Annotated in this window: 51 protein-coding genes and 1 riboswitch (1 of these 52 cut by a window edge); of the genes, 33 read left to right on the forward strand and 18 right to left on the reverse strand. The window is 72.6% G+C overall.

What is annotated here, in order from left to right:
* The 4 genes from Q9250_RS05850 to Q9250_RS05865 form a co-directional block, all read right to left on the reverse strand.
* Nucleotides 1–1,706: FtsK/SpoIIIE domain-containing protein (locus tag Q9250_RS05850; protein ID WP_306233647.1), on the reverse strand; the 1,706-nt coding region annotated here is incomplete at its 3' end.
* A gap of 124 nt (nt 1,707–1,830) precedes the next feature.
* Entirely contained in the window at nt 1,831–3,291 is a 1,461-nt protein-coding gene (locus tag Q9250_RS05855; RefSeq protein WP_306233648.1) for a transglutaminase-like domain-containing protein, read from the reverse strand.
* Complete coding sequence (locus tag Q9250_RS05860; protein WP_306233649.1) at nt 3,186–4,238, reverse strand: AAA family ATPase; 1,053 nt, start codon at nt 4,236–4,238, stop codon at nt 3,186–3,188. The genes Q9250_RS05855 and Q9250_RS05860 overlap by 106 nt, the downstream gene beginning before the upstream one ends.
* Nucleotides 4,235–5,389, reverse strand: a complete 1,155-nt coding sequence (locus Q9250_RS05865) for an exonuclease SbcCD subunit D (protein WP_306233650.1) — start codon at nt 5,387–5,389, stop codon at nt 4,235–4,237. Before Q9250_RS05865 ends, Q9250_RS05860 begins: the two co-directional genes overlap by 4 nt.
* Before the next feature lie 75 nt (nt 5,390–5,464).
* Here Q9250_RS05865 and Q9250_RS05870 point away from each other — a divergent pair, with 75 nt between their 5' ends.
* The 10 genes from Q9250_RS05870 to Q9250_RS05915 all read left to right on the forward strand — a co-directional run bounded on the left by Q9250_RS05870 (nt 5,465) and on the right by Q9250_RS05915 (nt 17,864).
* On the forward strand, nt 5,465–8,335 hold the full coding sequence (locus Q9250_RS05870) for a Na+/H+ antiporter subunit A (RefSeq protein ID WP_306233651.1): 2,871 nt from the start codon (nt 5,465–5,467) through the stop codon (nt 8,333–8,335).
* On the forward strand, nt 8,332–8,775 hold the full coding sequence (locus Q9250_RS05875; protein WP_306233652.1) for a Na(+)/H(+) antiporter subunit C: 444 nt from the start codon (nt 8,332–8,334) through the stop codon (nt 8,773–8,775). The genes Q9250_RS05870 and Q9250_RS05875 overlap by 4 nt, the downstream gene beginning before the upstream one ends.
* A complete protein-coding gene (locus tag Q9250_RS05880; protein WP_306233653.1) occupies nt 8,775–10,283 on the forward strand; it encodes a Na+/H+ antiporter subunit D in 1,509 nt (502 codons plus the stop codon). Before Q9250_RS05875 ends, Q9250_RS05880 begins: the two co-directional genes overlap by 1 nt.
* Nucleotides 10,283–10,813, forward strand: a complete 531-nt coding sequence (locus tag Q9250_RS05885; protein ID WP_306233928.1) for a Na+/H+ antiporter subunit E — start codon at nt 10,283–10,285, stop codon at nt 10,811–10,813. Before Q9250_RS05880 ends, Q9250_RS05885 begins: the two co-directional genes overlap by 1 nt.
* A complete protein-coding gene (locus tag Q9250_RS05890; protein ID WP_306233654.1) occupies nt 10,813–11,151 on the forward strand; it encodes an MrpF/PhaF family protein in 339 nt (112 codons plus the stop codon). The genes Q9250_RS05885 and Q9250_RS05890 overlap by 1 nt, the downstream gene beginning before the upstream one ends.
* Complete coding sequence (gene mnhG, locus Q9250_RS05895) at nt 11,148–11,519, forward strand: monovalent cation/H(+) antiporter subunit G (RefSeq protein WP_306233655.1); 372 nt, start codon at nt 11,148–11,150, stop codon at nt 11,517–11,519. The genes Q9250_RS05890 and mnhG overlap by 4 nt, the downstream gene beginning before the upstream one ends.
* 31 nt (nt 11,520–11,550) lie before the next feature.
* Nucleotides 11,551–11,637, forward strand: a riboswitch (glycine riboswitch).
* 62 nt (nt 11,638–11,699) lie between these two features.
* Entirely contained in the window at nt 11,700–12,812 is a 1,113-nt protein-coding gene (gene gcvT / locus Q9250_RS05900; RefSeq protein ID WP_306233656.1) for a glycine cleavage system aminomethyltransferase GcvT, read from the forward strand.
* 2 nt (nt 12,813–12,814) lie between these two features.
* Nucleotides 12,815–13,174: a glycine cleavage system protein GcvH gene (gene gcvH, locus Q9250_RS05905; protein ID WP_422665081.1), complete on the forward strand. Its 360-nt coding sequence runs from the start codon at nt 12,815–12,817 to the stop codon at nt 13,172–13,174.
* Nucleotides 13,174–16,020, forward strand: coding sequence for an aminomethyl-transferring glycine dehydrogenase (gene gcvP / locus Q9250_RS05910; protein ID WP_306233658.1), 2,847 nt, complete (start codon nt 13,174–13,176; stop codon nt 16,018–16,020). The genes gcvH and gcvP overlap by 1 nt, the downstream gene beginning before the upstream one ends.
* Entirely contained in the window at nt 16,020–17,864 is a 1,845-nt protein-coding gene (locus Q9250_RS05915) for an ABC transporter substrate-binding protein (protein ID WP_306233659.1), read from the forward strand. The genes gcvP and Q9250_RS05915 overlap by 1 nt, the downstream gene beginning before the upstream one ends.
* A 6-nt stretch (nt 17,865–17,870) precedes the next feature.
* On the opposite strand, the gene Q9250_RS05920 is transcribed toward Q9250_RS05915, so the two are convergent.
* A complete protein-coding gene (locus Q9250_RS05920) occupies nt 17,871–18,650 on the reverse strand; it encodes a CPBP family intramembrane glutamic endopeptidase (RefSeq protein ID WP_306233660.1) in 780 nt (259 codons plus the stop codon).
* 217 nt (nt 18,651–18,867) lie between these two features.
* On the opposite strand from Q9250_RS05920, the gene Q9250_RS05925 reads away from it, so the two are divergent.
* The 3 genes from Q9250_RS05925 to Q9250_RS05935 all read left to right on the forward strand — a co-directional run bounded on the left by Q9250_RS05925 (nt 18,868) and on the right by Q9250_RS05935 (nt 23,586).
* The gene (locus tag Q9250_RS05925) at nt 18,868–20,700 is read left to right on the forward strand and encodes an ABC transporter family substrate-binding protein (RefSeq protein ID WP_306233661.1); all 1,833 of its coding nucleotides are present in this window, start codon (nt 18,868–18,870) and stop codon (nt 20,698–20,700) included.
* 163 nt (nt 20,701–20,863) lie between these two features.
* Nucleotides 20,864–22,435 (forward strand): ABC transporter permease, encoded by a 1,572-nt coding sequence (locus Q9250_RS05930; protein WP_306233662.1) that lies wholly within the window; start codon nt 20,864–20,866, stop codon nt 22,433–22,435.
* A complete protein-coding gene (locus Q9250_RS05935) occupies nt 22,435–23,586 on the forward strand; it encodes an ABC transporter permease (RefSeq protein WP_306233663.1) in 1,152 nt (383 codons plus the stop codon). Before Q9250_RS05930 ends, Q9250_RS05935 begins: the two co-directional genes overlap by 1 nt.
* Before the next feature lie 7 nt (nt 23,587–23,593).
* Here Q9250_RS05935 and Q9250_RS05940 read toward each other — a convergent pair whose 3' ends face one another.
* Entirely contained in the window at nt 23,594–24,178 is a 585-nt protein-coding gene (locus Q9250_RS05940) for a PH domain-containing protein (RefSeq protein WP_306233664.1), read from the reverse strand.
* Between the two features lie 74 nt (nt 24,179–24,252).
* Here Q9250_RS05940 and Q9250_RS05945 point away from each other — a divergent pair, with 74 nt between their 5' ends.
* The 3 genes from Q9250_RS05945 to Q9250_RS05955 all read left to right on the forward strand — a co-directional run bounded on the left by Q9250_RS05945 (nt 24,253) and on the right by Q9250_RS05955 (nt 29,794).
* On the forward strand, nt 24,253–25,953 hold the full coding sequence (locus tag Q9250_RS05945; protein WP_306233665.1) for an ABC transporter ATP-binding protein: 1,701 nt from the start codon (nt 24,253–24,255) through the stop codon (nt 25,951–25,953).
* 88 nt (nt 25,954–26,041) lie between these two features.
* Complete coding sequence (typA, locus tag Q9250_RS05950) at nt 26,042–27,946, forward strand: translational GTPase TypA (RefSeq protein WP_306233666.1); 1,905 nt, start codon at nt 26,042–26,044, stop codon at nt 27,944–27,946.
* A gap of 282 nt (nt 27,947–28,228) precedes the next feature.
* Nucleotides 28,229–29,794, forward strand: coding sequence for an MDR family MFS transporter (locus tag Q9250_RS05955; RefSeq protein ID WP_306233667.1), 1,566 nt, complete (start codon nt 28,229–28,231; stop codon nt 29,792–29,794).
* 75 nt (nt 29,795–29,869) lie between these two features.
* On the opposite strand, the gene Q9250_RS05960 is transcribed toward Q9250_RS05955, so the two are convergent.
* Nucleotides 29,870–31,255, reverse strand: a complete 1,386-nt coding sequence (locus Q9250_RS05960; RefSeq protein ID WP_306233668.1) for an LLM class flavin-dependent oxidoreductase — start codon at nt 31,253–31,255, stop codon at nt 29,870–29,872.
* Between the two features lie 120 nt (nt 31,256–31,375).
* Here Q9250_RS05960 and msuE point away from each other — a divergent pair, with 120 nt between their 5' ends.
* The 6 genes from msuE to Q9250_RS05990 all read left to right on the forward strand — a co-directional run bounded on the left by msuE (nt 31,376) and on the right by Q9250_RS05990 (nt 37,382).
* A complete protein-coding gene (gene msuE, locus Q9250_RS05965; RefSeq protein ID WP_306233669.1) occupies nt 31,376–31,948 on the forward strand; it encodes an FMN reductase in 573 nt (190 codons plus the stop codon).
* A 38-nt stretch (nt 31,949–31,986) separates the two neighbouring features.
* The gene (locus Q9250_RS05970) at nt 31,987–33,090 is read left to right on the forward strand and encodes a PIG-L family deacetylase (protein ID WP_306233671.1); all 1,104 of its coding nucleotides are present in this window, start codon (nt 31,987–31,989) and stop codon (nt 33,088–33,090) included.
* On the forward strand, nt 33,087–33,404 hold the full coding sequence (fdxA, locus tag Q9250_RS05975) for a ferredoxin (protein ID WP_128189925.1): 318 nt from the start codon (nt 33,087–33,089) through the stop codon (nt 33,402–33,404). The genes Q9250_RS05970 and fdxA overlap by 4 nt, the downstream gene beginning before the upstream one ends.
* A gap of 6 nt (nt 33,405–33,410) precedes the next feature.
* Nucleotides 33,411–34,484: a succinyldiaminopimelate transaminase gene (gene dapC / locus Q9250_RS05980; RefSeq protein ID WP_306233672.1), complete on the forward strand. Its 1,074-nt coding sequence runs from the start codon at nt 33,411–33,413 to the stop codon at nt 34,482–34,484.
* A 172-nt stretch (nt 34,485–34,656) separates the two neighbouring features.
* A complete protein-coding gene (locus tag Q9250_RS05985; protein WP_422665097.1) occupies nt 34,657–35,880 on the forward strand; it encodes a citrate synthase in 1,224 nt (407 codons plus the stop codon).
* Nucleotides 35,881–35,930: 50 nt separating this feature from the next.
* A complete protein-coding gene (locus tag Q9250_RS05990) occupies nt 35,931–37,382 on the forward strand; it encodes an NCS2 family permease (protein ID WP_306233673.1) in 1,452 nt (483 codons plus the stop codon).
* Between the two features lie 26 nt (nt 37,383–37,408).
* Here Q9250_RS05990 and Q9250_RS05995 read toward each other — a convergent pair whose 3' ends face one another.
* The 3 genes from Q9250_RS05995 to dapD form a co-directional block, all read right to left on the reverse strand.
* On the reverse strand, nt 37,409–38,989 hold the full coding sequence (locus tag Q9250_RS05995) for a hypothetical protein (RefSeq protein ID WP_306233675.1): 1,581 nt from the start codon (nt 38,987–38,989) through the stop codon (nt 37,409–37,411).
* Complete coding sequence (locus tag Q9250_RS06000) at nt 38,965–39,789, reverse strand: ABC transporter ATP-binding protein (protein ID WP_306233677.1); 825 nt, start codon at nt 39,787–39,789, stop codon at nt 38,965–38,967. The genes Q9250_RS05995 and Q9250_RS06000 overlap by 25 nt, the downstream gene beginning before the upstream one ends.
* A 198-nt stretch (nt 39,790–39,987) precedes the next feature.
* Nucleotides 39,988–40,908: a 2,3,4,5-tetrahydropyridine-2,6-dicarboxylate N-succinyltransferase gene (gene dapD / locus Q9250_RS06005; protein WP_306233679.1), complete on the reverse strand. Its 921-nt coding sequence runs from the start codon at nt 40,906–40,908 to the stop codon at nt 39,988–39,990.
* Nucleotides 40,909–40,931: 23 nt separating this feature from the next.
* Here dapD and dapE point away from each other — a divergent pair, with 23 nt between their 5' ends.
* The 3 genes from dapE to Q9250_RS06020 all read left to right on the forward strand — a co-directional run bounded on the left by dapE (nt 40,932) and on the right by Q9250_RS06020 (nt 43,455).
* Nucleotides 40,932–42,014: a succinyl-diaminopimelate desuccinylase gene (dapE, locus tag Q9250_RS06010; RefSeq protein WP_306233680.1), complete on the forward strand. Its 1,083-nt coding sequence runs from the start codon at nt 40,932–40,934 to the stop codon at nt 42,012–42,014.
* Nucleotides 41,996–43,183 carry a hypothetical protein gene (locus Q9250_RS06015; RefSeq protein WP_306233681.1) on the forward strand — a complete coding sequence of 396 codons (1,188 nt, stop codon included), beginning with the start codon at nt 41,996–41,998 and terminating at the stop codon, nt 43,181–43,183. Before dapE ends, Q9250_RS06015 begins: the two co-directional genes overlap by 19 nt.
* Nucleotides 43,184–43,281: 98 nt before the next feature.
* A complete protein-coding gene (locus Q9250_RS06020; RefSeq protein WP_092918451.1) occupies nt 43,282–43,455 on the forward strand; it encodes a DUF3117 domain-containing protein in 174 nt (57 codons plus the stop codon).
* 109 nt (nt 43,456–43,564) lie between these two features.
* Here the strand turns inward: Q9250_RS06020 and Q9250_RS06025 are convergent, their stop codons facing one another.
* Nucleotides 43,565–44,215, reverse strand: coding sequence for an O-methyltransferase (locus Q9250_RS06025; protein WP_306233682.1), 651 nt, complete (start codon nt 44,213–44,215; stop codon nt 43,565–43,567).
* 83 nt (nt 44,216–44,298) lie between these two features.
* On the opposite strand from Q9250_RS06025, the gene Q9250_RS06030 reads away from it, so the two are divergent.
* Nucleotides 44,299–44,661, forward strand: coding sequence for a twin-arginine translocase TatA/TatE family subunit (locus Q9250_RS06030; RefSeq protein WP_306233683.1), 363 nt, complete (start codon nt 44,299–44,301; stop codon nt 44,659–44,661).
* Nucleotides 44,662–44,721: 60 nt separating this feature from the next.
* Here the strand turns inward: Q9250_RS06030 and Q9250_RS06035 are convergent, their stop codons facing one another.
* Genes Q9250_RS06035 through Q9250_RS06045 form a run of 3 tightly spaced genes read right to left on the reverse strand, consistent with a single transcriptional unit; the run spans nt 44,722 to nt 47,550 of the window.
* Complete coding sequence (locus Q9250_RS06035) at nt 44,722–45,837, reverse strand: Mrp/NBP35 family ATP-binding protein (protein WP_306233684.1); 1,116 nt, start codon at nt 45,835–45,837, stop codon at nt 44,722–44,724.
* Complete coding sequence (locus tag Q9250_RS06040) at nt 45,834–46,328, reverse strand: DUF1003 domain-containing protein (protein WP_306233685.1); 495 nt, start codon at nt 46,326–46,328, stop codon at nt 45,834–45,836. Before Q9250_RS06040 ends, Q9250_RS06035 begins: the two co-directional genes overlap by 4 nt.
* Nucleotides 46,321–47,550, reverse strand: a complete 1,230-nt coding sequence (locus Q9250_RS06045) for a magnesium transporter MgtE N-terminal domain-containing protein (RefSeq protein WP_306233686.1) — start codon at nt 47,548–47,550, stop codon at nt 46,321–46,323. The genes Q9250_RS06040 and Q9250_RS06045 overlap by 8 nt, the downstream gene beginning before the upstream one ends.
* Nucleotides 47,551–47,682: 132 nt before the next feature.
* Here Q9250_RS06045 and Q9250_RS06050 point away from each other — a divergent pair, with 132 nt between their 5' ends.
* Complete coding sequence (locus Q9250_RS06050; protein WP_340318409.1) at nt 47,683–48,291, forward strand: YflT domain-containing protein; 609 nt, start codon at nt 47,683–47,685, stop codon at nt 48,289–48,291.
* A gap of 102 nt (nt 48,292–48,393) precedes the next feature.
* Here Q9250_RS06050 and Q9250_RS06055 read toward each other — a convergent pair whose 3' ends face one another.
* Nucleotides 48,394–49,275, reverse strand: coding sequence for a LysR family transcriptional regulator ArgP (locus tag Q9250_RS06055; RefSeq protein ID WP_306233688.1), 882 nt, complete (start codon nt 49,273–49,275; stop codon nt 48,394–48,396).
* 85 nt (nt 49,276–49,360) lie between these two features.
* Here Q9250_RS06055 and Q9250_RS06060 point away from each other — a divergent pair, with 85 nt between their 5' ends.
* Nucleotides 49,361–50,023, forward strand: a complete 663-nt coding sequence (locus Q9250_RS06060; protein ID WP_306233689.1) for a LysE/ArgO family amino acid transporter — start codon at nt 49,361–49,363, stop codon at nt 50,021–50,023.
* Between the two features lie 9 nt (nt 50,024–50,032).
* Here Q9250_RS06060 and Q9250_RS06065 read toward each other — a convergent pair whose 3' ends face one another.
* Nucleotides 50,033–51,520, reverse strand: coding sequence for an aminopeptidase P family protein (locus Q9250_RS06065; RefSeq protein ID WP_306233690.1), 1,488 nt, complete (start codon nt 51,518–51,520; stop codon nt 50,033–50,035).
* Between the two features lie 70 nt (nt 51,521–51,590).
* Between Q9250_RS06065 and Q9250_RS06070 the strand changes: the two genes are divergently transcribed.
* Complete coding sequence (locus tag Q9250_RS06070) at nt 51,591–52,349, forward strand: esterase/lipase family protein (RefSeq protein WP_306233691.1); 759 nt, start codon at nt 51,591–51,593, stop codon at nt 52,347–52,349.
* 16 nt (nt 52,350–52,365) lie between these two features.
* Here Q9250_RS06070 and Q9250_RS06075 read toward each other — a convergent pair whose 3' ends face one another.
* Complete coding sequence (locus tag Q9250_RS06075) at nt 52,366–53,373, reverse strand: endonuclease/exonuclease/phosphatase family protein (protein ID WP_306233692.1); 1,008 nt, start codon at nt 53,371–53,373, stop codon at nt 52,366–52,368.
* A gap of 62 nt (nt 53,374–53,435) precedes the next feature.
* Between Q9250_RS06075 and Q9250_RS06080 the strand changes: the two genes are divergently transcribed.
* The 4 genes from Q9250_RS06080 to Q9250_RS06095 are packed head-to-tail and all read left to right on the forward strand — an operon-like array spanning nt 53,436 to nt 55,539.
* Nucleotides 53,436–54,350: a PHP domain-containing protein gene (locus Q9250_RS06080; protein WP_306233693.1), complete on the forward strand. Its 915-nt coding sequence runs from the start codon at nt 53,436–53,438 to the stop codon at nt 54,348–54,350.
* A gap of 44 nt (nt 54,351–54,394) precedes the next feature.
* A complete protein-coding gene (locus tag Q9250_RS06085; protein ID WP_306233695.1) occupies nt 54,395–54,967 on the forward strand; it encodes a hypothetical protein in 573 nt (190 codons plus the stop codon).
* Between the two features lie 60 nt (nt 54,968–55,027).
* A complete protein-coding gene (locus Q9250_RS06090; RefSeq protein ID WP_306233696.1) occupies nt 55,028–55,276 on the forward strand; it encodes a type II toxin-antitoxin system Phd/YefM family antitoxin in 249 nt (82 codons plus the stop codon).
* Nucleotides 55,276–55,539: a Txe/YoeB family addiction module toxin gene (locus tag Q9250_RS06095; RefSeq protein ID WP_306233697.1), complete on the forward strand. Its 264-nt coding sequence runs from the start codon at nt 55,276–55,278 to the stop codon at nt 55,537–55,539. Before Q9250_RS06090 ends, Q9250_RS06095 begins: the two co-directional genes overlap by 1 nt.
* A 284-nt stretch (nt 55,540–55,823) precedes the next feature.
* On the opposite strand, the gene Q9250_RS06100 is transcribed toward Q9250_RS06095, so the two are convergent.
* Nucleotides 55,824–56,421, reverse strand: the 3' portion of a protein-coding gene (locus Q9250_RS06100) for a DEAD/DEAH box helicase (RefSeq protein WP_306233699.1). It continues 950 nt past the right edge of the window; only the last 598 of its 1,548 coding nucleotides appear in the window; its start codon lies off the right edge, out of view — the gene reads right to left on this strand; it ends in the stop codon at nt 55,824–55,826.

A 56,421-nucleotide genomic window follows, 5' to 3' on the forward strand; every position in this document is an offset into this window, starting at 1 on the left:
AGGGCGGCGAGGTGCTCGGGCGAGGCGAGGGCTGCCTGCGCGGAGCGGGTGGTGCCGCCGCTCACGCGCACGACGCACCGGCCGCGGGCGTCGAGCGGGATCGACGCGGCCTCGGGGCTGCCGGTGACCGCGACCGCGTCGGGCTCGTCGGTGACGCGCAGCGAGATGCGGATGCCGCAGTTGGCCAGCAGCGCATCGCGCACCGCCTCGGCGGGCCGCTGGGTGCAGAGCACCAGGTGCACGCCGAGCGACCTGCCACGTGCGGCGAGGTCGACGAACAGCCGGTGCAGGTCGGGCAGCTCCTGCAGCATCGCGGCGAACTCGTCGACCACGATGACCAGCCTGGCGAGGCCATCGGCCTCCTCGATCGACCGCGCGCCCTGCTCGGCCAGTGCGCGCTCGCGGCGGCGCAGCTCGGCGCGCAGGCTCTCGATCGCGCGGCGCGCGCCGGCCTCGTCGAGGTCGGTCATGACGCCCACGACGTGCGCGAGCCCGGTGAGCGCCGCGAAGGAGGCGCCGCCCTTGAAGTCGACGAGCAGGAACGTCACCTCGTCGGTGGAGCGCCCGGCGGCCATCGCCGCGACCCACCCGATGAGCAGCTCGCTCTTGCCCGAGCCGGTCGTGCCGCCGACCACCGCGTGCGGCCCGTCGCGCACGAGGTCGAGCTCGATCGGCTCCTCGCCGGCCAGGAAGACCGCCGCGAGCCCACCCCGCCCGGCGGGCAGCGCGGCGAGGTCGACGTGCGACGGCAGCGCGCCGGCACGGGTGATCCCCGCGTGCTGCGCGGCGCGGGCGAGCGTCTCGATCGCCGCGAGCGCCTCCGGCTCGCTGAGGGCGGCCGGCGCGCACGAGCGCCCCGCGACGCTCGCCCGATCGAGCGCGGCGCGCACGACCACGCGGCACTCGCGCGGCAGCGCGGCGGGCTCGACGGCGACCGCGATCGTCGCCTCGACGCCGTCGCCGACGATGCGCACCGCGCTGCCCGGCTCGCGGTGCAGCGGATGCGGCAGCTCCCGCAGCCAGTCCCAGGCCGGCCCGTCGGGCGCGATCACCTCGGCGCCATCGGGCGCCACCGCATCCATCGCCTGCACCACCGCGGCCCGGGCGAGCGCGAGCGCGATCGGCAGCGGCCCGACGAAGCCGAGGCCGTCGCGGGCGTCGACGACCACCGGCCCCTCGAGCACGGCGGCGAAGGAGCGCAGCCGCTCGGCCTCGTCGGCGGCGCCCAGCCGCCGCACCGCCGGGTCGGTCGCGGGCACCGCGCCGTCGACCGAGATGCCGGAGGGCAGCGAGCCCGTGCCCAGCATCACCGGCACGGGGGCGCCCGCCTCACGGCGCCAGCGATGCGGGTCGTGGGGCGGGCTGGCGGCGACCCCGCGGGGGCCAGGGTGCGCCTGCCGCAGCTGCGCGCGGCGCTCGTCGAGCGCGCGATCGACGCGCGTCGCCACCTCGGCGATCTCCACCCTCCAGCGCTCGGCCTCGCGACGCTGCCGCCGACGCCGCACGCGGCGGCCGTCGCCGAGGCTCGCAAGCGCGATCACCGGCCCCAGCAGCGCGAACACCAGCACGGTCGGGGTCTGCAGCAGCAGGAACATCGCACCGGCGCCCAGCACCGGGGCGAGGCTCGCGAGCAGCGGGAACGACGCGGGCTCGGGCTCGGCAGGCGGTCGGGGCAGGTCGATGCGGATCTGCGTGCGAGTCTCCATGCGGGCAGGATGCGCGACCCAGCCCGGTCGCGCCGGCGCTGGCGCGACGGCTGTGGAGAGCGGCGAGCCCGGCTCCGCGCGCGGCGAGCCCGGCTCCGCGCGCCAGCTCCGGCGCCGGGCTCGGCTACCGCCGCGCGAACGAGGCCGGGTTGAGCCTCGCGAGCAGCGCCCGCAGGCGTCCCTCGCCCTCGTCGCGCTCGGCGAGCACGCGGTCGCTGAGCGCCCATGCGGTCGCGATGTCGATCTCGGTCGGCTCCGCGGGCGCGAACACCGCGCGATCGACGCGGTGGGCCAGGTCGCGCATCGGCGCCTGATCGCCCGCCTGCTCGACGCGGGTGCCGCCCTCGAGCAGCGTCGTGCCGCGGTCGCGCAGGCCGTCGACGACCTCCGCCCACGCGCCCTCCGCCTGATCGCGCGGCGCCTCGGCCTGTCGGCGCCGCCGCCGGCGCACGACCTTCGCGACCACCAGCGCGACCGGCAGCGCGGCGACCAGCCCGAGCAGCCCCACGACCGCCGAGAGCGCGCCGAGCAGCTGCAGCAGCCGCGAGCCGTCGTCGTCCGCCTCCTGCGGTGCGCTGGGCGCCGCGGGCTCGAAGCCCTGCTCCTGCCCACCGGGCGCAGGGGCGGGCGCCTGCAGGGCGGGCGGCTCCTCGACCACCGTCGGCGCGCCCTGCTCCTGCTCGGGCACCGGTCGCTCCTCGGGCACCACGTCGATGCCCACCCAGCCGGCCGTCGTGCGCACCTCCAGCCACGCATCCGCATCGGCGCCCACGACCGCGGTCGGCTGCCCCGTCGCGATCGTGTCGGGCGTGAAGCCCACGGCGACGCGCGAGTCGAAGCCGAGCTGACGGGCGAGCAGCATCGCGGCGGTGGCGTACTGCTCGGCGTCGCCGATCATCGGCTCGCTGAAGAGCTCCTCGAGCCGCTCGAGCGAGTGCCCGGGCCGCGACGCCGCCTCCTCGTCGAGCACCCCGTGGCTGACGTAGCCGTCGGCGCGCAGCCCGGCGAGCAGCGCCGAGAGCCGCTCGCCGGGGGTGGCGGCGTCGCCCGTCCAGGCGGCGAGGGCGGCGAGCATCGCGTCGGGCAGCTCGCGCGTGTCCTGCACCGGGTCGGCCGGCGCGAGCGCCTCGACCGCCTCGGCCGGCACGACCGGCACACCGGGCTCGACCCGCAGCTGGTAGCCGTCGCCGGCGCCGAGGCCGGCGAGCACCAGCATGATGCCGAGCTCGCTGTCGCGGTGCAGGTCGGCCGCGAGCTCGGCAGAGCGGTCGCCCACGAACCGCACCGCCGACGGCACGCCCACGCTCGGCAGCCACGGCGAGCGCAGCTCGCCCACGGTGATGCCGATCAGCCGCCCCTGCCCAGCCTCGGCGCTCGCGACCCGCTCGAAGGCGGCCCGGTCGATGCTCAGCACCTCGCCGTCGTAGCGGTCGAGGGCGGCGATGCGGATGCGGTCCCCCGGCTCGAGGCCGGTGGCCGTCAGCTGGCGGGCGGTGCGGCTCTCGGGCGCCCAGTAGCTGCGGTACGCGGCCATCGGCGAGGCGCCGCTGAGCGCCAGCGAGGCGGGCGTGCCGTCGCGCAGCACGACGCGGTCCGGGAGCGGCGCCGCCGCTCCCGCAGCACCGGCGGCGATCGCGGCGACCGCGGCGACCGCGACGCCGGCGCGTCGCGCGCCTCGCGGGCCGCGCGCTCCTGCGCGGCCGCAGCCGAGGCCGCGGCGACCGCGCGCGCGACGTGCCGCTCGATCGCCGACTCGATCGCGGCCAGCGCCGCCTCGTCGACCTCGCCGTCGACCTCGCCGTCCTCCGCGAGCTCGATCGTGCCCTCGGCCGACGCCTCGCCGCCCTCGTGCTCGCCGTCGCGCAGCGACCGCGCGGCATCGGCGGCGCGGGCGCCCCGCTCGTCGCGCACGCGCTCCAGCGACTCCCGCTCGGCGGCGACCGCCTTCGCGTCGGCCAGCAGCAGCTCGCGCAGCCGCCGCATGCTGCCGGTGCCGAACAGCCGCTCGAGCAGCGCCTTGCGCTCCTCGCTCGTGGCGGCGAGGAACTCCGCGAAGCCGCCCTGGGCGAGCAGGATCACCTTCAGGAACTCGTCCTTGCGCAGCCCCAGCAGGCTGCCCACCTCGGTGCCGACCTCGGCGACGCTGCTCGAGAGCAGCCGCCAGCCGTCGCCGCTGCGCTCCTCGAGCGTCGCCGAGGCACGCTCGCGCGTGAGGCCGGTGCCGCGCTGCTTCGGTCGGTCGTACTCCGGCGAGCGCCGCACCCGCAGCACGCGGTCGCCGACGGCCAGCTCGAGCTCGACCCAGGTCAGGTCGGTCGGCCCCGCCAGGTCGCTGCGCACGTGCGGCGCCCCGTCGTAGCGGGGCGCGCTGCCGTACAGCGCGTAGGTGATGGCGTCGAGGATCGTCGACTTGCCGGCGCCCGTGGGCCCTGCGATCAGGTAGAGCCCGTCGGCCTCGAACGAGGCGAAGTCGATCTCGAAGCGCTCCCGGTAGGGCCCGAACCCGGCGAGCTCGAGCCGCAGCAGCCTCACTGCGCCGCCTCGGCCGCCGCGGCGCGCGCCAGCCCGTCGCGCACGAGCGCAGCCTCGGCCTCGCTCGCGCCGACGCCGGCGCGCACGTGGCGCAGGAAGTCGTCGACCACCTCGGCATCGCTGCGCCGGGCGAGCCGGGCCCGCAGCTCGATCGCCGGCGCGTCGTCGCCGCCCAGCCATTGCACCTCAGCCGCGTGCGGCCACCGGCGCTGCAGCCGCCGCATCGCGTCGAGCGGCCGCAGCCGGTCGGTCAGCCTCGCCCGCAGCCATGCGCCCTCGGTGCCGGCGAGCGATGCGTCGTCGAGCAGCGCGTCGAGCTCGCCCTCGATCGTGACGAGCGGCCTCGGCACGGGCAGGTCGACCCACGCGACATCGGCCAGCCCCGCCGCGTCGAGGTCGACGAGCCAGCCGCCGCGCAGCGGCGAGCGCTCCTTGAACGAGTAGTGCAGCGGGGCGCCCGAGTAGCGCACCGAGCGCGAGAGCTCCTGCCGGGAGTGCAGGTGGCCGAGCGCGACGTAGTCGACCCCGTCGAAGCGCGACAGCGGCACGACGTCGAGCCCGCCGGCGGTGATGTCGCGCGGGGCGTCGTCGGCGGGCTCGGCGACGCCCGCCGCGAAGCAGTGCGCGAGCACCACCGAGCGCGCCGGAGCGTGCGCGAGCGACGCGCGCACCGCATCCATCGCCCAGCCCATCGCGTCGGCCTGGCTCGCGATGCCCGCCTCGGGCAGCGACGAGCGCAGCGACACCGGCTCGAGGTAGGGCACGGCGAACACGTGCACCGGGCCGTGCTCGTCGGCCAGCTCGATGCGCCACGAGTCGGGCTCGAGCGCCCTGGTGCTCAGGTGCAGGCCGCCGGCGCGGGCGAAGCCGGCGTTCGCCCCCAACCGCGCCGCCGAGTCGTGGTTGCCGCTCGACAGCACGATCTCGGCGCCCGCGGAGCGGATCTCCTGCAGCGCCCGCGTCAGCGCCTCGACGTGCCGACCGGAGGGCATCGCGGCGTCGTAGACGTCGCCCGCGACGAGCACGGCATCGACCGCGTGCTCGCGCACGATCCGCGCGATCGCGCCCAGCGCATCCGCCAGCGCGTCGAGCGTGTCGGCGCCGTGGAACGTGCGCCCGACATGCCAGTCGGAGGTGTGGAGCAGCCGCATGGCTCCACGCTACGGGCGGCCACCCACGCACGGCGGAGGCGTGCCGCGCCGGTAGGGTGGAAGCAGCCCCTGACCATGCCTCGAGAGGGACTGCACCGCGTGCTGCTCACTGTGACGACCCTCGCCGTCCTCGGCGTCGTCGCCAGCGCGCTCAGCAGCCGCATGGGGCGGTTCGTCTTCCTGCTGCCGGCGGCGGCGAGCCTCGGTGCGGCCGTCTGGTTCGGGGCGCAGGGGCCGCTCGTGCAGGCCGGCACGGTGCTGCAGGAGCGCGTCGAGTGGATGCCCGCGCTCGGCATCGCGTTCGACCTGCGGCTGGGCGCGCTCCAGTGGCTGCTGGCGATGGTCGTGCTCGGCATCGGCGGGCTGATCTTCGTCTACTGCGCGTGGTACTTCGAGTCGCGCAGGCTGGCCTCGCGCACCGTCGGCCTGCTCACCGGCTTCGCCGCGTCGATGCTGCTGCTCGTGCTCGCCGACGACCTCATCGTGCTGATGGTCGGCTGGGAGCTCACGACCGTCTTCAGCTACCTGCTCGTCGGCCTGAACCACCGCTCGGCGAGCAACCGCCGGGCGGCCCAGACGGCGCTCATCGTCACCACGGTCGGCGGCCTGACCATGCTCGTCGGCATCATGCTGCTCGAGTCGCAGACCGGCACCTTCTCGCTCGCCGCGACGCTCGCCGACCCGCCCGAGGGCGTCATGGCCGGCTGGGCCGCCGCCTGCATGGTCGTGGGCGCGCTGTCGAAGTCGGCGATCGTGCCGTTCCAGTTCTGGCTGCCGGGCGCGATGGCGGCGCCCACGCCGGTGTCGGCCTTCCTGCACGCCGCCGCCATGGTCAAGGCCGGCGTCTTCCTCATCGCCGCGCTCAGCCCGGCGTTCGCCGAGCTGCCCTGGTGGCGCTGGGCGCTCGTCGGCCTCGGCATCGCGACGATGCTGCTCGGCGCGGTGCGGGCGCTGCGCCAGCTCGACATCAAGGTGCTGCTCGCGCACGGCACCGTCAGCCAGCTCGGCCTGCTGATCACCGTCATCGGCATGGGCACGCAGGCGTCGATGCAGGCGGGCCTCGCGCTGCTCGCGGCGCACGCGACCTTCAAGGCGGCGCTGTTCATGGTGGTCGGCGCCGTCGACCGCTCCACCGGCACCCGCGATCTGCGCGAGCTCGGCGGACTGGTGAGGCGGATGCCGCTGGCCGCCTTCTCGGCCATCGTCGCGGCCGCGTCGATGGCCGGCATCCCACCGACGCTCGGCTTCCTCGCCAAGGAGGCGGCGCTCGCCGCCGCGGTGGACGACGCGGCCGGGCCGCTCGGCGCGCTCAGCTGGGTCGCCTTCGCCGGCATCGCGATCGGCGCCGCGCTCACCGTCGCCTACTCGCTGCGCTTCGTGGTCGGCATCTTCTTCGGGCCGCTGACGGTGCAGCTCAAGCGGCGCTCGCGGATGCTCGTGGCGGCGCCGGTGCTGCTCGGCGTCGCGTCGATCGTGCTGGGCTTCGCGGGCGACAGCATCTCCGCGCTGCTCCAGCCGCACGTGGCGATCATGGAGGCGGGGGAGGAGGCGCCGGACCTGGCGCTCTGGCACGGCATCACCCTCCCGCTCATCGCCTCGATCCTCGCGTGGCTCGCGGGCACCGCGATCCACCTGGCCATGGGCGGGCGGCGGCGCGCGCCCCACGGCGAGGATCCGTTCGAGCGCGGCTACCACGCGAGCATGCGCGGTCTCGACCGCCTCGCTGTCGAGGTGACCTCGCGCATCCAGACCGGTTCGCTGCCGCTCCACGTGACCACCATCCTGCTCGCGGTCGTGTCGGGGCCCGGCACGGCACTGCTGCTCTCGAGCGCGCTGTCGGCCGACGTGCGCCTGTTCGACTCGTGGGGTCAGCTGGGCGCGGCCGTGCTGATCTCGGTCGCGGCGGTGCTGGTCACCACCACCCGCGGCCGGCTGAAGGCCTTCATGCTCGTGTCGGTCGTCGGTTACGGGGTGGCGCTGCTGTTCCTGCTGCACGGCGCCCCCGACCTGGCGCTCACGCAGGTGCTCGCCGAGACCGTCTTCCTGGTGATCCTCGTGCTCGTGCTGCGGCGCCTGCCGAAGTACTTCACCGACCGGCCGCTGCGAGCCGCCCGCTGGCTGCGCATGCTGCTGGGCACCGCGGTCGGCACGTTCGCGGCGGTCGCCTCGCTCGCGGCGCTCCAGGCCCGCACCGCCGAGCCCATCTCGAACGGCTTCTACGAATGGGCGTTCCAGTTCGGGCACGGCGAGAACATCGTCAACGTCACGCTCGTCGACATCCGCGCCTGGGACACGCTCGGCGAGGTGTCGGTGCTGCTCGCCGCAGCCACCGGCGTCGCGAGCCTCATCTTCGTGCGCCGCCCGGTCGCCGGCAGCGGCGTGCTCGCGCCGCGCGACGGCCAGCCGACCCGCCGCACGTGGCTGCGCGGGGCGTTCACCGACGAGGCGATGGCATCGCCGGTGCTCGAGATGATGACCCGGCTGCTCTTCCCGATCATGATGCTGGTGTCGGTCTACCTGCTCGCGGTGGGCCACAACGAGCCCGGCGGCGGCTTCGCCGGCGGCCTGGTCGCGGGCGTGGCGCTCGCGGTGCGCTACCTCGCCGGCGGCCGCGACGAGCTGCTCGACGCGATGCCGTTCGACGCCGGCAAGCTGCTCGGCGGCGGCATGGCGGTGGTCGTGCTCAGCGTCATCTGGCCCGTGCTCATCGGCGGCCGCATCGGCGAGTCGTACTCCATCGAGTGGACGGTGCCGCTGCTGGGCGACCAGAAGCTCGTCACCACGCTCTTCTTCGACATCGGCGTCTGGCTCATCGTCATCGGCGCCATGCTCGACTTCGTCCGATCCCTGGGAGCCGGCATCGACCTCCACGGCGAGCAGAACGTCGCCCCCCGCCCGCAGTGGCGCTCCGACCGCTCGCTGCCGGGCAAGGAGGTGCGGCGATGACCCCCACGCTCATCCTGGCCATCGCCGGCGGCGTGCTGATCGCGACCGGCGTCTACCTGCTGCTCGAGCGCAGCCTCATGCGCATCCTGGCGGGGGTCATGCTCGCCGGCAACGGCGTGAACCTGCTGTTCATGGTCGCGAGCGGCCCGGCGGGCCTCGCGCCCATCGTCGGCAACCCCGAGAGCGAGATCAGCGACCCGCTGCCGCAGGCGATGGTGATCACGGCCATCGTCATCTCGCTCGCGACCGGCGCGTTCCTGCTCGCGATGTCCTACCGGTCCTTCCAGCTCGAAGGCCATGACGAGGTCGCCGACGACGTCGAGGACGCCATCGTGCGCCGTCGCGCCGAGGCCGACCTCTCGAGCGAGGCCTACGTCGAGCTCACTCCGGAGGTCCAGCCCGACACCGAGTCCGGCGGCCGGTCGGAGGAGCAGCGCTGATGGACTTCTCCAACCTCGTGCCCGTGCCCGTGCTGCTGCCGCTGCTCGGCGCCGGCATCACGCTCGTGCTCGCCCGCCACCCCAAGTGGCAGCGGATCGTCTCGGGCTCCACGCTCGGGCTCGTCGCAGCCTTCGCGCTCATCCTCTGCCTCGCCGCCGATGCGCAGGGCCCGATCGTGCTCTGGGTCGGTGCGTGGCCAGACGGGCTGGGCATCGTGCTCGTCGCCGACCGCCTCTCGGCGCTGCTGGTGCTCGTCTCCAGCATCGTCACGGCCTTGGTCGTCATCTTCCCCTCGCGCCGCGACATCGCCGACAGCGCCGACGGGGCGCCGGTCTCGGTGTTCCATCCGACGTTCCTGGTGCTGACGGCCGGCGTCGCGAACGCGTTCCTGGCCGGCGACCTCTTCAACCTCTTCGTCGGCTTCGAGATGCTGCTGTTCTCGTCGTACGTGCTCATCATGCTGGGTGCCACCAAGGAGCGCGTGCGCGCCGGCAGCACCTACGTGATCGTCAGCGTCGTCTCGTCGACGCTCTTCCTGCTGGCGCTGTCGATCGTCTACGGCGCCACCGGCACGGTGAGCTTCGCGCAGCTGCCCGAGCGGCTCGCCGAGCTCGATCCCGGCATGCAGCTGACGATCCAGCTGCTGCTGCTCGTGGTGTTCGGCATCAAGGCGGCGGTGTTCCCGCTGCAGGCCTGGCTGCCCGACTCCTACCCGACGGCGCCGGCGAGCGTCACCGCGGTCTTCGCCGGGCTGCTCACGAAGGTCGGCGTCTTCGCGATCATCCGGCTGCAGACGCTTCTGTTCCCCGAGAGCCCGCTCACCGACCTGCTGCTGGTGGTCGCGATCCTCACGATGGTGCTCGGCATCCTCGGCGCGCTGGCGCAGGGCGAGATCAAGCGTCTGCTGTCGTTCACGCTCGTCAGCCACATCGGCTACATGCTGCTCGGCATCGCGCTCGGCACCGAGCAGGGCCTGGCGGGCGCGATCTTCTACATCGTCCACCACATCCTCGTGCAGACGGCGCTGTTCATCGTCGTGGGCCTCATCGAGCGCGTCGGCGGCTCGACGAGCCTCGCGCGGCTCGGCGGTCTCGCCTCGGTGCCGCTGCTGGCGGTGCTCTACCTGCTGCCGGCGCTCAACCTGGGCGGCATCCCGCCGCTGTCGGGCTTCCTCGGCAAGGTGGCACTGATGGATGCGGCGCTCGAGACGGGCACGCCGCTCGCGGTGCTCTCGGTGGTCGCAGGCGTCGCGACCAGCCTCCTGACCCTGATCGCCGTCATCCGCGTCTGGCAGCGCGCCTTCTGGCAGGACCGCGGCGAGGACGACGAACGCGTGCACTCGCTGCGCGTGCTGCCCCGCATCTGGGTCGTCGCGGCGTCGACGCTCGTCGCCATCACCGTGGCCCTCACGGCCCTCGCCGGCCCGTTGACCGACTACGCCCAGCGCGCATCCGTCGACATCATGGGCGGCGCATACCAGATCGCCGTCGAGGAGGCCATGCCGTGATGCAGCGCCCCGCCCTCCGCGCCCGCGCCTCGGTGGTCGCCACGATCGGCCTCGCCCTCATCTGGATGATGCTCTGGGGCGAGCTCTCGCTCGGCGCCGCGCTCTGGGGCGTGATCGTCGCGCTGCTCATCCAGATCGCGTTCCCGCTGCCCGAGGTGCCCGAGCTCGAGTCGTTCCGGCCGATCGGCTTCCTGCGGCTGGTGCTGGTGACGCTGTGGGGCCTGCTCATCTCGTCGTTCCAGGTCGCCGCGCAGGTGGTCGCGTTCTGGCGGCCGACGCGCAACGCGATCATCCGCGTCGAGCTGCGCAGCGACTCGACGTTCATCACCGTCATCACCGCAGAGCTGGTGACGCTCGTGCCCGGCTCGGTGGCGATCGACGCCGGCGCCGGCTGGCTGCTCGTGCACGTGTTCGACGCCTCGACCGACGCGGCGATCGACAGCGCGCGGGCGAAGGTCCGCGCGACCGAGGCGACCGTGCTGCGCGCCTTCGGCACCCCCGAGGACCGTGCGCTGCTGGAGGTGGACTGATGGAGGTCGTGCTGTTCATCGCCGGCGCGATGCTCGTGGCGGCTGCGGCGCTCACCCTGGTCCGCATCGTGCGCGGACCCGGCCCGAGCGACCGCGTGGTCGCCACCGACGTGCTCATCACGACGGTCGCCGGCGGGCTCGCGGTGGAGGCGGCCATCAACGACCACCACTACACGATCCCGGTGATCCTGGTGATCTCGCTGCTGGCCTTCGCGGGCACCGTCTCGATGGCGCGCTTCGTCGCCGGCCGCGAGGGCGTGGTCGGGCGCGGCCCGACCGCGCGCGACCGCCAGCGCGGGCTCGAGGGCGACGGCCCGGCCGAGGGGGATGGCGCATGACGCTCGAAGCCGTGCTCGACGTGGTCGGCGCGATCCTGATCCTGATCGGTGCGTCCTTCACGCTCACCGCCGCGATCGGCCTCGTGCGGCTGCCCGACGTGCTCAACCGCATGCACGCGGCGTCGAAGCCGCAGTCGCTGGGCTTCCTGCTGCTGTGCCTGGGGCTCGCCTTCGTGCTGCGCGAGGGCAGCGCGACCGCGATGCTCGCCGTCGCCGCCGGGCTGCAGCTCGTGACGGCGCCGGTCGCCACCCAGATGATGGCCAAGGCCGCGCACCGCACCAAGCAGTACCGCGCCGACCTGGTGGTCGACGACGCCGACCGAGAGGCGGATGCGGACGGTCGCGATGAGGACGACGCGACCCGATAGGATCGGGTCAGAAACGCACAGCCGGCCGCTGCACGCCCGTGTGGGAGAGCCCCTCCGGGGGCACCGAAGGAGCAAGCCTCCCCGCCAATCTCTCAGGTCCTCGAACCACACGGGAAGGCCACACTGGAGCGACCGGCTGCCGGTCGCGACTGTGGGGGAGTCCAGATCTCAGGAGGACTCATGACCGCATCGGGCTCATCGCAGCCGGCTTCGCCGCTGCTCGCGGTGCACGAGGCTGCCGGGGCGCAGCTGATCGACTTCGCGGGGTGGCAGATGCCCGTGCGCTACGGCTCCGACCTCGCCGAGCACCAGGCCGTGCGCGAGCGCGCGGGCCTGTTCGACCTCAGCCACATGGCCGAGCTGCGCGTCAGCGGAGCGCAGGCCGGCGAGTTCCTCGACCACGCGCTCGCCGGGCGCCTGTCGACCATCGAGCTGTGGCAGGCGAAGTACTCGCTGCTGCTGGCCGAGCACGGCGGCATCATCGACGACCTGATCGTCTACCGCGTGGCCGACGCCGAGTTCCTCGTCGTCGCGAACGCCTCGAACCGCCACGCGGCGCTCGAGGCGCTCACCGCCCGCATCGCGGCGTTCGACGCGACGATCGTCGACGAGACCGAGCAGACCGCGCTGGTCGCCGTGCAGGGCCCGTTCGCCGCGGCCATCGTCGAGTCGATCGGCCTCGAGTCGGAGCCGCTCGACGGCCTGCGCTACTACCGCAGCCTCCCCGCGGTCTTCGAGGGCGAGGACGTGCTGCTCGCCCGCACCGGCTACACCGGCGAGGACGGCTTCGAGCTCTACATCGCCGCGCACGCCGCAGAAGACCTGTGGCGCGCGATCACCATCGCCGGCGAGTCGCACGGCCTGGCGCTGTGCGGCCTGGCCGCCCGCGACACCCTGCGCCTCGAGGCGGGCATGCCGCTCTACGGCAACGAGCTCTCGCTCGACGTGCTGCCCGCCCAGGTGGGGCTCGGCCGCGTCGTCGCGCTGAAGACCAAGGGCGACTTCGTGGGCCGCGCCGCCATCGAGGCCGGCCCCGCCGAGGGCGCCCCGGTGCTCGTCGGGCTCGTCGCCGAGGGACGCCGCGCGCCCCGCTCCGGCTACCCCGTGCTCGACGGCGACCGCGTCGTCGGCACCATCACCAGCGGCGCGCTGTCGCCGACGCTCGGCCATCCCATCGCGATGGCGCTCGTCGAGCCCGGCTCCGCCGACTCCGACTCCCTGAAGGTCGACGTCCGCGGCACGCAGCTGCCCGCGACGGCCACCGACCTGCCGTTCTACAAGCGAGAGGCATGACCATGAGCGACACCCAGTACACCGCCGACCACGAGTGGGTCCGCGTCGAGGGCGACCTCGCCACGATCGGCATCACCGACTTCGCGCAGAACGCCCTCGGCGACGTCGTGTTCGTCGACCTGCCCGGCATCGGCCGCTCGTTCGCCGCCGGCGAGGCGCTCGGCGAGATCGAGTCGACGAAGTCGGTCGGCGAGCTCATCGCCCCCGCGGCCGGCGAGGTCGTCGAGGTCAACGACGAGGTCGCGGGCGACCCGACGCTCGTGAACTCCGCGGCCGAGGGCGCCGGCTGGCTCATCAAGGTGCGCTTCTCCGAGCAGCCCGAGCTGCTCGACGAGGCCGCCTACCGAGAGCTCACCGCCTGATGCGCCCGTTCGTCGACCGCCACATCGGCACCGATGCGGCGGCGCAGGAGCGCATGCTCTCGCTCGTCGGCTTCGACTCGCTCGAGTCGCTCATGGACGCGGCCGTGCCGGCCGGCATCCGCACCGCCGGAGCGCCGATCGGCGAGGCCGCGACCGAGACGCAGGCGCTCGCCGAGCTGCGCGGGCTCGCCGCGCGCAACCGCGTGCGCCACAGCGCGATCGGCCTCGGCTACCACGGCACCGTGACGCCGCCGGTGATCAAGCGCGTGATCCTCGAGAACCCCTCCTGGTACACGGCGTACACGCCCTACCAGCCCGAGATCAGCCAGGGCCGGCTCGAGGCGCTCATCAACTTCCAGACGATGGTCGCCGACCTGACGGGCCTCGACATCGCGAACGCATCGATGCTCGACGAGGGCACCGCGGTCGTCGAGTCGATGCTGCTCGCCCGGCGCGCCTCGAAGTCGGCGTCGTCGGTCTTCGTCGTCGACACCGACCTGCTGCCGCAGTCGAAGGCGCTGCTGCGCCACCGCGCGCACGCCACCGGCATCGAGCTCGTCGAGCTGCCGCTGGCCGAGACCGACGCGGCCGACCTCCCTGCGTCGTTCGGTGTCATCGCCCAGCTGCCGGGCGCATCCGGCCTCGTCTGGGACGCCACCGCGATCTTCGCCGCCTCGACCGCGATGGGCGGCGTGCCCGTCGCCGCGGCCGACCTGCTGTCGCTCGCGATCATCGAGGCGCCCGGCCACCAGGGCGCGCGCATCGCCGTCGGCTCGTCGCAGCGCTTCGGCGTGCCGATGGGCTTCGGCGGCCCGCACGCCGGCTTCATGGCCGTCGCCGAGTCGCTCACGCGCCAGATGCCCGGCCGCCTCGTGGGCGTCTCGCAGGATGCCGAGGGCTACCCCGCCTACCGGCTGACGCTGCAGACCCGCGAGCAGCACATCCGCCGCGAGAAGGCGACCAGCAACATCTGCACCGCGCAGGTGCTGCTGGCCGTCATGGCGTCGATGTACGGCGTGTACCACGGGCCCGACGGCATCACGGCGATCGCCGAGAGCGTCCACCGCGTGGCGACGCGCTTCGCGCGGGCCGCTGCCGACGCGGGCATCGAGCTCGTCCACGAGTCGTTCTTCGACACGGTGCGGATGCGGGTGCCCGGCCGGGCGCGCGAGCTGCAGTCCCGCGCGGGTGACGCAGGCATCCTGGTGCACGCGGTCGACGACGACGTGCTGCACGTCGCGTTCGACGAGACCTGGGCAGAGCTGGGCACCGGCGTGCTGCTCGACGTGCTGCTGCCGGCGCTCGGGCTCGGCAGCGCCCCGGAGGAGGCGGAGCGCGCCATCCCCGCGGCGCTCGTGCGCGAGAGCCCGTTCATGACGCACGAGGTCTTCTCGGCGCACCGCTCCGAGACGCAGCTGATGCGCTACGCGAAGCGGCTCGCCGACCGCGACTACGCGCTCGACCGGGGCATGATCCCGCTCGGCTCGTGCACGATGAAGCTGAACGCGGCGGCCGAGATGGAGGCCATCACCTGGCCCGAGTTCACGCAGCTGCACCCCTACGGCCCGATCGAGGATGCCGAGGGCTCGCTCGCGCTCATCGACCAGCTGGGCGAGTGGCTGGCGGGCATCACCGGCTACGACACCGTCTCGCTGCAGCCGAACGCCGGCGCGCAGGGCGAGCTCGCGGGACTCATGGCGATCCGCGGCTACCACGACTCGCGCGGCGACCAGCACCGCGACGTGGTGCTCATCCCGGCCTCGGCGCACGGCACCAACGCGGCGAGCGCCGTGCTGGCGGGCATGCGCGTCGTGGTCGTGGCGACGAGCGAGAACGGCGACGTCGACGTGGCCGACCTCGAGGCCAAGATCGGCACCCACGCGGGCCAGCTGGCGGCGCTCATGGTCACCTATCCGTCGACGCACGGCGTCTACGAGTCCGAGATCCGACGCGTCACCGACCTGGTGCACGAGGCGGGCGGCCAGGTCTACATCGACGGCGCCAACCTCAACGCCCTGCTCGGCCACGCCACCTTCGGCGACATGGGCGGCGACGTCTCGCACCTCAACCTGCACAAGACCTTCTGCATCCCGCACGGCGGCGGCGGCCCGGGCGTCGGCCCGGTCGCGGCGAAGGCGCACCTCGCGGCCTTCCTGCCGCGCGACCCGCGCGACCAGTCGCAGGTGATCGACGGCGTGCGCATCGGCGCGAACCCGATCTCGGCCGCCCCGTGGGGCTCGGCGTCGATCCTGCCGATCTCGTGGGCCTACGTGCGCATGATGGGGCAGGACGGCCTGACGAAGGCGACGGCGAGCGCGGTGCTGGCGGCGAACTACATCGCCTTCCGCCTGCGCGACCACTTCCCGGTGCTCTACACCGGCGAGCACGGCCTCGTGGCGCACGAGTGCATCCTCGACCTGCGGCCGCTGAAGGAGACGACGGGCGTCTCGAACGACGACGTCGCGAAGCGCCTGGTCGACTACGGCTTCCACGCGCCGACCATGTCGTTCCCCGTCGCCGGCACGCTGATGGTCGAGCCGACGGAGTCGGAGGATCTGGTGGAGATCGACCGCTTCGTCGACGCGATGATCGCCATCAAGGCCGAGGCCGACGCGGTCGGCCGCGGCGAGGTGCCGCTCGAGCAGAGCGCGCTGCGCCGGGCCCCGCACACGCCCGGCTCGATCGTGCACGGCGAGTGGGACCGCCCCTACTCCCGCGAGCACGCGGTCTTCCCCGTGCCCGGCGTCGAGCGGGCCAAGTACTGGCCGCCGGTCGCGCGCGTCGACCAGGCCTACGGCGACCGCAACATCGTGTGCAGCTGCCCGCCGGTGGAGGCCTTCGCCTGATGCCCCTGGCAGCTCGCCGCTCGAGCGCACCGATCGCCGCGAGAGCCGTCACCACGACGGCGATCGCGGCGATCGCGGCGATGCTGCTCTCGGCTTGCGGCGGCCCGGAGTTCACGCCTCGCCTGCAGGCCGGCACGAGCGTCGAGGTCGCGTGGAGCGGCGAGCTGACCGACGGCAACGCCGCGAGCACGACGGGCGCGACCGAGGGCAACCGCGACGTCGCCGCCATGACGCGCGGCGCCTTCGCGGTGATCGACGCCGACAGCGAGCACCGCGAGGACCCGTCGTTCGGGGTCGCGTCGATCGTCGAGGGCACCGGACCGACGGGGTCCCGGGCGACGGGCTCCGACTTCACCGTGCGCTACGACCTCGCCGACCACGTGCGCTGGAGCGACGGGGTGCCGCTCGACGGCGCCGACCTGATGCTCGCGTGGGCCGCGAGCTCGAACGCCCTCTCGACGCCGGACCTCGACGTCGCCGCCCTGCGCGGCGCCGACGGCCGGCTCGACCTCGCCGAGACCGAGGTCTGGTTCGACGTGGCGGATGCGGGGGGCATGGTCCACGCGGAGGACCGGCCCGTGCGCGACGACTGGGCGCGCTCGATCGAGGTGCCGTTCGCGCAGCCCGTGCCCGACTGGCGCACGGCGCTCGAGGTGGCGGTGCCCGCGCACGTCGTGGGCCGCGCCGCGTTCGGCGTCGACGACCCGATGGAGGCGAAGCAGCGGGTGCTCGACGCGATCGACCGCGCAGACCCCACCGCGCTCGCTCCGCTCGCCGAGGCGTGGAGCACGGCGCTGCGCATCGACGCCGCGTCACCCGATCCCGCCGCGCTGCTCTCGAGCGGCCCGTACCGCGTCGAGTCGATCCGCGACGGCCGCCTCGAGCTCGTCGCCAACGCCGACTACGTCGGCGCGCAGGGCGCGGGCGTCGAGCGCATCGCGCTGCGGGACGTCGCCGACCAGGCCGCGGCGCTCGCCGGCGTCGTGGCGGGCGAGATCGACGTGGCGACCGTGCGCCCGACCGACGCCGACGCCGACGCGATCCGCGACCTCGACCGCGGCGGCAGCACGCTGCTCGACGACGGCGACGGCACCCGCTGGGAGCTCGTGGTGCGCGCCGATCGCGCGCCGCTGCAGTCGGTCGAGGCGCGCCGCTCGCTCTTCCACGCCATCGACCGCCGCGGCCTCGCCGAGGCGGCGCTGGGGGAGCGGGGCGCCGAGACCACCTCGGCCGACTCGGTGCTGTTCCGCCCGGGCACGCGCATCTACGACTACGCGCTCGAGGACGCCGGCTTCCCGCAGGCGTTCGGCGGCGCCGACGACGAGCTCGCGAACGCCGAGCGCGCCTCGATGGGCATCCCCGCGGGCACGCCCCTGTGCGTGCGCTACGACCGGGCGGATGCGTTCGCCTCCGCCGCGCTGCCCGCGCTGGCCGCGCAGGCGGCGCTCGCCGGCTGGGCCGTGCAGGACTGCGGCGTCGACGACCTCGCCGCCGGCCTCGCCCAGCCCGACTGGAACGTCGTGCTGCAGCGGGTGCCCGCGCCCGCCGACACCGCGGCCGTGGTCGAGCGCTGGCGCGACGGCGGCGTCGCCGCCCGCACGGGCCCCGAGCGCGAGGTGCTCCTCGACGAGGCGCTCAGCACCGGCGACCCCGACGCCCTCGAGGAGACGCTGCTCGAGATCGAGGCCTCCCTCGTGGCCGACGCCCTCGTGCTGCCGATCGTCGAGCCGTCGGCGCTCACCGTGAGCGCGCCCGGAGTGCAGGGAGTGGCACCCAGGCCGGGCAGCGCATCCCTCACCTGGAACGCCTGGGAGTGGGGCGTCGAGGCCGCGCCGACGCCCTAGCCCGGCTCAGCCGCCGAACAGCGCCGGGAACGTCGCGTACGCCCAGGGGTAGCCTGCGAAGACCGCGACGTCGATGAGCGTGTGCGCGACGATGAGCGGCACGAGCCTGCCGGTGCGGGCGTAGAGCCAGCCGAAGAGCAGGCCCATCGCGAAGTTGCCGATCATGGCGGGCACCCCCTGGTAGAGGTGGTACGCGCCGCGCAGCGCCGCAGTGGCGACGATGATGGGCCACTCGCCCCAGCCGAGACGGCGCAGCCGCGCGAAGAGGTAGCCGACGACGATGACCTCCTCGGTCAGGCCCGCCCGCAGCGCCGAGAGCAGCAGCACCGGCACCGTGAACCAGTCCGCGTCGAGCGGGGAGGGCACGACGTTGACCGTGAGCCCCAGCGAGCGGCCGAGCAGGTAGAGCGCGAGGCCCGGGATGCCGATGACGAGCACGAGCGCCACGCCCGACAGGCCGTCCTTCACGGGTCTCGCCGCATCGATGCCGAGCGCCCCGAGGTGCGGGCGGCGCGAGCGCCACAGCAGCCAGCACACCAGCGCCACCGGCACCAGGTCGAGGGTGATGCCGGTGAGCTGGTAGGCCAGGTCGAGCCACGCCCGGTCGGAGCGCGTCGGGTTGAGCGCGACCGACTGCTCGCCGATCGGCTCGGGCCGCGTCGACACGTCGACGAACTGCAGCACCGACCACAGCGCGCTCGCGCCGAGCGAGAGCAGCAGCACGATCGCCAGCTCCCACCAGAGCCGTCGCTGCGTGGGCACCGGGGGGCGGATGGGCTGGGTCACGCCTCCAGGGTACGGCCGCGATTCCGCGCGTCCGGTCGGGCGCTGCCGCACGACTGTTGCGCTTGGATCGATCCGCGCGCGCCTGATCACGGTTGTGCACCGAGTTGGTAACGATCCGGTGTCCTAGGGCTCGGGCCGCTCGCGCCGGCCCTACAGTGGCACTCATCCAGAGCACTGCGGCTGTCTGGCCGCGCGCTCACCTTGCACAGGAGGAACATTGAGGATCAAGCGATTCGCTGCGGGCGGCGTGCTGCTCGCGACGGGCGCGCTCGTCCTCTCCGCTTGCACGCCTACTCAGGCGCCAGGAGCGGAGATCGTCGAGGGCACGTCCATCACTGTCGCGTGGAACCAGCCGTTCTACTCGGCCAACGGCAACACGTCGTTCGGCAACGCGACTGCGAACAACAACATCAACTACATGACGTACGGCGGGTTCTGGTACTACGACAACACCCCCGAGCTGCAGCGCGACGAGTCGTTCGGCACGTACGAGCTGGTCTCCGAGGAGCCGCTCCAGGTGCAGTACACGATGAACGAGGCGGCGCAGTGGAGCGATGAGGTTCCCGTCGACGCCGCCGACCTGATGCTGGGCTGGGCTGCCATCTCCGGTGCGTTCAACACGGCCGACTTCGACGCCACCGAGTTCCAGGACCCGGAGACCGGCGCGTTCACGACCGAGTTCCCCGAGGGCACCGTCTACTTCGACTCGGGCGCCACGCCCGACTCGGGCCTCGGCCTCGTGCGCGACACGCCTGAGGTCAACGAGGACGGCCGCGGCGTGCTCATGACGTACTCCGACTTCTACGTCGACTGGGAGCTGGCGTTCAACGGCGGTCTGCCCGCCCACGTGATCGCGCAGCGCGCGCTCGGCATCGAAGACCCGATGGAGGCCAAGCAGGCCGTCCTCGACGCGATCCAGAACGAGGACCTCGAGGTCATCGGTCAGCTCGCCGCCGAGTGGAACACGGGCTTCAACTTCACCGAGATGCCGTCCGACACGTCGGTGCTCACGGCCAACGGCCCGTACATGATCAGCGACTTCGTCGCCGACCAGTTCATCACGCTGCAGGCCAACGAGAACTACGTGGGCGACCACCAGCCGCAGGTCGAGACGATCACCGTGCGCTTCATCACCGACGCCATGGCTGCGGTGACCGCGCTCCAGAACGGTGACGTCGACGTCATCCAGCCGCAGGCCACGCCTGACGTCCGCGCCGCCCTCGAGGCGACCGAGGGCATCACGGTCAACTTCGGCGAGGGTGCGACGTACGAGCACGTCGACCTGCAGTTCGACCAGTCGAAGAACCCCGGCGTCTTCTCGACGCTCGAGGCTCGCCAGTCGTTCCTGATGACGATCCCGCGCCAGGAGATCATCGACCGCCTCATCGTCCCGCTGAACCCGGAGGCCACGGTCCGCAACTCGGCCGTCTTCGTCCCGGGCGCTGAGGGCTACGACGAGTCGGTGGAGAACTCCGGCATCCTCGACACGTACTCCGAGGTCGACATCGAGCAGGCCACGGCGCTGCGCGAGCAGGCCGGTCTTGCCGAGGGCACCGAGGCCTGCCTCCTGTTCGCCTCGACCAACCCGCGTCGCGTCTCCGAGTACGAGCTCATCCGCGAGTCGGCCGCACAGGCCGGCTGGTCGGTGACCGACTGCTCGTCGCCCGAGTGGGGCGGCCTCCTCGGCGCTCCGGGTGTCTACGACGCCTCGCTGTTCGGCTGGCAGTCGACGTCGCTCGGCGTCGCCTCGGTCGGTCCGAACTTCGAGACCGGCGGCATCAACAACCTCTCCTACTACTCCAACCCGGAGATGGACGAGGTCGTCAAGGAGCTGAACGTCACGGTCGACGCCGAGCGTCAGCTCGAGCTCCTGAAGGACATCGACCGCATCCTCGTCGAGGACGCGTTCGGCATCACCATCTTCCAGTTCCCGGAGGTGACGGCCTTCTCGGACCGCATCTCGGGTGTCGACTCGTCGCCGCTCGCGCCGACGATCTTCTGGAACGTGTGGGACTGGACGCCGACCGAGACCAACGTCTCGGGCAGCTGATAGGCCAGATCGCCTAGGGGCGCATCCACTGCTAGTGTGATGTGGCTTTCAGGCAGAGAGGCGCCGGACCACCTGGCCCGGCGCCTCTCGCATGAACTCATCCGCACCGCCCGATCGGCGAGCTGCGGGTCCAAATTCACCCGGAACCCAAGGAGGCGAACCGGTGGCGACATTCATCGTCAGGCGCCTGATCGCGGCTGTGCTCATCCTGCTGGCCGCGACTTTCCTCATGTACAACATGGTCGCCCTCTCGGGTGATCCGCTCGAGGATCTGCGCGGCGTCCAGACGCCGAACACAGCCCAGCTGATCGAAGCCCGCATCCGCCTGCTGCACCTCGACGTGCCGCCGCCGCTGCGCTACTTCATCTGGCTCGGCGGCATCGCCGGTTGCTTCATCGGCCAGTGCGACTTCGGCATGACCATCCAGCAGCAGCCCGTGCTCGACGTGCTCGTCAACTCGATGGACCAGACCCTTCGCCTCGTGACGATCGCGACCGTGGTCGCCATCATCCTCGGCATCACCATCGGCATCACGACGGCCCTGCGTCAGTACTCCTCGTACGACTACTCCGTCACCTTCATCTCCTTCCTCTTCTACTCGCTGCCGATCTTCTGGTTCGCGGTGCTGCTCAAGCAGTTCCTCGCCATCGGCGCGAACGACTGGTTCCAGTCAGGGGCGCAGATCCAGCCGTGGGTCATCGCCGCAGTGGCGCTCGCCTCCGGGCTCTTCTGGATGGCGGTCCTGGGCGGCGACGTCAAGCGCAAGGCGATCACCTTCGCGCTGGCGTTCCTCGCCGGCGGTCTGCTGCTCTGGTACATGAGCGTCTCGGGCTGGTTCCTGAACCCGCGCTTCATCGTGTTCGGCCTCGACTTCTCGCTGCTCGCGATCGCCGTGTTCAACATCACCATCGCGCTGCTGGTCACGGCGATCCTCGCCGGCTTCAAGCAGAAGCGCTCGCTCTTCATCGCGCTCGGCATGGCCGTGCTCGGCGCCGCGCTCTACTACCCGGTCAACTACGTCCTGTTCAACCCGCAGATCGTGCCGATGGACACCTGGCTCATGATCGGCCTCGCCGTGCTGACGATCGCGGTCGGCGTGCTCGCCGGCTGGATCTTCGGCGGCGACAACAAGTCGACGAACATGAAGGTGGGCGGCTGGACCGCGTTCCTCGTCGCAGCGGTCATGGTCGTCGACCGGCACATGCAGCTGTGGAACGCCTACTCGACCTCCGGCTTCGTGCGCGGTCGCCCGATCGCCACGATCGGCGCCAGCAACCCCGGGTTCTCGGACTCCACGTTCTTCGTGCAGGGGGTCGACACGTTCACGCACATGCTGCTGCCGTCGATCGCCCTCATGGTCATCTCGTTCGCCGGCTACACGCGCTACACCCGCGCGAGCCTGCTCGAGGTGCTCAACCAGGACTACATCCGCACGGCGCGCGCGAAGGGCCTGACCGAGCGCACCGTGATCGTGCGCCACGCGTTCCGCAACGCGCTGATCCCGATCACCACGATCGTCGCCTTCGACATCGCCGGCATCATCGGCGGCGCGGTGATCACCGAGCGGGTGTTCGGCTGGACAGGCATGGGCTCCATGTTCCAGAACGGCCTCGACCGCGTCGACCCGAACCCCGTGATGGCGTTCTTCCTCGTCACCGGCGGGCTCGCGCTCCTGTTCAACCTGCTGGCCGACATCGCATACGCGGCCCTCGACCCCCGAATCCGGGTGAGCTGATGACCACCAACCTTCCCTCGCAGCCCGCCGGCCCCCAGATCACCGACGCCGAGGCCAACCTCGAGCTCAAGGAGATCGAGGGCCTCAGCCAGGGCCAGATCGTCCGCAAGCGCTTCTTCCGCCACTGGGGCGCCGTGACCTCGATGATCGTGCTCGCGCTCATCGTGATCCTCGCGTTCACCTCCGTCGGCCTCTCGTTCGGGTCCGTCCGGGTGCCTGGCTGGTGGACCTGGGACTGGACCCAGAACCCGCGCCCGGTCAACGGCGGCGTCCCCTCGCTCGAGCACCCGTTCGGGCAGGACTCGATCGGCAAGGACCTGTTCGCCCTCGTCATGCGCGGCACGCAGCAGTCGCTCATGATCATGGTGATCGTCGGCCTCATCGGCTCGACGATCGGCATCATCATCGGTGCGCTGTCGGGCTTCTTCCGCGGCTGGGTCGACTCGGTGCTCATGCGCTTCACCGACGTGATCATCACGATCCCGTTCATCGTGATCGGCGCGGTCATCGGCTCGACGTTCGGCAAGCTCGGCGCGTTCATCCTGGCGCTCGTGCTCGGCCTCTTCTCCTGGACGGGCCTCGCGCGCCTCGTGCGCGGTGAGTTCCTCACCCTGCGCGAGCGCGAGTTCGTCGACGCCGCTCGCGTCGCCGGCGCCTCGAACGGCCGCATCATCTTCAAGCACATCCTGCCGAACGCCATGGGCGTCATCATCGTCAACACGACGCTGCTGATGGCCGGTGCGATCCTGGCCGAGACCGGCCTGTCCTACCTCGGCTACGGCGTGCAGGCGCCCGACACCTCGCTCGGCCTCATCATCAGCCAGAACCAGGAGGCGTTCCAGACGCGTCCGTGGCTGTTCTGGTGGCCCGGCCTGTTCATCATCACGATCGCGCTGTGCATCAACTTCATCGGCGACGGCCTGCGCGACGCGTTCGACCCGCGGCAGAAGCGCATGCCCTCCGAGCGCGCGATGCGCAAGGCCGACGCGGTCATCGCCGCCGACGCCGCGGCGCTGCGCGGCCACGAGGCCGACGACACGTCGAGCGCCACGACGACGCTGGCCGAGTCGCCCGGACCCGACGGCCGCCCGCCGCGCGAGGCCGGCGACACCGCCGGCGACGCACCGGTCGATCCCGACGACCGGCGCTGACGTGCGGTCAGCGGAGCAGCAGGGCTGCGGCGACGGCGATCGCCGGCACCGCGACCACGGCGATCGCGGGCCAGTGCCACGTGCGCGTCGCGGTCGCCGTGTCGTCGAGCTGTCCCTCGTCGCGCAGCTCCTCCCAGTGGGTGCGCGTGACGTGCGCGGCCGCGCCGGAGACGCTGTGCACTGCGTCCCCGGGGCGGATCGCGCCGCCGACGGTGCTCGACTCGCGAGCCAGGCGGATGTCCTCCTTGGTGACCTGCGCGATGCCGTAGCGGCTCGGCGCGGGCGCTGCCCAGGCGGTCAGTCGACCCGTGGCCAGCGTCAGCTCGAGCGCCCACTTGGTGTCGATGCGGCGGATGGCGCCCCACGGCACCGTCCAGTCGGTGAAGGGGTTGCGCACCCGCACGCCCGCTCGGTCGATCTCGACGACCGGGCGCCACATGAAGGCCCAGGTCACGGCAGCGCCGAGCACCGGCCAGGGCAGCACCCAGAGGTTGGCGGCCGGATCGTCGGCGAGCAGCACGCTCGCCAGCGCCAGCGCCATCAGGATCCCGATCACCACCGTGATCACCCTGCCGAAGGACGATCGGAACACCGCTCGTTGATAGGCCATTCACCCAGTTTCGCAGAACACCACTGCTTCCCTGACAACGCAGGAGAGGAACTCCCGTGACCGACACGGCAGCCGCCCCCGTCGCAGACCGCGACGTCATCCTCGAGGCACGCGACCTCAACGTCGACTTCTGGGTCGACGGCAAGTTCTACCCGGCCGTCAAGAACGCCGAGTTCAAGGTGCGCGCCGGCGAGGTGCTGGCGATCGTGGGCGAGTCGGGCTCCGGCAAGTCGACGACCGCGATGGCGCTCATCAGCCTGCTGCCCCCGAACGCGCGCGTGCGCGGGTCGGTGACGCTGAAGGGCCAGGAGATCCTGGGGATCCCCCCGCGCGACCTGCGCCACATCCGCGGCAACGAGATCGCGGTGATCTTCCAGGAGCCGATGACGGCGCTGAACCCGGTCTACACGATCGGCTTCCAGATCGTCGAGGCGCTGCGCAGCCACTTCGACCTCACGCCCGACCAGGCGAAGGAGCGCGCGATCGAGCTGATCACGAAGGTCGAGATCCCCGATCCGCCGAACGCGTTCAACAAGTACCCGCACCAGCTCTCCGGCGGCCAGCGCCAGCGCGCGATGATCGCCCAGTCGCTCGCGTGCGACCCTGTCGTGCTGATCGCCGACGAGCCGACCACCGCGCTCGACGTGACGGTGCAGGCCGAGGTGCTCGACCTGATCCGCAAGCTCAAGGACGAGCTCAACTCGGCCATCATCCTCATCACGCACGACATGGGTGTGGTCGCCGACCTCTCCGACCGCATCATCGTCATGCGCAACGGCGAGATGGTCGACCGCGGCTCCGCGCTCGACGTGTTCCAGCGGCCGTCGCACCCGTACACGAAGGAGCTGCTCGCCGCGGTGCCGTACCTGGGCGTGCACGAGGATCAGACGGGCCGCGCGTTCGAGGCGTCGAAGGTCTCCGAGACGGTCGACCCGATCCTGCGCTTCACCGACGTGGTCATCGAGTACCCGAAGCGCGGCCGCGTGCCCGCCTTCCGCGCCGCGGAGGACATCAACCTCGCGGTGTACCCGGGCGAGATCCTGGGCCTCGTGGGCGAGTCGGGCTCTGGCAAGACGACGCTCGGCCGTGCTGCGATCGGCCTGCTGCCCATCACCGCCGGCGTGCTGAGCGTGGCCGGGCAGGACATCTCGGCGGCATCGATGAAGGATCTGCGGCCGCTGCGCGAGAAGACCGGCATCGTGTTCCAGGACCCGTCGTCGTCGCTCAACCCGCGCATGCCGATCGGCGAGTCGATCGGCGAGCCGATCCTGCTCTCGCGCCGCGCCGCCGGCGATGCGATCGAGGCGAAGGACCTCGACAAGCGCGTGCAGGAGCTGCTGGAGTCGGTCGAGCTGCCCGCCTCCTACCGCAACCGCTACCCGCACGAGCTCTCCGGCGGTCAGAAGCAGCGCGTCGGCATCGCCCGTGCGCTGGCGCTGGCGCCCGAGCTGCTGATCGCCGACGAGCCGACGAGCGCGCTCGACGTCTCGGTGCAGGCGCGCTTCCTCGAGCTGCTCACCGGCATCCAGCAGGAGCTGCAGTTCGCCTGCCTCTTCATCAGCCACGACCTCGCGGTCGTCGACTCGCTCGCGCACCGCATCGCGGTGATGCGCAAGGGCAGGATCGTCGAGGAGGGCACCCGCGACGAGATCCTGCGCAACCCGCAGGACGCCTACACGCAGCGACTGATCTCGGCCGTGCCGCTGCCCGACCCGGTCGCCCAGCGCGAGCGCAGGGAGTCGCGCAGGCTGCTCTGACACAGGCTGAACGACGACGGCCGCGACCGCCCGGTACACTGGGCAGTCGCGGCCGTCCGTCGCACTCAAGCAACTGGAAGGCACCTGCATGCCGATCGCCGCGCGATCCGACCTCCGCAACGTGGCGATCGTCGCCCACGTCGACCACGGAAAGACCACCCTCGTCGACGCGATGCTGACGCAGACCGGCTCGTTCGGCGCGCACGACACGCACGACGAGCGCGCCATGGACTCGAACGAGCTCGAGCGTGAGAAGGGCATCACGATCCTCGCCAAGAACACGGCGATCCGATACGTGGGCGAGCACGCCACCGACGGTCCGGTGACGATCAACGTCATCGACACCCCCGGGCACGCCGACTTCGGCGGCGAGGTCGAGCGAGGCCTCTCGATGGTCGACGGCGTCGTGCTGCTCGTCGACGCCTCCGAAGGACCGCTGCCGCAGACCCGCTTCGTGCTCCGCAAGGCGCTCGAGGCCAAGCTGCCCGTCATCCTGCTGGTCAACAAGACCGACCGACCCGACGCGCGCATCGACGATGTCGTGACCGAGAGCCAGGATCTCCTCCTGGGCCTCGCATCCGACCTCGCCGACGACGTGCCCGACCTCGACCTCGATGCCGTCCTCGACGTGCCCGTCGTCTACGCCTCCGGCAAGGCCGGCCGCGCCTCGACGAACAAGCCCGAGAACGGCAGCCTGCCCGACAGCGAGAACCTCGAGCCGCTCTTCGCCTCGATCCTGCAGCACATCCCCGCGCCGAAGTACGACGACGAGGCGCCGCTGCAGGCGCACGTCACCAACCTCGACGCGTCGCCGTTCCTCGGCCGGCTCGCGCTGCTGCGCGTGAAGGCGGGCACCATCCGCAAGGGCCAGACGGTCGCCTGGGTGCGGCACGACGGCGAGGTGCAGAACGTGCGCATCACCGAACTGCTCGAGACGAAGGCGCTCGAGCGCGTGCCTGCCGAGAGCGCGGGCCCCGGCGACATCATCGCCGTCGCCGGCATCGCCGAGATCACGATCGGCGAGACCCTCGCCGACCCCGACGACGTGCGGCCGCTGCCGACCATCACGGTCGACGAGCCCGCCATCTCGATGACGATCGGCACGAACACGTCGCCGCTCGCCGGCAAGGTGAAGGGCTCGAAGCTCACCGGCCGCATGGTGAAGGACCGCCTCGACCGCGAGCTGATCGGCAACGTGTCGCTGCGCGTGGTCGACATCGGCCGCCCCGACGCGTGGGAGGTGCAGGGCCGCGGCGAGCTGGCGCTGGCGATCCTGGTCGAGCAGATGCGGCGCGAGGGCTTCGAGCTCACCGTGGGCAAGCCGCAGGTCGTCACCCGCCGCGTCGACGGCGTGCTGCACGAGCCCTTCGAGCACCTGACGATCGACGTGCCCGAGGAGCACCTGGGTGCCGTCACGCAGCTGCTCGCGGCTCGCAAGGGCATCATGGACGGGATGCAGAACCACGGCACCGGTTGGGTGCGCATGGGTTTCGTGGTGCCGAGCCGTGGCCTGATCGGGTTCCGCACCGAGTTCCTGACGCTCACGCGCGGCACCGGCATCGCCAACGCGATCTCGCACGGCACGCAGCCGTGGGCGGGCTCGATCGTCACCCGCAACAACGGTGCGCTCGTCGCCGACCGCACCGGCGTCGCGACGCCCTTCGCGATCATGGCGCTGCAGGACCGCGGCATCTTCTTCGTGCAGCCCGGCGATGACGTCTACGAGGGCATGGTGGTCGGCGAGAACGCGCGTGCCGATGACATGGACGTCAACATCACCAAGGAGAAGAAGCTCAACAACATCCGGTCGTCGACCGGTGAGGAGCTCGAGCGACTGACGCCTCCGAAGCAGCTCTCCCTCGAGGAGAGCCTCGAGTGGGCCCGCGACGACGAGTGCGTCGAGGTGACGCCGCACGCCGTGCGGATCCGCAAGGTGATCCTCGACGCGACCACTCGTGGTCGCGAGGCCAGCCGCATGAAGAAGCGCGACTAGCGACGTCGAACCGGTGACCGCGGCCCGAGACGGGCCACGGCGCTGGCGTCGCGGCGGCGACCCGAAAGGGTCGCCGCTCTGGTGCTCCAGCGCGCTTACGAAGCGGGCCCCGGTTCTGCCATGCTGGAGGCGAATTCTCCCGCCGCCGGTGGGAGCGCGATGCCCGTTGCGGCATCCGACGTCTCCGTTGCGCTCCCGCCACTGCGATCCGCCCCTCCGTGCGGCTGATCGGCGCCGTCCTCCGACGGCCGCGAGGAGCGTGCGTCGCGCAGATTGATCCACGTGAACAGCACCGACACCGACACCATCCAGCTGCAGCCTCCTGCTGACGAGTCCGCCGCGATCGTCGGCGGGGGAGCCCCCGCCGCCGCCGCGCAGCTCGCCACCCGCCACGGCGCCGACGACCCGAGCACGACCGTCGTCGACGGCCACCCCACGCCCGGCATCAAGCCCGGCCCCATCATCGCGGTGCTCGTCGTCACCGCCTTCGTCATGATCCTCAACGAGACGGTCCTCTCCGTCGCACTGCCGGTGCTGATGACCGAGTTCGCGATCACCGCGACCACCGCCCAGTGGCTCTCGACCGCGTTCATGCTGACCATGGCGGTCGTGATCCCCACGACCGGCTTCCTGCTCAACCGCTTCAGCACTCGCGCGATCTTCACCAGCGCGCTCGTCTTCTTCCTCGTCGGCACGGCGCTCGCCGCCATCGCTCCCGGCTTCGAGCTGCTGCTGGCCGGTCGCGTCGTGCAGGCGGTCGGCACCGCCATGATGCTGCCGCTGCTGATGACCACCACCCTGGCGCTCGTGCCGATCGCGCATCGCGGCGCCGTGATGGGCCTCTCGTCGGTCGTCATCTCCGCCGCTCCCGCGTTCGGTCCGACGATCTCGGGCCTCGTGCTCGGAGCGCTCTCGTGGCGCTTCCTGTTCATCTTCATGCTGCCGGTCACCGTGATCGCGCTGGTCGTGGGCCTCATGGTGATCCGCAACTACACCAGCCCGCGCGCCATGCGCATCGACGCGCTCTCCGTCGTGCTCTCGGCGCTCGGCTTCGGCGGCCTGGTCTTCGCGCTGGTCTCGATCGGTGGGCTGCTCGACGGCAGCGCACCCCTGGCGACGATCATCGGCGGCGTCGTGGGCATCGCCGGCCTCGCGCTGTTCATCGCCCGACAGGTGCGCCTGGGCCGTGAGGGCCGGGCGCTGCTCGACCTGCGCCCCTTCGCGGTGCGCAACTACCGCGCCTCGGCGATGGTCGTCGTCGTCGCGATGCTCTCGATGCTCGGCACCGTCGTCGTGCTGCCGATCTACCTCGTGGGCTCGCTCGGGCTCAGCGTCGTCTCGGTGGGGCTCGTGCTGCTGCCCGGCGGCGCCGTGCAGGCGGTGCTCGGCCCCATCGTCGGTCGGCTCTACGACCGCGTCGGCGCTCGCCCGATCGTGGTGCCGGGCATGGCGCTGATGGGCATCGCCATGTGGCTGCAGGCGCTGCTGCTGACCGACGCGACGCCGGTCAGCCTCATCATCGCCCTCAACGTGGTGTTCGGCATGGGCATGTCGATGGTGATGACACCGCTCATGACCCTCGCCCTCAGCTCGCTGCCGCGAGAGCTGTACGCCGACGGCTCCGCGTCGATGAACACGCTGCAGCAGCTCGCGGGCGCGATCGGCACGGCGCTGTTCGTGGCGATGCTCACGCTCGGCACGGCTTCGGCCACCGCCGAGGGCGCCTCGGCGGGTGCGGCGACGGCCGACGGTGCGGTCTGGGCGTTCGTGCTCGGCGGCGTGCTCGCCACCGTCGCGACCGTGCTCGCCCTGACGATCCGCAGGCTGCCGGCGGACTCGCAGGGCTGATGCCCTGAGCCCCCACCGCCTGAAACGACAGCGGGCCCGAGCCGGTTCGCCGCGCTCGGGCCCTCTGCGCGTCGCTCAGTCCGCGTCGGCGCCCAGCCCGACCCGGTAGCTCGCCCCGCGGTGCTCCGCGGGCAGACGGTCGCCCCGCCCGTGCAGCTTCTGCCGCAGCGTGCCCGGCTGGTACTCCTCCGGGTAGGCGCCGCGCGCCCGCAGCACCGGGATCACGTGCTCGATCACGTCCTCCCACGTGCCGGGGGTGACGGCGTAGGCGAGGTTGAACCCGTCGACGTCGGTCTCCGCGACCCACGACTGCAGCGCATCCGCGATCTCCTCGCCGCTGCCGACGAGCGTCGGGCCGAGCCCACCGATCGCCGCGTGGCGGCCGAGGTCGCCGACCGACCACTCGCGGCCGAGGTCGGCCTCGGCCTTGAGGTGGTGCAGCACCGACTGGATCGCGTTCGACTCGACGTCGCCGACCGGGTCTGCGGGGTCGTAGGCGGCGAGGTCGACGCCCATCCAGCCCGACATGAACACCAGCGCACCCTCCTCGCTCGCGTAGGAGCGGTACTCGGCCTCCTTGGCGAGCGCCTCCTCGCTGGTCGCCGCGGTGATGATGGTGAGCAGCGTGTAGATGCGCGCGGCGGAGCGGTCGCGGCCGGCGGCCTCCAGTGCGTCGCGGATGCGGCGCACGGTGGCGGCGAGCACCTCCTTCGAGGGCGCGGCGACGAAGATCGCCTCGGCGTGGTCGGCCGCGAACGCGACGCCGCGGGGCGAGGCGCCCGCCTGGTAGATCACCGGCGTGCGCTGCGGCGAGGGCTCGGAGATGTGGGCGCCGGGCACCGTGAAGTGCTTGCCGACGTGCCCGATGTCGTGCACCTTCGCGGGGTCGGCGAAGATGCCCCGCTCGCGATCCTCGATCACGGCGTCGTCCTCCCACGACCCCTCCCACAGCTTGTAGAGCACTTCGAGGTACTCGTCGGCGTGGTCGTAGCGGTCGTCGTGCGCCAGCTGGTCGTCCTGGCCCATGTTGCGGGCGGCGCTCGGCAGGTAGCCGGTGACGACGTTCCAGCCGACCCGGCCGTTCGTCAGGTGGTCGAGCGTGGTGATACGGCGGGCGAAGGGGTAGGGGTGCTCGAAGGCGGTGCCGGCAGTGATGCCGAAGCCGAGGTCGTCGGTGACCGCCGCCATGGCGCTCACGAGCAGGATCGGGTCGTTGACGGGCACCTGGGCGCCGTTGCGCACCGCCGCAGTGCGGTCGCCGCCGTAGACGTCGTAGGTGCCGAGCACGTCGGCGATGAAGAGCCCGTCGAAGCGGCCGCGCTCGAGCAACTGGGCCAGGTCGGTCCAGTAGCGGATGGTGTTGTACTGCCGCGACCGGTCGTCGGGGTGGCGCCACAGCCCTGAGGACTGGTGCGCGACGCAGTTCATGTCGAAGGCGTTGAAGCGGATCTGCCGTGTCATAGACGAGAGCGTGACCGTGATCACGGGCGGGCACAACGGATGCGGGACGCGCGGCGTCACCGGAGGTCACGTCGCGTCACACTCGCGCGAGCGGCCCGTGGGGCGCCTACCGTGACTGCCATGACGCATCCCGAACGCCTCCGCATCGTCGCGGTCAGCGGCAGCCTGCACCGGCCGTCGTCGACCACGGCGCTGGTCGCGGCGCTCGCCGAGGCGGTCGCGAGCCGCGTCGACGCCGACATCGAGCTGATCGAGCTCGTCGACGTCGGGCCGCAGCTGGCCGGCGCGCTCGACCGCGCCGCGCTCGCGCCCGACGCGGAGCGCGCGGTGCTGTCCATCGAGGAGGCCGATCTGCTGGTCGTCGGCAGCCCCGTCTACCGCGCGAGCTTCACGGGCCTGTTCAAGCACCTGTTCGACTTCGTCGACCAGCATGCGCTCACCGACGTGCCGGTGCTGCTCGCGGCGACGGGCGGCTCGCACCGGCACGCGCTGACGATCGAGCACCAGCTGCGCCCGCTGTTCGCGTTCTTCCAGGCGCTCACGCTGCCGGTGGGGGTCTTCGCGGCGAGCGAGGACTTCGAGGGCGGGCAGGTGCGGTGCCCCGAGATCCTGGCGCGCATCGAGTCGGCGGCGGACCGGGCGCTGCCCTACCTGCACCGCCTGCCCGCGCCGGTGCGGCCCGCCGCCTGGTAGCAACGGGGTGACCACCGGGAGGTGGTTGGATAGCAGGAATGGACCCCCGCCTCGAGCGCGTGCTCTTCGTGCACGCGCACCCTGATGATGAGACCCTCTCGACCGGCGCCGCGATCGCCGGCATCGCCGCGGGCGGCGGCGATGCGATCGTCGCGACCTTCACGCTCGGTGAGCGCGGCGAGACGCGCGCCGACAGCGTCGCGGAGGTCGCCGAGGTGGGCGTGGGCGAGGTGCGCCGCCGCGAGCTCGACGCGGCGCTGCGCGCGCTGGGCGCCCGCGGTCGGCGCATCCACGGCTGGGAGGACTCCGGCATGTCGTGGCTGCAGAACGGCAAGGCGGGAGCCGCGCCCGACGCGCCCGAGACCGCGATGAGCCGCGCGTCGCTCGACGACCTGGCGGATGCCCTGGGCTCCGTCATCGAGGAGGTCGACCCGACCGCGCTCGTCACGTACGACGCCGACGGCGGCTACGGGCACCCCGATCACGTCGCCGCCCATCGGGCATCGATCATCGCCGCCCGCCGCTACGACCTGCCGCTCTACGTGCGCTCGACACGCGAGGGCGACGTGGCCTTCCCGCTGGCGCCGGTGCGCGACCGGGTCGAGGCGGCGCTCGCGGCGCACCGCTCGCAGGTCGAGCAGCACGGCGACGAGGTCGAGCACGTCGGCGGCCAGCGACGCCCGCTCGACCTGGTCGAGCACTACCGCCAGATCGAGACGCGCCCGGCGCGCCGCACACGGTGGAGCCTGCGCATCGGCGCGCTCGCGGCCGGCGCGGTCGTGGGCATCGTCGGCACCTTCTCGCACCAGCAGCTGCCGTGGGGGCTGGTGCTGTCGCTGGTCGCGGCGATCGGCCTGGTCTTCGGCATGCGCGCCGCCTCCGGCTCCCGCCCGCTCACCCTCGCCGCGGTGATCGGGCTCCTCGGCATCGTCGCGCTCGTCGCGATCGATCCGCTCGGCCGGGGCGCCTGGGGCACCGAGCGCGCGCTGATCCCCGCGAACCTCGCGGGCTGGCTGTGGACGCTCGTGCCGGCCGCGGTGTCGTTCGTGGCGCTGGCGTGGCCCGATGCCGAATCGATGCGGCGGATTAGGATGGCTGCGAGGGCTCAGCCGGGCCAGCAGTCGGAAGGAGACCAGCCGTGACCTACGTGATCGCGCTCCCGTGCGTCGACGTGAAGGATCGCGCCTGCGTCGACGAATGCCCGGTCGACTGCATCTACGAGGGCGAGCGGATGCTCTACATCCACCCGGACGAGTGCGTCGACTGCGGCGCCTGCGAGCCGGTGTGCCCCGTCGAGGCGATCTTCTACGAGGACGACACGCCTGAGGAGTGGGCCGAGTACTACGAGGCCAACGTGCACTTCTTCGACGAGATCGGCTCGCCCGGCGGCGCCGCCAAGGTCGGCGTCATCAAGCACGACCACCCCATCGTGGCCGCGCTGCCGCCGCAGGCGTAGCGCCGCATGGAGCTGCCCGAGTTCCCCTGGGACACGCTCGCCGGCGCGAAGGCGGTCGCCGCCGCGCATCCCGACGGCCTCATCGACCTCAGCGTCGGCAGCCCCGTCGACCCGACGCCCGAGCTGCTGCAGACCGCGCTCCGCGAGGCGACCGACGCGCACGGCTACCCGACCAACTGGGGCACCCCCGAGGTGCGCCGCGCGATCGTCGACTGGTTCGCGCGCGTGCGGCGCGTGCCTGGCCTGACCGACGAGAACGTGCTCGTGACGGTGGGCTCGAAGGAGCTCGTCGCCGGCCTGCCGCTGCAGCTCGGCATCGGCGCGGGCGACGCGGTGGTGTTCCCCTCGGTCGCCTACCCGACCTACGACATCGGCGCGCGCATCGCCGGCAGCACGCCGGTGCCGGCCGACGACCCCGACGACTGGCCCGCCGGCACGAGGCTCGTCTGGGTCAACTCGCCCTCGAACCCGACCGGAGACGTGCTGGGGGTGGATGCGCTGCGTCGCGTCGTGCACGCCGCCCGCGAGCGGGGGATCGTGGTCGCGAGCGACGAGTGCTACGCGCTGCTGCCGTGGGAGGTCGCCGAGGCGCCCTCGATCCTCGACCCGCGCGTCACCGACGGCGACCTGACGGGCCTGCTGGCGGTCTACTCGCTCAGCAAGCAGTCGAACCTCGCCGGCTACCGCGCCGCGTTCGTCGCCGGCGACGCGCAGGTGGTGCAGCGGGTGCTCTCGGTGCGCAAGCACCTGGGGCTGATGGCGCCGAGCCCCGTGCAGCACGCGCTGGCCGTCGCGCTCGGCGACGCGCAGCACGTCGACGAGCAGCGCGAGCGCTACCGCGGCCGTCGTGCGCTGCTGCTGCCGGCGCTCGAGTCGCGCGGCTTCGCGGTCTCCTCCGACGCGGGCCTCTACCTGTGGTCCACGGACGGGTCGGATGCGCTGGCGCAGGTCGATCGGCTGGCGCGGCTCGGCATCCTGGTCGCGCCCGGCACCTTCTACGGCGACGCGAGCCACGTGCGGGTCGCGCTCACCGCATCCGACGACGCCATCGCCCGTGCCGCGGCGCGCCTGCGCGGCTGAGCAGGAGCCTCGTGAGAGGCCACGGCCGAGCGCCGGGTAGGCTGTGCGGGTGACGACTGAGGCATCTGCAACCACTCCTGCGTCCACGTCGGCGACGGTGGCGCCCTCCGCGCCCGCCGCGACGAGCCAGGAGCGCTCCGTGACGATCCAGCACGACGGGGGCTCGACCCGGCTGCAGGTGTTCGAGGCCGCCGACGGCCGCTCAGCCATCGACGTGGCGAAGCTGACGAAGGAGACGGGCCTCACCGCGCTCGACTACGGCTTCGTGAACACGGCGGCGACGCGCAGCGCGATCACCTACATCGACGGCGACGAGGGCATCCTCCGCTACCGCGGCTACCCGATCGAGGAGCTGGCCGAGCAGAAGACCTTCCTCGACGTCGCGCACCTGCTGATCTACGGCGAGCTGCCGAGCGAGGACGAGCTGGCCACCTTCGACCACCGGGTGCGCCGCCACACGCTGCTGCATGAGGATCTGCGCCGCTTCTTCGACGCGCTGCCGCGCGATGCGCACCCGATGAGCGCCCTCTCGAGCGCCGTCAGCGCCCTGTCGACCTACTACGAGTCCGACCACGACCCGCGCGACCCCGACAAGGTCGACAAGCAGACGATCCGCCTGCTGGCGAAGATGCCGGTGATCGCCGCCTACGCGCACAAGAAGTCGATCGGCCAGGCGTTCCTCTACCCCGACAACTCGATGAGCTTCGTCGAGAACTACCTGAAGCTCAACTTCGGCATCGAGGCCGAGCCCTACGTGCAGAACCCGGTGATGGTGCGCGCCCTCGAGCGCCTCCTCATCCTGCACGCCGACCACGAGCAGAACGCGTCGACGTCGACGGTGCGCCTGGTGGGCTCGACCGAGGCCAACCTCTTCGCGTCGGTATCGGCCGGCATCCACGCCCTCTCGGGCCCGCTGCACGGCGGCGCCAACGAGGCGGTGCTGCAGATGCTGCGCGGCATCCGCGACTCGGGCGAGGGCGTCGAGCGCTTCGTCGAGCGCGTGAAGCGCAAGGAGCAGGGCGTGAAGCTCATGGGCTTCGGGCACCGCGTCTACAAGAACTACGACCCGCGCGCGAAGCTCGTGAAGCAGTCGGCAGAAGAGGTGCTCGCCCAGCTCGGCGTGCGCGACCCGCTGCTCGACATCGCGCAGGAGCTCGAGCAGGTCGCCCTCGCCGACGACTACTTCCGCGAGCGCAAGCTCTACCCGAACGTCGACTTCTACACCGGCGTGATCTACAAGGCGATGGGCTTCCCCGAGCGCATGTTCACCGTGCTGTTCGCGATCGGGCGCCTGCCCGGCTGGATCGCCCACTGGCGCGAGATGATGCTCGACCCGCAGACGAAGATCGGCCGCCCGCAGCAGCTGTACGTCGGCCCGGTCGAGCGCCACATCTGACCCCACCCCGTCCCGCCCGCCGCTCGCGCGGCATCCGACCTGGAGCGTCCATGACCAGCACCTCCCAGGCGGCGCCGAAGCGCGCCGTCGACCGGTTCTTCAAGATCAGCGAGCGCGGCTCCAGCATCACGCAGGAGATCAGGGGCGGTCTCGTCACGTTCTTCGCGATGGCCTACATCATCGTGCTGAACCCGCTCATCATCGGCGGCTTCTCGCCCGAGCAGGCAGCGACCGACGTCGAGGGCGGATGGCTCCCCAACGGTCAGGTGGCGGCGGTCACGGCGCTCGTCGGTGGCGTCATGACGCTCGCGATGGGCCTCATCGCCAACGTGCCCTTCGGGCTCGCGGCCGGTCTCGGCATCAACTCGTTCCTGGCCTTCGGCCTGGTAGGCGAGCTCACCTGGCCCGAGGCGATGGGCCTCGTGGTGATCAACGGCCTCATCATCGTGCTGCTCGCCGCCACGGGCCTGCGCCGCATGATCTTCGACGCCGTGCCGGCGGCGCTGAAGAGCGCGATCGCGGTCGGCATCGGCCTGTTCATCGCCTTCATCGGCTTCGTCGACTCGGGCTTCGTGCGCGCGACGGGCATCGCCGCTCCGCCGGTGCAGCTGGGCGACGGCGGCTCGATCACCTCGCTGCCGACGGCCACGTTCATCATCGGCCTGGTGCTGATGGGCATCCTGCTGGCGCTGCGCGTCAAGGGCGCGCTGCTCATCGGCATCGTCGCGACCACGATCATCGCGATCATCCTCGAGGCGATCTTCAAGGTCGGCCCGTCGCTCGGCCAGAACCCCGACGCCTGGAACCTCAACGCGCCGGCGCTGCCGACCAGCATCGTCGCGCTGCCCGACCTGTCGCTCGTCGGCCAGGTGTCGTTCGGCTCGTTCGAGCGCATCGGCGTGATCGCGACGACGATGTTCATCTTCACGCTCGTCTTCATGAACTTCTTCGACGCCATGGGCTCGATGACGGGCCTTGCGCGGCAGGCGGGCATCGCGACGCCCGACGGCCAGTTCCCGGGCCTGAAGCGCGCGCTCGTCGTCGAGGGCTTCGGCGCGGTCGCCGGTGGCGGCGCGAGCGCCTCCTCGAACACCGTCTTCGTCGACTCGGCGGCGGGCATCGGCGAGGGCGCCCGCACGGGTCTCGCCTCGGTGGTCACGGGCGTGCTGTTCCTCGCGGCGATGTTCCTGACGCCGCTGACGCAGATCGTGCCGCTCGAGGTCGCCGCGGCGACGCTGGTGGTGGTGGGCGCGATGATGATGTCGCAGATCAAGGACATCGACTTCACCGACTTCCGCGTCGCGCTGCCCGCGTTCCTCACGATCGTCGTGATGCCGATGACCTACAACATCGCCAACGGCATCGGCGTCGGCTTCATCGCCTGGGTGCTCATCAACGCCGTCTCCGGCCGTGCGAAGACCATCTCGCCGCTGCTGTGGGTCGTCGCGGCGATGTTCGTGGTGTTCTTCGTGCGCGGCCCGCTGCAGGCGCTGATCGGCTGATCGCGCGGTCGCGCGGCGCGGGTCGGCTACTGCGCCCGCGAGACCTTCGCGAGCACCTCGGGGCCTCGGCGGTCGAGGGCGGCGCCGCCGAAGCGCACGCCGAGCCACGCGCCGAGCCCGCCGATCAGCAGGCCGGCGGCGAGGCTCAGCCAGCCGAACCACGGGATCCAGGCGGCGGCGACCGCGAGCCCGATGAACGGCAGGCCGGCGATCGCGAGCACGGGCAGCGCGATGCCGATGCCCGCGAGCGACTGCACGCCGCCCGAGGAGCCGCGGCCGAGCGGGTTCGCGCCCGGCTCGGGCGCCTCGCCCGGCAGGTAGGCGCTCAGCCAGAGCATGGTGCCGGCGAGCAGGCCGAAGGTGCCGAGCCCGAGGCCGAGGCTGCCCGGCAGCAGGTGCCACTGCCCGGTCGCCCACGCGCTGAGCACCGCGGCCAGCACGATGAGGGGCAGGAACACGATGCTCACGCCCAGCAGCCGGCCCGCGCGATCCTGCGCGCCCCGCACGCCGGCGAGCAGGTGCCAGGCGAGGGCGCTGTTGTCGTAGGCGGTGTCGAGCTGCAGCATGCTCGCGGCGATGATGGCCATCATCAGCGGCAGCACGCTCAGCGGCAGCGCCGATGCGGCCTCGTCGCCCAGCAGCTGCATCCCGCCGATGAGCGCGGTCACCATGAGCACCGCGATCACGTTCATGAGGTGGCGCACGTCGCGACGGCGGTAGCGGATGCTCCTGGTCGCGATCGCGCCGATCGGCGTCGCGGGCAGCAGGCGGTCGAGCAGGCCGCCCTCGCGCACGCGGCCCCCGCCGCGGAGCACGATCGGGTTCGTCAGCCGCTCCGCCAGCATCCGTCCCCAGCCCCACCAGCAGAGCGCGACGGTGCCGAGCGCGATCGCCAGCTTGGCGAGCGCCTCGGGCCAGGCGCCCTCGGCGACGGTGCGGGGGAGGTCGAACACGGCGCCGAGCGGCGTCCACGACGCGGCCTGCACGACGCCGGCCAGGGCGGGCCCGATGTCGCCGAGCTCGCTCACGCCCTCGGCGACGACGGCCATGCCGAAGACGAGGCCGACCATGGCGAGCAGGAGCACGATGGCCATGACGTCGCGGGCTCGCTTGCTCGCGAGCTGCCGCGCGACGAGGTCGGCGGTGACGCGAGGCACGAGCATGGCGGTCAGGACGGCCAGCGGCAGGGCGGCGACGGCCGTGACCATGGCGCTGATCGACGTCGACCAGACGACGAGCCCGATGACGACGGCCAGCACGGCCACGATGCCCCAGGCGTCGAGCAGCGACGCGGCCAGCAGGCCGCGGCGCAGCTGTCGGGCGTCGAGCGGCAGCACGCTGAAGCGCTCGGGAGCGAGCGGGTCGCTCGTGCCGATGAGCACCGTGATCGCGGTGAGGGCGACGACCAGCAGCGCGCCGCCGAGCACGGCGGCGGGTGCGCCCAGGTCGGGCTGGAAGATGCGGATGCCGATCGCGGCGAACAGCGTGGTGCCGAGCAGCGACATGGCGCCGAGCACGCTGATGACGAGGGCGACGATCGCCCACGGGCTCTGCTTGAGGCTGCCGAGCAGCAGGCGCCATCTCAGTGCGACGATGTGCGCAGCCATGCGAGCGCCTCCGTCCCGAGTGCCTCGCGGCCGACCATCTGCACGAAGCGCTGCTGCAGGCTCGATCCCGCCCGCACCTCGTCGAGGGTGCCGCTGGCGAGCAGGCGGCCGTCGGCGACGATCGCCACGCGGTCGCAGAGCGACTCGACCAGCTCCATGACGTGGCTCGACAGCACGACGGTGCCGCCGGAGGCGACGAAGCCGCGCAGGATCGCGCGGATCGCCTCGCCGGAGACCGGGTCGACGGCTTCGAACGGCTCGTCGAGCACGAGCAGCCGAGGCGCGTGGATGAGCGCGCACGCGAGCGCGATCTTCTTGCGCATGCCGGCCGAGTAGTCGGCGACCGCGACGCCGGCGGTGTCGGCGAGGCCGAGGGCGGCGAGCAGGTCGGCCGACCGTGAGACGACGTCGGCCTCGGGCATCGCGCGCAGCAGGCCGTTGTAGCGCAGCAGCTCGGCGCCGGTGAGCCGGTCGAAGAGGTGCACGCCGTCGGGCAGCACGCCCATGATCGCCTTGGCCCGGGCAGGGTCATGCCACACGTCGTGGCCCAGCACGGATGCGGCCCCGTGGTCGGGGCGCAGGAGTCCGGTCGCCATCGACAGCGTCGTCGTCTTGCCGGCGCCGTTGGGGCCGACGAGGCCGAACATCGAGCCCTGGGGCACGTCGAGGGTGAGCCCGTCGACGGCGATCTTGCTGCCGAACCGCTTGACGAGCTGCGCGAGCCGCAGCGCCGGAGCCGCGGCGGGTCCGGCGTGCTGGGGAGGAGCGGGGGAGGGCTGCGCGGGCGGCTCGAGCGTCATGCTCCCAGCATGCCAGCGGCGAACCCGCTGAGCCCTCCGTCGCCAGGCGGATACTGGTGCCGCCGTGGCGAGACGCGGACAGGTCGCCGAACGCGGAGGATCCGTCCGCGTTCGGTAGCCGACCGGCGCATCCGTCCGCGTCCTACGACGCGGAGCGCGTGGCGGCGGCCCGCGTCGCCGCGAGCGGCGTGCGGCCGATCAGTGCAGCGCGGCGTTCAGCTCCACGCCCTTGCCGTCGCGCGCGACGACCTCGACGGCACCCGTGAGCGAGTTGCGCCGGAACAGCAGCCCGGGCCGACCCGACAGCTCGACCGCCTTCACCGTCTCGCCGCCCGGCAGCAGCGTCACCTTCGTGCCGGCCGTCACATACAGCCCGGCCTCGACGACCGAGTCGTCGCCGATCGAGATGCCGACGCCCGAGTTGGCGCCCAGCAGCACGCGCGCGCCGAGCGCGACCCGCTCCTTGCCGCCGCCCGAGAGCGTGCCCATGATCGAGGCGCCGCCGCCGATGTCGGTGCCGTCGCCGACCACGACGCCCTGCGAGATGCGGCCCTCGACCATCGAGGTGCCGAGCGTGCCGGCGTTGAAGTTCACGAAGCCCTCGTGCATGACGACGGTGCCCGACGCCAGGTGCGCGCCGAGGCGCACGCGCGCCGCGTCGCCGATGCGCACGCCCGACGGCAGCACGTAGTCGGTCATGCGCGGGAAGCGGTCGACGAGCTGCACCTGGATGCCCGCCCGCAGCAGCTGCGGGCGGTGCGCGGCCGCCCACTCGGGGTCGACGGCGCCGGCGTTGGTCCAGGCGACGATCGGCAGCGCGCCGAAGATGCCGTCGAGGTTGATCGTGTTCGGCTGCACCAGCCGGTGACTGAGCAGGTGGAGGCGCAGGTAGGCGTCCTCGACCGACGACGGCGCCGCATCCAGGTCGATCTCGATGTGCCGGTGCTCGAGAGCGACGCCGCGCTCCGGCACCTCACCGGCCTGCTGGTCGAGCGACCCGCCGCCGATCAGCCCCTCGTCGCCGGCGGCCGAGCCGAGCGCCGGCGACGGGAACCAGGCGTCGAGCACCCGCCCCTCGAAGACGGTGACGAGTGCATGTCCGTGTGCGGGGCGAGCCATGCTCCAAGTCTAGGCTGGGCGCTATGTCTGCCCTCACGCTCGACCTCACCGCGAGCAGCCTCGAGCTGACGCGTGCCCTGTGCGACATCGACTCGGTCTCCGGCAACGAGGGAGCCCTCGCCGACCTGATCGAGTCGGCCGTGCGCGCCTACCCGCACCTCGAGGTCACGCGCGTCGGCGACACCGTCGTCGCCCGCACGCAGCTCGGCCGCGACCGCCGCGTCGTGATCGCCGGGCACATCGACACCGTGCCGATCAACGGCAACCTCGTCAGCCGCGAGGAGGAGATCGACGGCGAGCCGCACCTGTGGGGGCGCGGCACCGTCGACATGAAGGCCGGCGTCGCCGTGCAGCTGAAGCTCGCCGCCGAGCTCACCGACCCGGTGGTCGACCTGACCTGGCTCTGGTACGACCACGAGGAGGTGGGGGAGGAGCACAACGGCCTGCGCCTGCTCGCCGTCTCGCACCCCGAGCTGATGAAGGGCGACTTCGCGATCCTGGGCGAGCCGTCGAACGGCTTCATCGAGGGCGGCTGCAACGGCACGCTCCGCGCCGAGGTGCGCACCCGCGGCGTGCGCGCGCACTCGGCCCGCGCCTGGGTGGGGCACAACGCGATCCACGATGCGGCGGATGTCCTCCAGACGCTCCAGGGGTACCGTCCCCGGGAGATCGAGGTCGAGGGCCTCGTCTACCGCGAGGGCCTCAACGCCGTGAAGATCTCCGGTGGCGTGGCAGGCAACGTCATCCCCGACGAGTGCGTCGTCGAGGTCAACTACCGCTTCGCGCCCTCCCGCTCGCTCGAGGAGGCGTCGGCGCACGTGATCAGCCTGTTCGAGGGCTTCGACGTGCGCATCGTCGACGCCGCCGCCGGTGCCCGGCCGGGCCTCGACGCGCCGCTCGCGCAGGAGTTCATCGCGGCGGTCGGCGTCGAGCCGCGGCCGAAGTACGGCTGGACCGACGTCGCACGCTTCTCGGCGCTCGGCATGCCGGCGGTCAACTTCGGCCCCGGCAACCCGTCGAAGGCGCACGCCGACGACGAGGCGGTGCCGATCGCGCAGATCGAGTCGACCGAGCACAGCCTCCGCGCGTGGCTGTCTCGAGCCTGACGCGCAGCGACCCCCGGGTCGCCACGCAGCGCTGGTGGCTGTGGCCGCTGGCGCTCTGGGCCGTCTCCCGCCTCGTCAGCACGGCCTTCCTCGGCGCCTTCGCCGGCGTGCAGAAGCCCTCGCCCTGGACCCCGGCCGGCCCCGACATCCTCGACTTCTCGACCATGTGGGATGCCCACTGGTACTACATCGTGGCGATGTCGGGCTACCCGGCAGAGCTGCCGATCGCCGACGACGGCCACGTCGGCGAGAACGCCTGGGCCTTCATGCCCGTGTACCCGCTGCTCGCACGAGCGCTGATGCTGGTCGGCCTGCCGTGGGAGGGCGCCGCGGTGCTGCTGTCGGTGACCGCATCCGCCGCCTTCGCGCTCGTGGCCTACCGCCTCTTCCAGGAGCTCGCCCCCGGCCGCGAGCGGTTCGCGCTCGCCCTGGTGCTGCTCTCGCCCGTCGCGCCGGTGTTCCAGCTCGGCTACGCCGAGTCGCTGTTCCTGCTGCTGCTCGCCGGCGCCCTGCTCGCGTGGCGGCTGCGCCGCTGGGAGTGGCTCTGGGTGCTGCTGCCGATCATGTCGCTCACCCGCCCCGGCGGCCTCGCCTTCGCGCTGGCGCTGGGGCTGTGGTTCCTGACGCGGTGGATCTGGCACCGCGACGGCTTCCCGCCTGCGGAGCGCTGGCGCGTCATCGCGCTCGGCGCCTGGAGCACGCTCTGGGGCTTCGCCTGGCTGCTCGCGTGCACGCTGGTCACGGGCAGCCTCACCGCCTACTTCGACACGGAGCTCTCGTGGCGCTCCGACTACATCGGGCGGCAGGAGCTCGTGCCCTTCACGCCCTGGCCGATCGGGCTCGAGTGGTGGTTCGAGGGGTGGTGGCCGCTGTGGCTGGTGGGCGTCGTCGCCGTGGCCGTCGTGCTGCTGGCGGGCCCCTGGGCGCGCGGCGTCGGGATCGAGGGCAGGCTCTGGTCGATCGCCTACCTCGTCTACCTCGCCGCGGTCTGGTTCCCGCAGTCGTCGACGTGGCGGCTGCTGCTGCCGCTGTTCCCGGCGGCGGTGATCGTCGCGGCGCTCAAGCCGACGTGGGCGCGAGCGCTCGTGCTCGGCGCGGGCATCGCCCTGCAGCCGGTGTGGATCTGGTTCTGCTGGGCGCACGTCGGCCGCGACTGGACGGTGCCGTGAGCCGCGTCATATCGCGCAATGTTGCGGGTGCGTTGAGCGCAACCTGTCAGTAGAACATGAGACAATAGGGCCACGAGAACCGAAAGGGGAGCCGACACATGGCCGCCATGAAACCACGCACCGGAGATGGACCGCTCGAAGCCGTGAAGGAAGGCCGGGTCATCGTCGTGCGCGTCCCGCTCGAGGGCGGGGGACGACTCGTCGTCTCTGTGAACGACGAAGAGGCCGCTGCCCTGCACAAGGCGCTCGGCGAGGTCGTCGTCACCGCTTGACCGACGGTGGCCATCCGGGCCGAGACGAAGGGGCCGATCCATAGGCGGGTCGGCCCCTTCGTCGTCCCGGATGCGTGCGGTCGCGCCCGCAGGACGCCCCGCGACGGCGCTAGGAGGCCCGCGTCGCCGGCTCGGGCCTGCGCACGATCTGCAGCAGCCCGTCGCCGACCGGCGTGATCGCGGCCTGCACCGCGTCGGAGGTCGCGAGCGCCTTCAGCAGGGCGCGGAGGTCGGAGACCGCGTCGTCGCGCTGGGCCGGGTCGGCCACCTTGCCGCCGAGCAGCGCGTGGGCGACGAGCACCGAGCCGCCGACGCGCACGAGCGCGAGCGCGTGCTCGACGTACTCCATGACGCTCGCCGGGTCGGCGTCGATCAGCACGATGTCGTAGCTGGCCTCGTTCATGCGCGGCAGCACGTCGCGCGCGCGGCCGGTGATGAGGCGCGCGCGGGTGACCGGGATGCCGGCGGCGGCGAAGGCCGTGCGCGCGTGCTGCTGGTGGTCGAGCTCGTTGTCGATCGACGTGAGCGTCGCCCCCGGTGCGCCGCGCAGCAGCCACAGGCCGCTCACGCCGGCGCCGGTGCCGACCTCGAGGATCGCGGTCGCCTGCGTGGCGGCGGCGACGGCTGCCAGCTGGGCGCCGACCGCCGGGGCGATGGGCGTGATGCCGAGCTCGAGCGACGCGTCGCGCGCCGCAGTGAGCACCTCGTCCTCGCTGGCGAGGTCGTCGAGGTACTTGGCGATGAGCGATGGTGTCTGCACGGGTTCCTCCGCCCGCGAGCCTACGCGCCCCGACGCATCCGCCCCCTGCAGGCTCGCCGTCTGCGCTCGACTACCCTGGAGGCGTGTCCCTCGCAGGCATCACGCTCGACAAGCTGGTGATCATCCTCCTGCTCGCGGCCTTCCTCATCGGCCCCGAGCGGCTGCCCCTGCTCGCAGAGAAGCTGGGCACGCTCGTGCGCAGCCTGCGCGACATGGCCGGCGGCGCGAAGGACCGCATGCGCGAGGAGATGGGGCCGGAGTTCGACGAGGTCGACTGGAAGAAGCTCGACCCGCGGCAGTACGACCCGCGCCGCATCGTGATGGATGCGCTCAAGGACGACCCCGAGGACTTCTCCACCGCCGCGGCGAAGGCGTCGGTCGCGACCGTGAGCGGCCTGCCGCAGCGGCCGACGGGCCCGATGCGCTTCGACGACGAGGCGACCTAGCGGCGCCCGCGCCCGCGTCGGCAAGCTCGGCGTCGCGAGCGGGGCGGGCGAGCGGATGCGTCAGGCGGGGCTGAGCGGGAGTCCTCGGCCCGCGAGCGGTCGCGTGCCGCGCAGCGACTCGGCGAGCGCGATGATCGCCGCGGCGGCCGGGTCGGTCGGCTCCGCCGCGACCACCGGCGACCCGGCGTCGCCGCCCGTGCGCAGCGCCACCGACAGCGGGATGCGCGCCAGCAGCGGCACGCCCAGCCGCCGCGCCGCCTCGTCGCCGCCGCCCGCGCCGAACAGCTCGAGCACCGTGCCGTCGGGCTGCGCGAGCCCCGCCATGTTCTCGACCACGCCGAGCACGCGCTGGCCCGTCTGCCGCGCCACCTCGGCGGCGCGCTCGGCCACATCGGCCGCCGCCTTCTGCGGGGTCGTGACCACCAGCACCTCGGCGTGCGGCATGAGCTGCCCGAGCGAGATGGCGACGTCGCCGGTGCCCGGCGGCATGTCGATGAGCAGCACGTCGAGGTCGCCCCACCACACGTCGGTGACGAACTGCTGCAGCGTGCGGTGCAGCATCGGCCCGCGCCACGAGACCGAGCGGTTGCCGTCGACGAACATGCCGATCGAGACGAGCCGCACCCCGTGCGCCTCGGGCGGCATCATCATGTCGCCGACCCTCGTCGGCTTCGCTGCGGTGCCCAGCAGCGCCGGGATCGAGTAGCCGTGCACGTCGGCGTCCATCACCCCGACCGTGAGCCCGCGGGCGGCGAGCGCGACGGCGAGGTTGGCGGTGACGGTCGACTTGCCGACGCCCCCCTTGCCGCTCGCCACCGCGATGATGCGGGTGAGCGTGTCGGGCCCGAACTGCGCGGGACGCGAGCCGCGCAGCCGCTCGACGAGCGCCTGCCGCTTGGCGGGCGCCATCACGGCCACCTCGATCTCCACCTGCTCCACGCCGGCGACCGACGCGGCCGCCAGGCGCACATCCGCTTCGATCCTGTCGGCCGCGGGGCAGGCAGCGACCGTCAGTTCGAGGCGGATGCGTGCGGTCGCCCCGTCGAGGCGGGCGTCGGGGATCATGTCGAGATCGACGAGCGGGCGGCGGATCTCGGGGTCGACGACCGTCGCCAGGGCGCGCTGGAGCGCCGGATCGATGCCGCCCGCCAGCGACGGCTCGCTCGAGGGGGTCACTTCGCGTCGCGCTCGCGCCGCTCGTCGAGGTCGTCGACGAACGACTTCAGCTCGGCGCGGATGAACTCGCGCGACGCCATGTCGCGCATCGCGAGCCGCAGCGCCACCACCTCGCGGGCAAGGTACTCGGTGTCGTTGAGGTTGCGCTCGGCGCGCAGGCGGTCCTGCTCGATCTGCACGCGGTCGCGGTCGTCCTGCCGGTTCTGCGCGAGCAGCAGCAGGGGGGCGGCGTAGGAGGCCTGCAGGCTGAGCACGAGCGTCAGCAGCGGGAAGCCCTGGTTCTGCGGATCGAACTGCGCCTCGGCGGGCGCGATCGAGTTGTAGCCGAGCCAGAAGGTGACGAAGATCGTCATGCCGATCAGGAACGCGGGCGTGCCCATGCCGCGCGCGAACGACTCGGTGAAGCGGCCGAAGCGGTCCTTCGACTCGGGCAGCCGGATGCGCCGGCGGGCTGCCTTGGGCTGCGAGAAGCGGTCGTCGCGCTCAGCCATGCGGCGTCTCCTCCTGGGCGCGCCAGTCCTCGGGCAGCAGGTGGTCGAGCACGTCGTCGATCGTCACGACGCCGACGAGGCGGTTCGCGCTGTCGACGACCGGCACCGAGACGAGGTTGTAGGCGGCCAGCTGGCGCGTCACCTCGGCGGCGGAGGCCGAGGTGAGCACGGGCTCGATCTGGTCGTCGAGCAGCGTGCCGACGCGCTCGTTCGGCGGGTACCGCAGCAGCCGCTGGAAGTGCACCATGCCGAGGAACCGGCCGGTGGGCGCCTCGTAGGGCGGCAGCGTCACGCAGATCGCCGCGGCCAGTGCGGGGGCGACCTCGTGGCGGCGCATGAGGGCGAGCGCCTCGGCGACCGTGGCGTCGGAGGCGACGATGATCGGCTCTGTGGTCATGAGGCCGCCCGCGGTGTCGGCGCCGAACGACAGCAGCATGCGCACGTCGTCGGCCTCGTCCGGGTCCATCAGGCCCAGCAGCGTCTCGCCGCGCTCGGTGGTCATGTGGCCGATCAGGTCGGCGGCGTCGTCGGGCTCCATCTGGTCGAGCACGTCGGCGACGCGGTCGTCCTCGAGCGCGGCGAGGATCTCGACCTGCCGGTCCTCGTGCATCTCCTCGAGGATGTCGGCGAGGCGGTCGTCGCTGAGGTCCTCGGCGACCTCGATCATGCGCCGCTGCGGCAGGTCGAGCATGGCCGAGGCCGCGTCGGCGGCCGGGAGCTCGTCGAGCGAGGCGAGGATGTGCTCGGTGTCGTGCTCGGCCGAGGGCAGGTGCTGCACGTCGGTCCACTGCGCGAGGGTCGTCGGGCCCTTGCCGAAGGGGCCCGTCTTGGGCTTCCGCAGGAAGAGCTCGTCGACCTCCCACTCGCCGGGGCCGCGCTCGGCGATCGACAGGTCCTCGAGCGTCGCGCTGGAGCCGTCGCGGAGGGTGACGGTGCGGCCGAGCACGTCGGCGAGCAGCAGCCGCTCGCTGCCGCGCTGGCGGAAGCGCCGCTCGCTGATGGCCGAGGCGATCAGCTGGCCGCCGCCGATCGAGAGCACCCGGCCGATCGAGAGGAAGACGCGCTGGCGGCCGCGGTCGTCGACCACGAGTCCCACGACGCGCGGGGCGGCATCCTGGCGCAGCACGGTGACGACGTCGCGCACCTTGCCGATGCGCTCCCCGGCAGGGTCGAACACGCCCGCGCCCGCCAGACGGGCGACGAAGACGGTGGCGGCGCTCATGGCGTCCAACGTACCGCGCAGGGCCTGAGCGGCGCGGTCTCGCGCGCCGCTCAGTCCGGCAGCGCTCGGTGACGCCGACAGCGAACCCCACCGGGTGCGCCGGGGGCCGCGTGCGAGACTGGACGGGTGAGCATGTTCCAAGGCGCAGCGCGCGGCGACCAGCATCTGCCGAGCGGCGTCGTCGTGGCGTCGTTCGAGACCTACGAGCAGGCGCAGGCGGCCATCGCGAAGATGTCGGGCGCCGAGGGCGACCTGTCGGGCCTCGCGATCGTCGGCAACGACCTCAAGCTCGTCGAGCGCATCACCGGCCGCCTCACCTGGGGCAAGGTGGCGCTCGCGGGCGCCATGCGCGGGCTCGGCTTCGGTGCCTTCATCGGCCTGGTCTACATCCTCTTCCTGCCCGAGGCGATCGCCTCGGTGCTGCTGTTCCCGCTGCTGGGCCTGGCGTTCGGCATCCTGCTGGGCGTGGTCACGCACTCGGTCACCCGTCGCAAGCGCGACTACGCGTCGGTGCAGCAGGTGCTCGCCGCCCGCTACGACGTGGTCGCGCCGCAGCAGTCGGCCGGCAAGGCGATGCACATCATCGGCCAGCGCGAGACGCCGGTGGTGCCCCCGCAGGCGCGGCCGATGGCGGAGCAACTGCCGCCGCCGGGGTCCGGCGCCCGGGTCGACGCTCCGGCCGGCGCCACGGCCTCGCCGAGCGCCCCCGACGACCGCCCGCCGGCGCCGCCCGCGGCCTGACTCGCCGGCGCGCTGACGCGCGCCTGTTCGCTCGAGCGCGTCTGCCTCGCCGGCGCGCTGGCCCGCCCGTTCGCTCGACCGCGTGCGCTGCGCCGGGCCGCGTCAGACCAGCGCCGGCGACGTGCGCGCGGCCTCGTGCACCGCATCCGTCACCAGGTCGAGCAGGGGTGCGGCGAGGTTCCAGCGCTGCCAGTGCAGCGGCACCTCGATCGCGTCGTCCGAGAGCTGCACGAGCGAGCCGTCGGCGAGCCCGGCCTCGAACTGGCCCGGCAGCAGCATGCCCCAGCCGAGGCCGATGCGCACGGCCTCGGCGAACTCGGCGGATGCGCTGATCACGTGCCGAGGAGCGGCCGCGCGGGCGCCGTGGCGGCGCGCGAACCCCGACTGCAGGGTGTCGTGCCGGTCGAAGTCGACCAGCGGGGCGTGCTCGAGCGCCGCTCCGGTCGGCCCGTTCGGGAACCAGCGCTCGGCGAAGGCTCGCTCGGCGATCGCGACGTAGCGCATGCGCCCGAGCGGGCTCGAGACGCAGCCGGCCACCGGCTGGCGCTGCGAGGTCACCGCCGCCATCACGGAGCCCTCCTGCAGCAGCTGCGCGGTGCGCTCCTGATCCTCGCGGCTGATGTCGAAGGTCACGCTCCGCTGCGCGGCGACGCTCGCGAGCACGGGCATGAACCAGGTGATGAGCGAGTCGGCGTTGACGGCCAGCGCCACGCGGGGCGCCGCGGCCTCCTCGCCGAGCGCGACGCGCGCCTCGTGCTCGAGCAGCGCCATCTGCCGCGCGAGGCGCACGAGGGGCTCGCCGGCCTCGGTGGCGCGCACCGGCTTCGTGCGCTGGAGCACCACCCGGCCGACGCGCTGCTCGATGGCGCGGATGCGCTGGCTCACCGCGCTGGGCGTGACGCCGAGCTGCACGGCGGCACGCTCGAGGGTGCCGGCGTCGACGGCGGCGGCCAGGGTGCGCAGGTGGTCGAGCGGGAGCTCCATGAGCCGATGCTAGATGAAGTGATGCTTACGTTGCTGCAGGATCATTCGCTCGACTGCATCTGACGCTCGGCATACCGTCGTGGGCATGGACCAGGGGATCGTGGCGCTGCTGGCGGGCTTCGGGCTCTGCCTGGGCCTCATCGTGTCGATCGGCGCGCAGAACGCGATCGTGCTGCGGCAGGGACTGCGCCGCGAGCACGTCGGGCTCGTCGTGCTCGTGTGCGTCGTCAGCGACGCCATCCTGCAGACGATCGGCGTCGCCGGCGTGGCCACGCTCGTCACGGCGCACCCGTGGCTCGAGTCGGTCGCCCGCTGGGCCGGGGCGGCGTTCATCCTCGCCTTCGCCGCGCTCAGCGCCCGGCGTGCCTGGCGCGGCGGCGGCTCGCTCGAGGCGGCGCCGGAGCCGGTGGCCGAGGCGGCCGGTGCGCCCGGGCCGGCGGGCGTGGCCGTGCGCGCGCGCACCAGCCGCATCACCACGCTCCTGACCATCCTCGCCGTCACCTGGCTCAACCCGCACGCCATCGTCGAGACGACCGTCGTCCTCGGCTCGGTGGCCGCGACCCACGGCGACGCGCGCTGGTGGTTCCTGGCCGGCGGCGTGATCGCCAGCACCCTCTGGTTCGTCGGCTTCGGCTACGGCGCGCGGTATCTCGCGCCCTTGCTGCGCACCGAGCGCGCCTGGCGCGTGCTCGACGGCGGCATCGCGCTCGTGATGGTCATCATCGCGATCAGCCTCGTCCTGACCTGACCCCACGGCTCAGCGCGACCGCACCTCGCGCATCCACGCCTCCACCTCGTCGGCGGTGCGGGGGATCGCGGCTGAGAGGTTCACGGCGCCATCGGCGGTGACGACGATGTCGTCCTCGATGCGCACGCCGATGCCGCGCAGCTCCTCGGGCACGGTGAGGTCATCGGCCTGGAAGTAGAGGCCGGGCTCGATCGTGAAGACCATCCCCTCGCGGACGATCCCGTCGTGGTAGAAGTCGCGGCGGGCAGCGGCGCAGTCGTGCACGTCGAGGCCCAGGTGGTGGCTGGTGCCGTGCACCATCCAGCGGCGGTGCAGCTGCTGGTCGGGCTCGAGGCTCTGCTCCGCCGACACCGGCAGCAGGCCCATCTCGGCGGTCTTGCGCGCGATGACCTCCATCGCGGCCGCGTGCACCTCCTTGAAGACGATGCCCGGCTTCACGACGGCGAAGGCGGCGTCGGCCGCCTCGACCACGGCGTCGTAGATGCGGCGCTGGATCTCGCTGAACTCGCCCGAGATCGGCAGCGTGCGGGTGATGTCGGCCGTGTAGAGGCTGTCGACCTCGACGCCCGCGTCGAGCAGGATCAGGTCGCCCGGGCGCACCTGGCCGTCGTTGCGGGTCCAGTGCAGGTAGCAGGCGTGGTGGCCGGAGGCCGCGATCGTGTCGTAGCCGACGGTGTTGCCGTCGAGGCGTGCGCGGCGGTGGAACGCCCCCTCGACGACGCGCTCGCCGCGCTCGTGCTGGGTGGCGTCGGCGAGATCGGCGATCACGTCGTCGAAGCCGCGCGCGGTCGCGTCGACGGCGGCCTGCACCTCGGCGATCTCGTAGGCGTCCTTCACCAGCCGCAGCTCGCTGAGGTCGCGGGCGAGGATGTCGCCGTCGGGGTTCGCGCCGGCGATCTGCGCCTCGACCGCGGCGTCCGCGCCCGTGACGACCAGCGCATCCGCCTCGCCCTCGAGCGCAGCGGCCAGCTCGGCGAGGTCGGCGACCGCGAGCCCTAAGTCGGCGGCGACGTGCGGGAGCGACGGGCGCGGGCCCACCCAGAACTCGCCGATCGCCGGGTTCGCGTAGAACTCCGTGGTGCCGCGGCCGGCCGGGCCGCGGAAGTAGAGCGTGGCGGTGTGGCCGGATGCGGTGCTGTCGTCGCTGCGCTCGTCACTGCGCTCATCACCACGGACGGGCTCGAGCACGAGCACCGAGTCGGGCTCCGCATCCGACCCCCAGCCGGTCAGGTAGGAGAAGTCGGGGAGGGCGCGGAACGGGTAGTCGGTGTCGTTCGAGCGCACCTTGAGGCCACCCGCTGGCACCACCAGCCGCACGCCCGGGTGGAGTGCCGAGATGCGGGCGCGGCGCTCGGCGGCCGGGGCGGCGGAGGCGCGCGGCTCGGGCGTCGTCTGCGGCCGCTCGGCCCAGCCCTGCTGGATCTGCTCGGTGAACGCCGACCCCGTAGGGGTGGTGGATCGGTTGGTGGTGGACTGCATCGTCGACGACTCGCTCATGCCCGCCATCCTCCCACTCCGCCGCGCTGGCGGACAGCCGGTTCGGAGGCCCACGAAATAGACTGCCGCGATGCGCCTGCCAGCACCGATCGACCTCACGGGGGTCGATCCGATCGAGCCCAGCGAGGTGATGGTGTGGGCCCGCGACTATGCGTTCGCCGCCCGCATGCACCTGCGCTCGCAGCTCGACCGGCGCCCGCCGCCGCGGCTCGGGATGCCCGGCGCGCGCGTGCACGTGGTGGCGATACCGGGGGTCGTGGAGCGTTGGCACTTCATGGAGCCGCTCGCCCGGCGGCTGGTGCACGCCGGCTGCGCCGTGCACTTCGTGCCCGAGCTCGGCCGCAACCTGGCACCGGTGCTCGACTCGGTGCCGATCGTCGCCGCCGTCGTCGACCGCATCGCCGCCGAGCATCCGCACGCCGCGATCGTGCTCGTCGGCCACTCGAAGGGCGGGCTGATCGGCAAGCGGTTGCTCGTCGACCGGGCGCTCGACGACACGCTGCCGCAGCCGGTCGGCCTGGTGGCGCTCGCCACCCCCTTCGCCGGCTCCAGCCGGGCGAAGCTGCTGCGCGGCGAGTACGTGCGCGAGTTCGATCCGTCGAACGCGATGCTCGCGGCGCTCGCGGCGGAGCGGTCGGCGGATGCGCGGATCCGGGTGGTGCTGCCGCAGATCGACCCGCACGTGCCCAAGAACCGCGTGCCGGAGGGCATGCGGGGGGTGCGGCTCGAGGCGGCCGGCCACTTCCGGCCGCTCGCGACGCCCGAGGCCGCCCGCGCCGTGGTCGCCGCGATCGACGAGCTCACCGACGCGCGCTCGGGCGCGCTGTAGCCCTCAGTCCGCGCTCTCAGCCCGTCTGGCGCAGCTGCACGACCACCGGCCGGTGGTCGGTGCCGACATCGTCGAGGCCCGTGAGCACGCGCGCCGCGACCGGCTGCCAGTCGGCGGTCGCGACGACGTGGTCGATCTGCGCGCCCAGCCACGGCGGCGCCCACGTCGGCCAGGTGCCGACCGCGCCTGCGCCGAGCGCGCTGGTCGCGTCGTGGCAGGTGCCGAGGTCGCCGCCGTCGACGCCGAGGTCTGCCCAGTGGTCGAGGGTCGAGTTCAAGTCGCCCGCCATGATCACCGAGTCGCCTGCCTCGCACAGCCCCGCCACGAACTCGAGGTCGGCGCGCCAGTTGCGCATCTGCTGCGGGATCGGCGCCACCGGGTGCGCCGAGACGAGCACGGGGCCGTCGCCGTCGTCGGGCCGCGCCACGATCGTCGGGAGCGTGCGTGTGCCGCCGACCGTCGGATCGGTCGTGTACTCGCCGAGCTCGACCGAGATCATCAGCGTCGTGTTGAGCGCCCCGTAGGAGGGGGAGTAGTCGGTGGTGTGCACCCAGAACGGATTGCCGCGCTCGCGCAGCCGCTCGGCGACCGCGACGCCCAACGGCAGCGTCGTCTCGGGCAGCATCACCGCATCCGCCCCTGTCTCGTCGATGACGCGCGCGATCTCCTCCGCGCCGGGCCGGTCGCCGAGGGTGTTCCAGGTGAGCACGATCAGGTCGCCCGACTCGCGGTCGATCGCCTGGCCGTCGTCGAGGCCGCGCGAGACCTGGATGCCGCCCGAGACGAGCGTGAAGACGAGCAGCATCGAGACCACGGCGAGCACGAACGGCCGCACCCGGCGCCAGCCGACGAAGCAGAGGAACACGATCGCCAGCACCAGCGCGATGCCGATCACGCCGACGCGCATCGAGACCACCTGCGCCACGACGGGCGCCTGCTCGAGGCCGAACGCCTGCGGCCAGGCGGCGACGGTGAGGCACGCCGCGATGACGAGGCCGAGCAGCCAACCGAGGATCGCGAGCACGCCTCGAGGGTAGGCGATCCGGCTATGACGACGGGTCGGGCAGGCGCGCGTAGGGTGGCGGCATGGAGCACGATCAGGCGCACGACGACCGGGCCGGCCGCGCCGCGCACGGCGTCGACTGGGCGAGCCTGGGCCCGATCGACCTGCACGCGCACTCGCGGGAGTCCGACGGCACGGATGCGCCCGGGGACGTCGTGCGGGCCGCCGCAGCCGCGGGGCTGGGCGCGATCGCGCTCACCGACCACGACACGGTCTCGGGCTGGGTCGAGGCGACCGAGGCGGCGCATGAGACCGGGGTGGCGCTGATCCCCGGGGTCGAGTTCTCGTCGCAGATCGGTTCGGCCAGCGTGCACGTGCTCGGCTACCTGCTCGACCCCGAGGCGGATGCGTTCATCGGCGAGCGGGAGCGGATCCGCGTCGAGCGCATCGAGCGGGCAGAGCGCATGGTGCACGCGATCGGCCGCGACTACCCGCTCACCTGGCGGCACGTGGAGGAGCACTCGGCGCCCGGAGCGACGATCGGCCGCCCGCACATCGCCGACGCGCTCGTCACGCTCGGCATCGTCGCCGACCGCTCGGCGGCGTTCGAGGGCATCCTGCACTGGCAGGGCGGCTACTACCACCCGCACCACGCGCCCGAGCCCGAGGCGGCGATCGGCATCATCAAGGACGCGGGCGGCGTCTCGGTGCTCGCCCACCCGGCGGCACGCGGAGCACCGGTGATGCGGATGGGCGTGCTCGGTGACCTCGTCGGCGCCGGCCTCGACGGGGTCGAGGTGTGGCACCGCGACAACGACGAGGCGTCGCGGCGCCGGCTGCTGCGCGACGCCGAGCTCATGGGGCTGCTCGTGACCGGCTCGAGCGACTACCACGGCCGCGGCAAGCCCAACGTGCTCGGGGAGCACACCACCGAGCCCGCTGTGCTCGCCGAGATCGTGCGCCGCGCGACCGGCTGGGCGCCGGTGCTGCCCGCCTGATGCATCCGGTCGTCGCGGAGATCACGAGTGCGGCAGGATCGCGCGTGCTGAACGGCGAGCTCGAGCAGGACGCGCCGCCGGTCGAGGGCGACGAGCGCTGGGGTGCCTCCATCGTCGCGCGGCCGGATGGCCGCTCCGCTGACCTGCTCGATGGCTGGACCGCTGAGGCGAGGGGTCACATCGGCGAGTGCTGGCCCACCGGCGCACTCGGCAGCTGCCATGTGACCTTGCGGCAGCTCGATCGCTGGCACGCGAGCGTCGACGCCGCGGTCCTCGGAGAAGGACAGCAGGCGCTCGGCGATCTCGCCGGTGCGGGGCCGCTTCGGACGCGCCTCGTCGGCATCGCGGTCTCCACCGGCGGCGTGCTCGCGATGCTGGAGCCGGACGGCGACGCATGGGACCGCGTCCGAAGCATCATGCGAGGCAGGCCGCGAGCGTTGCTGCACGCGACCCTGGTGCACTTCACGATGGGCATCGACGACCCACGATCGTTGCTGGCCTGGGCGGAACGCGCTCCGGGAGGAGTGCGGATCGATCTCGACCGGATCGCGCTCGTCCGCTATGACTACGACTCGGCGTTGTCGCGCATGATGCCGCACGATCTCCTCGCGGTCTGAGTTCGCCGTGGCGGATGGCGTCCGGAAGATGTACCATTTGTGGTACAAGAGGAGGGCCTCATGGCTATCACGGCATCCGAAGCCCGGCGCGAGTTGTTCACGCTCATCGAGCGCGTCAACGCCGACCGCACCGAAGTCGAGATCACGTCGAAACGAGGAGCGGCCGTGCTGATCTCGCGCGACGAGTATGACGCGCTGCAGGAGACCGCATACCTCCTGCGTTCCCCGGCAAACGCGAAGCGACTGATCCGATCGCTCGAGCAGGCTCGCTCAGGCAGCGCCGTCGAGCACGACATCGTCGAAGGCTGATGGCGCGCCTGCTGGCGTGGACCGATGACGCCTGGGACGACTACCTCCATTGGCAGCAGGCGGACCGGACGCTGCTCAAGCGGATCAATGTCCTGATCGCCGACATCCAACGTGGCGACCCGTTCGAAGGCATCGGCAAGCCCGAGCCTCTGCGACACGGTCTCGCAGGCGCCTGGTCACGTCGCATCGACGGCGAGCATCGGCTGGTCTACAGCGTCGATGACGAGCGCCTCACGATTGTGCAGGCTCGCTACCACTACTGAAGCGGGAGTGCCCCTCAGCCGCGGGAGTGACCCTCAGCCGCGGGAGTGACCGCTCAGCCGCGGGAGTGACCGCTCAGCCGCGGGAGTGACCGCTCACGTGCCCGAGTGGCGGGACGAAGACGGTCAGCATGGCGAACGGCCGCCACGCGGATGCGGAGCGGCCGTGCGTCGCTGCTGCTGGTGNCGTGCCCGAGTGGCGGGACGAAGACGGTCAGCATGGCGAACGGCCGCCACGCGGATGCGGAGCGGCCGTGCGTCGCTGCTGCTGGTGCCGAGGCGCGGGGTCAGACCGCCGGGCCCTGGGGCGCGTTCGCGCCGCCGCCGCCGGAGCGGGTGCGACGGCGGCGCCGGCGCTGCGGCGCCGCGTTGCCGTCGTGGTGCTCGGTGCCGCCACCGTCGTGGGTGCCCCGTCCCTCGGGCGCGGTGGACGCATCCGTCGTCGCGTTCGAGCCCTCGCCGCCGCCCGAGCGTCCGCGTCCGCCGCGTCGGCTGCGGCCCGAGCCGCCATCACGGGAGCCGCCCTCGCGCGGGCCACGGTCGCCGCCGCGCTCGCCGCCGCGGCCGCCGCGCCCGCGGTCACCGGCAGCGGAGCCGTCGCCGGCCGCGTACTCGGCGATGTGCTCGCGCTTGGCGTCCTTGTTCGGCGGGGTCGCGTGCAGGCGGCCCTTGGCGTCGGTGGGGATGTTGAGGTCGCTGAAGAGGTGCGGGCTCGACGAGTAGGTCTCGACCGGCTCGGGGCGGCCGAACTCGAGCGCACGGTCGATGAGCGACCACTTGTGCAGGTCCTCCCAGTCGACGAAGGTCACGGCGATGCCGGTGCGGCCAGCGCGGCCCGTGCGGCCGACGCGGTGCAGGTAGGCCTTCTCGTCCTCGGGGATGGTG

This window comes from Agrococcus beijingensis (genome assembly GCF_030758955.1).
Lineage (GTDB): Bacteria > Actinomycetota > Actinomycetes > Actinomycetales > Microbacteriaceae > Agrococcus > Agrococcus beijingensis.

What these genes read in the sequence shown, in the direction of transcription:
- Q9250_RS05865 (WP_306233650.1), bottom strand. Translation starts at nt 5,389, where the DNA reads ATGCGGCTGCTCCACACCTCCGACTGGCATGTCGGGCGCACGTTCCAC.
- Q9250_RS05870 (WP_306233651.1), top strand. Translation starts at nt 5,465, where the DNA reads ATGCCTCGAGAGGGACTGCACCGCGTGCTGCTCACTGTGACGACCCTC.
- Q9250_RS05875 (WP_306233652.1), top strand. Translation starts at nt 8,332, where the DNA reads ATGACCCCCACGCTCATCCTGGCCATCGCCGGCGGCGTGCTGATCGCG.
- Q9250_RS05880 (WP_306233653.1), top strand. Translation starts at nt 8,775, where the DNA reads ATGGACTTCTCCAACCTCGTGCCCGTGCCCGTGCTGCTGCCGCTGCTC.
- Q9250_RS05885 (WP_306233928.1), top strand. Translation starts at nt 10,283, where the DNA reads ATGCAGCGCCCCGCCCTCCGCGCCCGCGCCTCGGTGGTCGCCACGATC.
- Q9250_RS05890 (WP_306233654.1), top strand. Translation starts at nt 10,813, where the DNA reads ATGGAGGTCGTGCTGTTCATCGCCGGCGCGATGCTCGTGGCGGCTGCG.
- mnhG (WP_306233655.1), top strand. Translation starts at nt 11,148, where the DNA reads ATGACGCTCGAAGCCGTGCTCGACGTGGTCGGCGCGATCCTGATCCTG.
- gcvT (WP_306233656.1), top strand. Translation starts at nt 11,700, where the DNA reads ATGACCGCATCGGGCTCATCGCAGCCGGCTTCGCCGCTGCTCGCGGTG.
- gcvH (WP_422665081.1), top strand. Translation starts at nt 12,815, where the DNA reads ATGAGCGACACCCAGTACACCGCCGACCACGAGTGGGTCCGCGTCGAG.
- gcvP (WP_306233658.1), top strand. Translation starts at nt 13,174, where the DNA reads ATGCGCCCGTTCGTCGACCGCCACATCGGCACCGATGCGGCGGCGCAG.
- Q9250_RS05915 (WP_306233659.1), top strand. Translation starts at nt 16,020, where the DNA reads ATGCCCCTGGCAGCTCGCCGCTCGAGCGCACCGATCGCCGCGAGAGCC.
- Q9250_RS05935 (WP_306233663.1), top strand. Translation starts at nt 22,435, where the DNA reads ATGACCACCAACCTTCCCTCGCAGCCCGCCGGCCCCCAGATCACCGAC.
- typA (WP_306233666.1), top strand. Translation starts at nt 26,042, where the DNA reads ATGCCGATCGCCGCGCGATCCGACCTCCGCAACGTGGCGATCGTCGCC.
- Q9250_RS05960 (WP_306233668.1), bottom strand. Translation starts at nt 31,255, where the DNA reads ATGACACGGCAGATCCGCTTCAACGCCTTCGACATGAACTGCGTCGCG.
- msuE (WP_306233669.1), top strand. Translation starts at nt 31,376, where the DNA reads ATGACGCATCCCGAACGCCTCCGCATCGTCGCGGTCAGCGGCAGCCTG.
- Q9250_RS05970 (WP_306233671.1), top strand. Translation starts at nt 31,987, where the DNA reads ATGGACCCCCGCCTCGAGCGCGTGCTCTTCGTGCACGCGCACCCTGAT.
- dapC (WP_306233672.1), top strand. Translation starts at nt 33,411, where the DNA reads ATGGAGCTGCCCGAGTTCCCCTGGGACACGCTCGCCGGCGCGAAGGCG.
- Q9250_RS05990 (WP_306233673.1), top strand. Translation starts at nt 35,931, where the DNA reads ATGACCAGCACCTCCCAGGCGGCGCCGAAGCGCGCCGTCGACCGGTTC.
- Q9250_RS05995 (WP_306233675.1), bottom strand. Translation starts at nt 38,989, where the DNA reads ATGGCTGCGCACATCGTCGCACTGAGATGGCGCCTGCTGCTCGGCAGC.
- Q9250_RS06000 (WP_306233677.1), bottom strand. Translation starts at nt 39,789, where the DNA reads ATGACGCTCGAGCCGCCCGCGCAGCCCTCCCCCGCTCCTCCCCAGCAC.
- dapD (WP_306233679.1), bottom strand. Translation starts at nt 40,908, where the DNA reads ATGGCTCGCCCCGCACACGGACATGCACTCGTCACCGTCTTCGAGGGG.
- dapE (WP_306233680.1), top strand. Translation starts at nt 40,932, where the DNA reads ATGTCTGCCCTCACGCTCGACCTCACCGCGAGCAGCCTCGAGCTGACG.
- Q9250_RS06020 (WP_092918451.1), top strand. Translation starts at nt 43,282, where the DNA reads ATGGCCGCCATGAAACCACGCACCGGAGATGGACCGCTCGAAGCCGTG.
- Q9250_RS06040 (WP_306233685.1), bottom strand. Translation starts at nt 46,328, where the DNA reads ATGGCTGAGCGCGACGACCGCTTCTCGCAGCCCAAGGCAGCCCGCCGG.
- Q9250_RS06045 (WP_306233686.1), bottom strand. Translation starts at nt 47,550, where the DNA reads ATGAGCGCCGCCACCGTCTTCGTCGCCCGTCTGGCGGGCGCGGGCGTG.
- Q9250_RS06050 (WP_340318409.1), top strand. Translation starts at nt 47,683, where the DNA reads ATGTTCCAAGGCGCAGCGCGCGGCGACCAGCATCTGCCGAGCGGCGTC.
- Q9250_RS06055 (WP_306233688.1), bottom strand. Translation starts at nt 49,275, where the DNA reads ATGGAGCTCCCGCTCGACCACCTGCGCACCCTGGCCGCCGCCGTCGAC.
- Q9250_RS06060 (WP_306233689.1), top strand. Translation starts at nt 49,361, where the DNA reads ATGGACCAGGGGATCGTGGCGCTGCTGGCGGGCTTCGGGCTCTGCCTG.
- Q9250_RS06065 (WP_306233690.1), bottom strand. Translation starts at nt 51,520, where the DNA reads ATGAGCGAGTCGTCGACGATGCAGTCCACCACCAACCGATCCACCACC.
- Q9250_RS06070 (WP_306233691.1), top strand. Translation starts at nt 51,591, where the DNA reads ATGCGCCTGCCAGCACCGATCGACCTCACGGGGGTCGATCCGATCGAG.
- Q9250_RS06080 (WP_306233693.1), top strand. Translation starts at nt 53,436, where the DNA reads ATGGAGCACGATCAGGCGCACGACGACCGGGCCGGCCGCGCCGCGCAC.
- Q9250_RS06090 (WP_306233696.1), top strand. Translation starts at nt 55,028, where the DNA reads ATGGCTATCACGGCATCCGAAGCCCGGCGCGAGTTGTTCACGCTCATC.
- Q9250_RS06095 (WP_306233697.1), top strand. Translation starts at nt 55,276, where the DNA reads ATGGCGCGCCTGCTGGCGTGGACCGATGACGCCTGGGACGACTACCTC.